This is a genomic window from Paenibacillus sp. Soil787 (assembly GCF_001429545.1).
Taxonomy (GTDB): Bacteria; Bacillota; Bacilli; order Paenibacillales; family NBRC-103111; genus Paenibacillus_E.
This window is the reverse complement of record NZ_LMSP01000007.1, coordinates 1-57,671: the sequence shown is the minus strand read 5'-3', so window position 1 is coordinate 57,671 and position 57,671 is coordinate 1. Positions and strand designations below refer to the sequence as shown.

General features: G+C 46.4%; 58 protein-coding genes, 1 other RNA gene and 2 riboswitches (1 of these 61 running past the window's edge). Of the genes, 36 read left to right on the top strand and 23 right to left on the bottom strand.

The window, feature by feature from the left end; translation table 11 throughout:
- A protein-coding gene (locus ASG93_RS09700) for a DEAD/DEAH box helicase (protein ID WP_056831275.1) crosses the window boundary here: on the bottom strand, positions 1 to 602 show its start. It extends 2,266 nt beyond the left edge of the window; 602 of the gene's 2,868 nt are visible here — the first part of the coding sequence; it begins with the start codon at positions 600 to 602; its stop codon lies beyond the left edge, outside the window.
- The gene (locus ASG93_RS09695; protein WP_056831458.1) at positions 599 to 2,197 is read right to left on the bottom strand and encodes an SWIM zinc finger family protein; all 1,599 of its coding nucleotides are present in this window, start codon (positions 2,195 to 2,197) and stop codon (positions 599 to 601) included. The genes ASG93_RS09700 and ASG93_RS09695 overlap by 4 nt, the downstream gene beginning before the upstream one ends.
- Positions 2,198 to 2,454: 257 nt before the next feature.
- On the opposite strand from ASG93_RS09695, the gene ASG93_RS09690 reads away from it, so the two are divergent.
- From ASG93_RS09690 to ASG93_RS09680, 3 genes are read left to right on the top strand one after another with little or no spacing between them, the layout of a single operon-like run.
- Complete coding sequence (locus tag ASG93_RS09690; protein ID WP_056831273.1) at positions 2,455 to 2,748, top strand: hypothetical protein; 294 nt, start codon at positions 2,455 to 2,457, stop codon at positions 2,746 to 2,748.
- 39 nt (positions 2,749 to 2,787) lie between these two features.
- Entirely contained in the window at positions 2,788 to 4,611 is a 1,824-nt protein-coding gene (recQ, locus tag ASG93_RS09685; RefSeq protein ID WP_056831271.1) for a DNA helicase RecQ, read from the top strand.
- Between the two features lie 3 nt (positions 4,612 to 4,614).
- Positions 4,615 to 4,926, top strand: a complete 312-nt coding sequence (locus ASG93_RS09680; RefSeq protein WP_056831269.1) for a 4a-hydroxytetrahydrobiopterin dehydratase — start codon at positions 4,615 to 4,617, stop codon at positions 4,924 to 4,926.
- On the opposite strand, the gene ASG93_RS09675 is transcribed toward ASG93_RS09680, so the two are convergent.
- Positions 4,915 to 5,424 (bottom strand): GNAT family N-acetyltransferase, encoded by a 510-nt coding sequence (locus tag ASG93_RS09675; RefSeq protein ID WP_056831267.1) that lies wholly within the window; start codon positions 5,422 to 5,424, stop codon positions 4,915 to 4,917. The genes ASG93_RS09680 and ASG93_RS09675 overlap by 12 nt on opposite strands.
- A gap of 41 nt (positions 5,425 to 5,465) precedes the next feature.
- Here ASG93_RS09675 and ASG93_RS09670 point away from each other — a divergent pair, with 41 nt between their 5' ends.
- The 3 genes from ASG93_RS09670 to ASG93_RS09660 all read left to right on the top strand — a co-directional run bounded on the left by ASG93_RS09670 (position 5,466) and on the right by ASG93_RS09660 (position 7,547).
- The gene (locus ASG93_RS09670; RefSeq protein ID WP_056831265.1) at positions 5,466 to 6,125 is read left to right on the top strand and encodes a hypothetical protein; all 660 of its coding nucleotides are present in this window, start codon (positions 5,466 to 5,468) and stop codon (positions 6,123 to 6,125) included.
- Between the two features lie 81 nt (positions 6,126 to 6,206).
- The gene (locus tag ASG93_RS09665; RefSeq protein ID WP_056831263.1) at positions 6,207 to 6,680 is read left to right on the top strand and encodes a GNAT family N-acetyltransferase; all 474 of its coding nucleotides are present in this window, start codon (positions 6,207 to 6,209) and stop codon (positions 6,678 to 6,680) included.
- 30 nt (positions 6,681 to 6,710) lie between these two features.
- The gene (locus ASG93_RS09660) at positions 6,711 to 7,547 is read left to right on the top strand and encodes a sulfurtransferase (RefSeq protein WP_056831261.1); all 837 of its coding nucleotides are present in this window, start codon (positions 6,711 to 6,713) and stop codon (positions 7,545 to 7,547) included.
- On the opposite strand, the gene ASG93_RS09655 is transcribed toward ASG93_RS09660, so the two are convergent.
- A complete protein-coding gene (locus ASG93_RS09655; protein WP_056831259.1) occupies positions 7,531 to 7,851 on the bottom strand; it encodes a hypothetical protein in 321 nt (106 codons plus the stop codon). The two genes, ASG93_RS09660 and ASG93_RS09655, sit on opposite strands and share 17 nt — an antisense overlap.
- A gap of 177 nt (positions 7,852 to 8,028) precedes the next feature.
- The gene (locus ASG93_RS09650; protein ID WP_056831256.1) at positions 8,029 to 8,712 is read right to left on the bottom strand and encodes a hypothetical protein; all 684 of its coding nucleotides are present in this window, start codon (positions 8,710 to 8,712) and stop codon (positions 8,029 to 8,031) included.
- A gap of 353 nt (positions 8,713 to 9,065) precedes the next feature.
- Here ASG93_RS09650 and ASG93_RS09645 point away from each other — a divergent pair, with 353 nt between their 5' ends.
- Positions 9,066 to 9,737 (top strand): ArsR/SmtB family transcription factor, encoded by a 672-nt coding sequence (locus tag ASG93_RS09645; protein WP_056831254.1) that lies wholly within the window; start codon positions 9,066 to 9,068, stop codon positions 9,735 to 9,737.
- Positions 9,716 to 10,996, top strand: a complete 1,281-nt coding sequence (locus tag ASG93_RS09640) for an MFS transporter (RefSeq protein ID WP_056831252.1) — start codon at positions 9,716 to 9,718, stop codon at positions 10,994 to 10,996. Before ASG93_RS09645 ends, ASG93_RS09640 begins: the two co-directional genes overlap by 22 nt.
- Positions 10,997 to 11,134: 138 nt before the next feature.
- On the opposite strand, the gene ASG93_RS09635 is transcribed toward ASG93_RS09640, so the two are convergent.
- The 3 genes from ASG93_RS09635 to ASG93_RS09625 are packed head-to-tail and all read right to left on the bottom strand — an operon-like array spanning position 11,135 to position 12,811.
- Positions 11,135 to 12,109, bottom strand: coding sequence for an NAD(P)-dependent alcohol dehydrogenase (locus ASG93_RS09635; protein WP_056831250.1), 975 nt, complete (start codon positions 12,107 to 12,109; stop codon positions 11,135 to 11,137).
- Between the two features lie 32 nt (positions 12,110 to 12,141).
- On the bottom strand, positions 12,142 to 12,363 hold the full coding sequence (locus tag ASG93_RS09630) for a helix-turn-helix transcriptional regulator (RefSeq protein WP_047682732.1): 222 nt from the start codon (positions 12,361 to 12,363) through the stop codon (positions 12,142 to 12,144).
- Between the two features lies 1 nt (position 12,364).
- A complete protein-coding gene (locus ASG93_RS09625) occupies positions 12,365 to 12,811 on the bottom strand; it encodes a hypothetical protein (RefSeq protein ID WP_056831248.1) in 447 nt (148 codons plus the stop codon).
- Between the two features lie 203 nt (positions 12,812 to 13,014).
- Here ASG93_RS09625 and ASG93_RS09620 point away from each other — a divergent pair, with 203 nt between their 5' ends.
- Positions 13,015 to 14,586 carry an ABC-F family ATP-binding cassette domain-containing protein gene (locus ASG93_RS09620; protein WP_056831246.1) on the top strand — a complete coding sequence of 524 codons (1,572 nt, stop codon included), beginning with the start codon at positions 13,015 to 13,017 and terminating at the stop codon, positions 14,584 to 14,586.
- 166 nt (positions 14,587 to 14,752) lie between these two features.
- Here ASG93_RS09620 and ASG93_RS09615 read toward each other — a convergent pair whose 3' ends face one another.
- Positions 14,753 to 15,409, bottom strand: a complete 657-nt coding sequence (locus ASG93_RS09615; protein ID WP_056831245.1) for a DUF2306 domain-containing protein — start codon at positions 15,407 to 15,409, stop codon at positions 14,753 to 14,755.
- 228 nt (positions 15,410 to 15,637) lie between these two features.
- Here ASG93_RS09615 and ASG93_RS09610 point away from each other — a divergent pair, with 228 nt between their 5' ends.
- The gene (locus ASG93_RS09610; RefSeq protein ID WP_056831244.1) at positions 15,638 to 16,273 is read left to right on the top strand and encodes a TetR/AcrR family transcriptional regulator; all 636 of its coding nucleotides are present in this window, start codon (positions 15,638 to 15,640) and stop codon (positions 16,271 to 16,273) included.
- A 16-nt stretch (positions 16,274 to 16,289) separates the two neighbouring features.
- Complete coding sequence (locus ASG93_RS09605) at positions 16,290 to 16,799, top strand: DUF4188 domain-containing protein (RefSeq protein WP_056831243.1); 510 nt, start codon at positions 16,290 to 16,292, stop codon at positions 16,797 to 16,799.
- Positions 16,800 to 17,011: 212 nt separating this feature from the next.
- Here ASG93_RS09605 and ASG93_RS34025 read toward each other — a convergent pair whose 3' ends face one another.
- The 3 genes from ASG93_RS34025 to ASG93_RS09595 all read right to left on the bottom strand — a co-directional run bounded on the left by ASG93_RS34025 (position 17,012) and on the right by ASG93_RS09595 (position 19,390).
- Entirely contained in the window at positions 17,012 to 17,194 is a 183-nt protein-coding gene (locus tag ASG93_RS34025; RefSeq protein WP_235550796.1) for a DUF3817 domain-containing protein, read from the bottom strand.
- A gap of 66 nt (positions 17,195 to 17,260) precedes the next feature.
- The gene (locus ASG93_RS09600) at positions 17,261 to 18,019 is read right to left on the bottom strand and encodes an exodeoxyribonuclease III (RefSeq protein ID WP_056831242.1); all 759 of its coding nucleotides are present in this window, start codon (positions 18,017 to 18,019) and stop codon (positions 17,261 to 17,263) included.
- 696 nt (positions 18,020 to 18,715) lie between these two features.
- Positions 18,716 to 19,390 carry a hypothetical protein gene (locus ASG93_RS09595; protein WP_082614817.1) on the bottom strand — a complete coding sequence of 225 codons (675 nt, stop codon included), beginning with the start codon at positions 19,388 to 19,390 and terminating at the stop codon, positions 18,716 to 18,718.
- A 217-nt stretch (positions 19,391 to 19,607) separates the two neighbouring features.
- Between ASG93_RS09595 and cysK the strand changes: the two genes are divergently transcribed.
- Positions 19,608 to 20,540: a cysteine synthase A gene (cysK, locus tag ASG93_RS09590; protein WP_056831240.1), complete on the top strand. Its 933-nt coding sequence runs from the start codon at positions 19,608 to 19,610 to the stop codon at positions 20,538 to 20,540.
- A 93-nt stretch (positions 20,541 to 20,633) separates the two neighbouring features.
- On the opposite strand, the gene ASG93_RS09585 is transcribed toward cysK, so the two are convergent.
- Positions 20,634 to 22,169 carry an MDR family MFS transporter gene (locus tag ASG93_RS09585; RefSeq protein ID WP_056831238.1) on the bottom strand — a complete coding sequence of 512 codons (1,536 nt, stop codon included), beginning with the start codon at positions 22,167 to 22,169 and terminating at the stop codon, positions 20,634 to 20,636.
- Between the two features lie 329 nt (positions 22,170 to 22,498).
- Positions 22,499 to 23,281, bottom strand: coding sequence for a lipase family protein (locus ASG93_RS09580; RefSeq protein WP_056831236.1), 783 nt, complete (start codon positions 23,279 to 23,281; stop codon positions 22,499 to 22,501).
- Between the two features lie 294 nt (positions 23,282 to 23,575).
- On the opposite strand from ASG93_RS09580, the gene ASG93_RS09575 reads away from it, so the two are divergent.
- Positions 23,576 to 24,646, top strand: coding sequence for an ABC transporter permease subunit (locus tag ASG93_RS09575; protein ID WP_056831235.1), 1,071 nt, complete (start codon positions 23,576 to 23,578; stop codon positions 24,644 to 24,646).
- A gap of 2 nt (positions 24,647 to 24,648) precedes the next feature.
- Positions 24,649 to 25,605, top strand: a complete 957-nt coding sequence (locus tag ASG93_RS09570) for a hypothetical protein (RefSeq protein ID WP_056831232.1) — start codon at positions 24,649 to 24,651, stop codon at positions 25,603 to 25,605.
- Positions 25,606 to 25,664: 59 nt separating this feature from the next.
- Here the strand turns inward: ASG93_RS09570 and ASG93_RS09565 are convergent, their stop codons facing one another.
- Positions 25,665 to 26,240, bottom strand: a complete 576-nt coding sequence (locus ASG93_RS09565; protein WP_056831231.1) for a hypothetical protein — start codon at positions 26,238 to 26,240, stop codon at positions 25,665 to 25,667.
- Between the two features lie 200 nt (positions 26,241 to 26,440).
- Between ASG93_RS09565 and ASG93_RS09560 the strand changes: the two genes are divergently transcribed.
- Positions 26,441 to 27,334 (top strand): class I SAM-dependent methyltransferase, encoded by an 894-nt coding sequence (locus ASG93_RS09560; protein ID WP_056831230.1) that lies wholly within the window; start codon positions 26,441 to 26,443, stop codon positions 27,332 to 27,334.
- Between the two features lie 173 nt (positions 27,335 to 27,507).
- Here the strand turns inward: ASG93_RS09560 and ASG93_RS09555 are convergent, their stop codons facing one another.
- The 6 genes from ASG93_RS09555 to ASG93_RS09530 all read right to left on the bottom strand — a co-directional run bounded on the left by ASG93_RS09555 (position 27,508) and on the right by ASG93_RS09530 (position 32,432).
- A complete protein-coding gene (locus ASG93_RS09555) occupies positions 27,508 to 27,687 on the bottom strand; it encodes a hypothetical protein (RefSeq protein ID WP_056831229.1) in 180 nt (59 codons plus the stop codon).
- A 39-nt stretch (positions 27,688 to 27,726) separates the two neighbouring features.
- Positions 27,727 to 27,957, bottom strand: coding sequence for a hypothetical protein (locus tag ASG93_RS09550; protein ID WP_056831228.1), 231 nt, complete (start codon positions 27,955 to 27,957; stop codon positions 27,727 to 27,729).
- A 61-nt stretch (positions 27,958 to 28,018) separates the two neighbouring features.
- Positions 28,019 to 28,339, bottom strand: coding sequence for a quaternary ammonium compound efflux SMR transporter SugE (gene sugE, locus ASG93_RS09545; RefSeq protein ID WP_056831226.1), 321 nt, complete (start codon positions 28,337 to 28,339; stop codon positions 28,019 to 28,021).
- 89 nt (positions 28,340 to 28,428) lie between these two features.
- Positions 28,429 to 28,531: riboswitch (guanidine-I (ykkC/yxkD leader) on the bottom strand.
- 187 nt (positions 28,532 to 28,718) lie between these two features.
- A complete protein-coding gene (locus ASG93_RS09540; RefSeq protein ID WP_056831224.1) occupies positions 28,719 to 29,195 on the bottom strand; it encodes a C40 family peptidase in 477 nt (158 codons plus the stop codon).
- 3 nt (positions 29,196 to 29,198) lie between these two features.
- A riboswitch (cyclic di-AMP (ydaO/yuaA leader) is annotated at positions 29,199 to 29,339 on the bottom strand.
- A 167-nt stretch (positions 29,340 to 29,506) separates the two neighbouring features.
- A complete protein-coding gene (locus tag ASG93_RS09535) occupies positions 29,507 to 30,325 on the bottom strand; it encodes a hypothetical protein (RefSeq protein ID WP_056831222.1) in 819 nt (272 codons plus the stop codon).
- A 106-nt stretch (positions 30,326 to 30,431) separates the two neighbouring features.
- On the bottom strand, positions 30,432 to 32,432 hold the full coding sequence (locus ASG93_RS09530) for a M1 family metallopeptidase (protein ID WP_056831220.1): 2,001 nt from the start codon (positions 32,430 to 32,432) through the stop codon (positions 30,432 to 30,434).
- Between the two features lie 148 nt (positions 32,433 to 32,580).
- Between ASG93_RS09530 and ASG93_RS09525 the strand changes: the two genes are divergently transcribed.
- Both ASG93_RS09525 and ASG93_RS09520 read left to right on the top strand, forming a co-directional pair.
- Complete coding sequence (locus ASG93_RS09525; RefSeq protein WP_056831218.1) at positions 32,581 to 33,111, top strand: hypothetical protein; 531 nt, start codon at positions 32,581 to 32,583, stop codon at positions 33,109 to 33,111.
- A gap of 138 nt (positions 33,112 to 33,249) precedes the next feature.
- Positions 33,250 to 33,741, top strand: coding sequence for a YwhD family protein (locus ASG93_RS09520; protein WP_056831217.1), 492 nt, complete (start codon positions 33,250 to 33,252; stop codon positions 33,739 to 33,741).
- 172 nt (positions 33,742 to 33,913) lie between these two features.
- Here ASG93_RS09520 and ASG93_RS09515 read toward each other — a convergent pair whose 3' ends face one another.
- A complete protein-coding gene (locus ASG93_RS09515; protein ID WP_414858854.1) occupies positions 33,914 to 36,016 on the bottom strand; it encodes a transglycosylase domain-containing protein in 2,103 nt (700 codons plus the stop codon).
- Between the two features lie 284 nt (positions 36,017 to 36,300).
- Here ASG93_RS09515 and speE point away from each other — a divergent pair, with 284 nt between their 5' ends.
- From speE to argS, 3 genes are all read left to right on the top strand, one after another.
- Positions 36,301 to 37,128 (top strand): polyamine aminopropyltransferase, encoded by an 828-nt coding sequence (gene speE, locus ASG93_RS09510; protein WP_029197206.1) that lies wholly within the window; start codon positions 36,301 to 36,303, stop codon positions 37,126 to 37,128.
- A gap of 1,362 nt (positions 37,129 to 38,490) precedes the next feature.
- A complete protein-coding gene (locus tag ASG93_RS09505) occupies positions 38,491 to 38,901 on the top strand; it encodes a DUF1934 domain-containing protein (protein WP_056831214.1) in 411 nt (136 codons plus the stop codon).
- A gap of 5 nt (positions 38,902 to 38,906) precedes the next feature.
- The gene (gene argS / locus ASG93_RS09500; protein ID WP_056831212.1) at positions 38,907 to 40,580 is read left to right on the top strand and encodes an arginine--tRNA ligase; all 1,674 of its coding nucleotides are present in this window, start codon (positions 38,907 to 38,909) and stop codon (positions 40,578 to 40,580) included.
- Between the two features lie 453 nt (positions 40,581 to 41,033).
- On the opposite strand, the gene ASG93_RS09495 is transcribed toward argS, so the two are convergent.
- Entirely contained in the window at positions 41,034 to 42,194 is a 1,161-nt protein-coding gene (locus ASG93_RS09495) for a S8 family peptidase (protein ID WP_056831210.1), read from the bottom strand.
- Positions 42,195 to 42,664: 470 nt separating this feature from the next.
- Between ASG93_RS09495 and rpoE the strand changes: the two genes are divergently transcribed.
- From rpoE to ASG93_RS09420, 16 genes are all read left to right on the top strand, one after another.
- On the top strand, positions 42,665 to 43,246 hold the full coding sequence (gene rpoE, locus ASG93_RS09490; protein ID WP_056831209.1) for a DNA-directed RNA polymerase subunit delta: 582 nt from the start codon (positions 42,665 to 42,667) through the stop codon (positions 43,244 to 43,246).
- Positions 43,247 to 43,622: 376 nt separating this feature from the next.
- Positions 43,623 to 45,224, top strand: coding sequence for a CTP synthase (locus ASG93_RS09485; RefSeq protein WP_056831207.1), 1,602 nt, complete (start codon positions 43,623 to 43,625; stop codon positions 45,222 to 45,224).
- A gap of 157 nt (positions 45,225 to 45,381) precedes the next feature.
- On the top strand, positions 45,382 to 45,774 hold the full coding sequence (locus tag ASG93_RS09480) for a response regulator (RefSeq protein ID WP_029197213.1): 393 nt from the start codon (positions 45,382 to 45,384) through the stop codon (positions 45,772 to 45,774).
- A gap of 226 nt (positions 45,775 to 46,000) precedes the next feature.
- The gene (gene fba, locus ASG93_RS09475; protein ID WP_056831204.1) at positions 46,001 to 46,855 is read left to right on the top strand and encodes a class II fructose-1,6-bisphosphate aldolase; all 855 of its coding nucleotides are present in this window, start codon (positions 46,001 to 46,003) and stop codon (positions 46,853 to 46,855) included.
- A gap of 289 nt (positions 46,856 to 47,144) precedes the next feature.
- Positions 47,145 to 48,404, top strand: a complete 1,260-nt coding sequence (locus tag ASG93_RS09470; protein ID WP_056831452.1) for a UDP-N-acetylglucosamine 1-carboxyvinyltransferase — start codon at positions 47,145 to 47,147, stop codon at positions 48,402 to 48,404.
- Positions 48,405 to 48,466: 62 nt separating this feature from the next.
- A complete protein-coding gene (rho, locus tag ASG93_RS09465; RefSeq protein ID WP_056831202.1) occupies positions 48,467 to 49,762 on the top strand; it encodes a transcription termination factor Rho in 1,296 nt (431 codons plus the stop codon).
- Positions 49,763 to 49,860: 98 nt separating this feature from the next.
- Positions 49,861 to 51,135 carry a radical SAM protein gene (locus ASG93_RS09460; protein ID WP_056831200.1) on the top strand — a complete coding sequence of 425 codons (1,275 nt, stop codon included), beginning with the start codon at positions 49,861 to 49,863 and terminating at the stop codon, positions 51,133 to 51,135.
- A gap of 121 nt (positions 51,136 to 51,256) precedes the next feature.
- A complete protein-coding gene (rpmE, locus tag ASG93_RS09455) occupies positions 51,257 to 51,454 on the top strand; it encodes a 50S ribosomal protein L31 (protein WP_029197218.1) in 198 nt (65 codons plus the stop codon).
- 91 nt (positions 51,455 to 51,545) lie between these two features.
- Positions 51,546 to 51,959 carry a hypothetical protein gene (locus tag ASG93_RS09450; protein WP_056831198.1) on the top strand — a complete coding sequence of 138 codons (414 nt, stop codon included), beginning with the start codon at positions 51,546 to 51,548 and terminating at the stop codon, positions 51,957 to 51,959.
- Between the two features lie 56 nt (positions 51,960 to 52,015).
- An RNA gene (ffs, locus tag ASG93_RS33615) (signal recognition particle sRNA large type) lies at positions 52,016 to 52,279 on the top strand.
- Between the two features lie 183 nt (positions 52,280 to 52,462).
- Positions 52,463 to 53,896 carry an ATP-binding protein gene (locus ASG93_RS09445; protein WP_321166681.1) on the top strand — a complete coding sequence of 478 codons (1,434 nt, stop codon included), beginning with the start codon at positions 52,463 to 52,465 and terminating at the stop codon, positions 53,894 to 53,896.
- A gap of 78 nt (positions 53,897 to 53,974) precedes the next feature.
- A complete protein-coding gene (gene dnaX / locus ASG93_RS09440; RefSeq protein WP_056831196.1) occupies positions 53,975 to 55,726 on the top strand; it encodes a DNA polymerase III subunit gamma/tau in 1,752 nt (583 codons plus the stop codon).
- Positions 55,727 to 55,746: 20 nt separating this feature from the next.
- On the top strand, positions 55,747 to 56,058 hold the full coding sequence (locus tag ASG93_RS09435; protein ID WP_028555044.1) for a YbaB/EbfC family nucleoid-associated protein: 312 nt from the start codon (positions 55,747 to 55,749) through the stop codon (positions 56,056 to 56,058).
- Positions 56,059 to 56,095: 37 nt separating this feature from the next.
- Complete coding sequence (gene recR / locus ASG93_RS09430) at positions 56,096 to 56,692, top strand: recombination mediator RecR (protein ID WP_047685391.1); 597 nt, start codon at positions 56,096 to 56,098, stop codon at positions 56,690 to 56,692.
- A gap of 132 nt (positions 56,693 to 56,824) precedes the next feature.
- Positions 56,825 to 57,112 (top strand): DUF2508 family protein, encoded by a 288-nt coding sequence (locus tag ASG93_RS09425; RefSeq protein ID WP_235550795.1) that lies wholly within the window; start codon positions 56,825 to 56,827, stop codon positions 57,110 to 57,112.
- Between the two features lie 48 nt (positions 57,113 to 57,160).
- On the top strand, positions 57,161 to 57,382 hold the full coding sequence (locus ASG93_RS09420; protein ID WP_056831446.1) for a pro-sigmaK processing inhibitor BofA family protein: 222 nt from the start codon (positions 57,161 to 57,163) through the stop codon (positions 57,380 to 57,382).
- Positions 57,383 to 57,671 lie beyond the last annotated feature (289 nt).

The following is a 57,671-nucleotide window of genomic DNA, read 5'->3' as shown; positions in this document are numbered from 1 at the left end:
GGCGACCGGTCTTGGCGCCAACCGATGGCGACGAGCCAATCCTCCTCGTCGAGCCATAGATCGGCGCCGATCTCACCGCGGCGCATCAACGGATGCGCGGCTTCGAGCTTGCGCAGATTGTCTTTCATGAGGCCGTCGGCGTCCACCCACTCGGGAATCAGGGCATGGATCCAGCGTGAAACAGCTGGGGTTTCCAAGGCTTGCAGTTCTTCTGGAAGCTGGAGCTTCCAGCCGATCTCGCCGGCTTTCCACTTTTCATAGTCCGGCATGAAGCTCCCGTACGAGAGTGCCTCTCGAACAGCCGGAGCAAGGCGCATCAAATCCGCACAGTCCTTATGCCAGCTAAGCTGTAGATGCTGCACAGGCTGCGGATCGCTGAAATAATCAAGCGCATCGAGCGGTAGCAGCTCGATGCCTTCCCGATTTTGCCACTCGCTGGGCTCCATGAACGTGCCGAAAAAAGAGGCGCGATGCCAAGCGAACAGCATATTTTTCAAATCAAGAGCATCCCAAATGCCGCCGTTCTCGCGGGTCCCCCATAGAAACAAAGAACCATTAGGTATGGAGCTAACGTGAACTGTCAGCGTGCTGGTTTCGATCATCGAATCCATTTTCCTTTCTTGAGCTCTTCTTGGAAAGCACGCAAGCGTGAGAACTTATCCGCTAATCGATATACGTAGTGCTCCCAGCGGTCGTCCTGTCCTAATTGTTTATAGATACCGTGCAGCTTTTTAAGCAGTCGAACAGCCGTCTTATAGGAAGCCCTATTTTTCTCCAGAACAGCCCGTTCAGCCGCTTGGTGATAGAGGGGAAGGAGTAAAGCCGAATCATGCTCTTCAATCGCTTTAAGCTCCATGCCATATAAGCTCAGTGGTGAAATGCGGTTAGCTAGTTGCAAGTCTACCCATTGCCGATACCGTTTTGTTTGCAGCAAATAAGCCGTGTAATAGTAATAAGAACGAGGCAATAGGGACTCCATCACCTGTACCCATTCGCTATCGGAATCTAGGTGCTTGGTCGTATCGAGCCAGTATTGGCAAAAGGTCCGGAAATCATCGTGATTTGCATTCGCAATCGACGTGAACAGCCAACGCAGCCAAACCAGCATGTTGTCCCACTGTTTATCGTTGTAATAATAGTTCAGGTAAAGGAAATAATCCTTTGCGCTGGGATGAGTGAGCTGCCCAAGACGCTCAAACGCGCTATCCGTATCCCCCTGCATAATATCAAAATGCGCTCTTGCCGCCAGAAGTGTATCCTTCTTCCGAGCTAAATGGTCCTTCTTCGTGAGAAGTGCGTCGAGGCGCTGAATTTCCTCTTTCTGTGCCGCGGAATGATTCGTTAGTTTCCACCAAATGAAGCGGTAAACAAACAACCAATCAATCGGACTATCCTTGCCCTGCAGGGAGAATTCCCCGAGCATTTTCATGGTAGATAGCCAGTGCTTGGGCTCTGCCTCGAAAGAGGTATTCACATCTGTGCGTTCCACGAATTCAACCAGCTTATCCTCACAATTTTTCGCGGCAATTTTGCAACCGTTCTCGTGATAATAAGACAAGTAGGAGCTTTTCGTTTCTTGATAAAATTGTTCGATTTTCCGCATCATGAAAAGCACGATATGGAACATGTAGAGCTCGCGGGTTGAACTTCTCCAATCTGCCGCATAGCCGGGCAAGGATTCCAGTGCGGAGTCGTAGAAGGTTTCGATCGAGTGCTGATGAGAAATGGAGAATCCATGGAATTTCCCTTCAAAAAAGCGATGCCAATCTACGGGCATAGCCTCTTCAAGAGGCACGTTGGCCTGTGCAGCTGCAGCAGCTTTGCGTTCCTGTATCAAAGTTGCCCCGCGTGCGGGTTTCTTCCGTGTGAGTATTTGTTGTTTTAACTGTTGAAGCAGCAGTTCCGGACGTCCATAAGGCGCATATAAGCTGAAGAAAGTGGCACCGATATGTTTGCAAAAGCCTTCATAGGAGCAGCTGCACTCACTAGAGGCGAAATTTTCTAAATTTAGCATGGTGCTCAGTATTTTTTTGCCTGCGACGGTCGCCTGAACGTTCAAGCCTTTCAGATCGACTTCGGTCACACGACCTTTATGGTAATACTCCCAGCCCTGCTCCAGACGGACGGCGTCGAAATGAAGCGGGATTTGCTTGATTAGGTAGTTCATTCGATTTTTGGGAATCTGCAGTTTCAGCATGTGTGCTTTCCTACCCTCCGAGCGGTACATTCCTTCTTCCATAGTAACAGATTTTTCCCGAAATTGCCCATTTCCACAGTTTATGCCAAAGAGGTTTTTTTTACACATCAGAAAATAAGTTCTCATCGAGTTCATAGGAGCTAATTACAATGTTAAAGCACACCGCAATTAGCTCAGGTAGGTGTTAACCCTGCATTCCTGCCTATAATATGATAAAGTGAAGCTATACGAAATGCTTTTGAAGGGAGACTGCGAGAGTGGGCATTAAATTTGGCAGAGAATATAAGGACATTGTTACTGATTTCGTGCGTGGCATTGAAATGGTTGATGGATTTTATGAGCTGTTGGAAATGAATGCGGACGACTGGCTGGAGCTTGATAAGGAAGATCAGGAAGAATGCCTGCGCACGCTGGCTGACGATATTTTTTATGGATTAGGAAGTGCACCTGTGATGCACATAGGTGCAGGATCCGTTCGCCATGATCCGAATAATCACGTGCTGAAGGTTCATGACGGGGAGAAGCTGGTTTCCGTCATCTATTTGGTCTAAATCAGGCAGAAGTGTGATATAGAAAGGTGTATGGAAGTTATGCTGGATGGAGCAAGGAAGGTCTTACAACAAGTTTATGGGTACCCGGAATTTCGCGAGGGTCAGAAGAATATCATTACGAATCTGCTTGAAGGTCGAGATACGCTAGGCATTATGCCGACGGGCGGAGGTAAATCGATTTGTTATCAAGTTCCTGCCATGCTCATGGAGGGCGTGACGTTGGTTATTTCACCGCTGATCTCCTTGATGAAGGACCAAGTGGATGCGTTAAGTGTGCTGGGTGTTCCAGCAACTTTCATTAACAGTACGCTGGAAGCCAAAGAAGTGGAACAGCGGATGCAAGGCGCCATGCAGGGCAAATATAAACTGCTGTATATCGCGCCCGAGCGGTTGGAGTCGGAACGGTTTCGTGCTCGCATGTCTGCGCTGAATCTTCCGCTTGTGGCCATTGATGAAGCGCACTGCGTGTCGCAATGGGGGCATGATTTTCGCCCGAGCTACGTGTCGATTGCTCCGTTCATTCGCGAGCTGCCCAATCGCCCGATTGTCGCAGCCTTCACAGCTACAGCTACTGCCGAGGTCACAGCCGATATTGCGAGATTGCTTGATTTGGATCAAGCGGGCATATTCGTCAACGGATTTTCACGGGATAATCTGGAATTGACGATTCTTCGCGGTGAGAATAAGCGGGATTATATTCAGAATTATGTGAAGGAACATACGCATCAGCCTGGTATTATTTATGCCGCTACGCGTAAGGATGTTGAAGATCTATATGAGACGTTGCGCAAAAAAGGCTTCGCCGCAGGGAAGTACCACGCCGGTCTAACCGACGAGGAACGCTCCTACATGCAGGAGGCGTTTCTATATGATGATATTCGCGTGATGATCGCGACGAACGCTTTTGGGATGGGCATCGATAAGTCCAACGTCCGTTATGTCATTCATTACAATATGCCGAAAAATATGGAGGCTTACTACCAAGAGGCCGGTCGTGCCGGTCGTGATGGAGAGCCGAGTGAGTGTATTCTGCTGTTCAGCGCGCAGGATATTATGACGCAGAAGTTTTTGATCGAGCAGAATCAGCTCTCGCCGGAGCGTAAAGCGAATGAGTATAAGAAGCTGCAGACGATGATCGATTTTTGCTATTCGCCACGATGCTTGCGGAACGTCATACTGCACTATTTTGATGAAACGAATATTAAAGATACTTGCGGCAATTGCAGCTCTTGCAAAGATGATCGCGATACGGTGGATATCACCGTCGAAGCCCAGAAGATCTTCTCCTGCATCCGCAGGATGGGGGAACGCTTCGGCATCTCGATGGTCGCCTCCGTGCTCAAAGGCTCGAAGGCGAAGAAGATTGTCGACTATCGCTTCGATCGTTTGCCGACCCATGGCATAATGCGAGATTTGCCGGAGAAAGAGATTTCGGATCTGATCAACGTGCTGATTTCAGAAGGGTATTTGCAGCTATCGGATGGTCAATATCCAGTTGTGAAGCTGCTGCAGCCCGCAGCAGAAGTGCTTCAAGGGAAGCTGCAAGTATACCAGAAGGTGCGTAAGCAGCAGGTTAAGGCTGCCGCTATCGATAACACCTTGTTCGAGCAGCTTCGCTTGCTTCGTCGGGAAATTGCTGCACGTGAGAAGGTGCCGCCGTATATTATTTTCGCGGACAGCACGCTGCGAGAAATGAGTGAGATTTGTCCGACATCGGAATCCGCCATGCTGCGAATCAAAGGTGTCGGCGAGGTGAAATACCGAAACTACGGGAAGCCGTTCCTTGACCTCCTTCGCACGTATGCGGGAGAGGGTGAATTGGGTGCAGTCGCCTACGATTTGATTAAATCAGAGGAGTGGTGATAGGTGAAGCTTGGGAACACTGACATCGATCAGAAGCTTGCGGAGGTGACGGGCTGGACGACAGACGATCACAAATGGATTGTGCGGAAGTATCGATTTACAGCATTTATGCAGGGCATAGATTTCGTGAACGAAGTAGCCCGTATTTCGGAAGCTCTTAACCATCACCCGATGATTGCTATCGATTATAAGATGGTCACGCTGCGACTTACGTCCTGGCATGCAGGCGGCTTAACTGATTTGGATTTCGAATCAGCAGCTAAATTTGATCAAGCTTTTACAGACATTACTACTAACAGTGGATCACCTGATTAAGCTCGGTCCGTTATATACCATGCAGTGAAAGGCAGCCATCCCAGTGGGAGTCCACCTTTCATACGTGTCTGTAATCGTAAAACCAGCTCGCTCGTACGTCTGAATCGCTCTTTCGTTCCAGACGAGAACTTCAAGATCAATCTCCTGTAGGGGCGTCCGGCGCTGGGCTTCTAGAACAAGGATTTGGACGAATTGGGTACCGATTCCGCTCCCCTTCCCGCAAAGATCCGGTCGAAGTCCTAGCCCTAAGCGTGTCACCCCGACAATGGGGAAGAATTGAACGAACCCAGATAATATTCCGTTTTCATCCACCACAGCTCGATACTGCTCAGCTCGAATTTGCGGGTCAGCGAATTCTGCTTGTTCTTGAAGCATAGTCTCCCATGGAGACCAATTGTATAAATCGTATGGAGGCGGATACCTCCAAGTGCAAAGTTCATCGCAATTCGCTTCCGTTAGGGGAACGATGCGCCATGGTAAGCTTGTATTCACCGTCATGTAATCAGTTATCATCCTTTCATCTTTGGTTGGAGGTTCAAATGGATTGGTATAGTCATATTCCAATTGGCACAATAACTCTATTTTCCATGCTCGTATTGGGACTAACCCTATTCCGGATCTCGCTGAAAACAAAATGGCCTATTGTGCTGCTTGTTTCCTTCGTGATTGCCTGTGTATCTAAATTATTTTTATCCCAGCAGTGGGCGGAGAGCTTGCAGCCTATGCTCATTATTGTAACGGAAGCGGTCTTTATTCACTATATATTTCGCGTGCGCAAACTGCATGCGCTTATGGTAGCGTTTCTTGGCTCGCTTGGCTATACGATTTATTTGGCCATTGTTCTATTTATCATGCCGCTCATTACCCCTATCTCAATTGCTGCTTATTTAGAGGGGCTTGATTCCACTTATTATGCTTTGAAAATGGCGGCCGCATCGCTTACATACCTCACGGCTTTGGTTCTGGTTAAGAAACGTTTAGGCTTTACCGTTCGAATCGAGTTAAGCTCCAAAAGTGCTTGGCTTCCACAGAAAAATGTCCTGCTGCATGTGTTTTTCTTTGCATTTGTCCTGTTCTCATTGGCTTATTATGGGGTTACGTTGAAAATAACGTCCATATTCTATTTCGCAGCAGGCTTATCCCTACTATTAGGGTGGATCATTTATCTCCTGTATCGGAAGGAAATGGAAGATATTTAACCGAGATTACCTTTCATCAAAAAGGCAAGATTTGGGGTACAATGAGTATATAGACTTAATAGGAATAGGAGGTCACCCTAAATGACCCAAGTTACGATTCGTGAAGCAGTAATGCAAGATATTCCGCAGTTGAAAACGTTAATGCTCGCTTATATTGTGGACTTCTACCAATATCGACAACCCGAAGATGAGAAGCTGAACGGATTGATTCACCTGCTGCTTGAGCAGAAGGAAGGTATTCAATTCGTAGCGGAGACGGAAGAGGGGACGCTGGTCGGCTTTGCGACCTTATATTTTACCTTCAGCACCTTGCGTGCGTCCAAAATAGCAATTATGAACGACTTATTCGTCATCGAGGCTGAACGTGGTCAGGGTGCGGCAGCAAAGCTTTTTGCTGCTTGCAAAGGCTACGCCGCAAGAAATGGATATGCCAATTTAACGTGGACAACGGCCAAAGATAACTTCCGCGCCCAAGCATTTTACGATAAAATGGGTGGAGATCGCAGTGATTGGCAGGCGTACTCCGCTAATCCGACGAGTGGAATGGGCGATTAATCGAATGACGAAAGTTGGTGGCATGAAACTGTGGAAAATATCGTAAGTCAAACATGGCTGCTAGGACAGCTTGGCGATGCGAACATCGTGATTGCGGATTGCCGCTTTGCGCTAGGACAACCAGAATCAGGCAGACAGAATTATGAGGAAGGCCATATAACAGGAGCCGTGTATGTAGACTTGGAAAAAGACCTCTCCGGTGCCAAAATGGCGCACGGAGGCCGGCATCCGCTCCCTGATCTAGGAGCTTTCTCTATCCTCGCGGGCAACCTCGGGATCGATGGTACGAAGACCGTCGTAGCTTACGACGATCAAGGCGGGGCCATGGCTTCGCGGCTATGGTGGATGCTGAAATTCCTCGGTCACTCCGAGGTATACGTCTTAGACCAAGGGTATTCAGCATGGAAAGCTGCTGGCTACCCGGTTACCGATGAAGTGTCCGCTGTGTTCCCGCGGACCTTCTCACCGAAGGTGCATCGCGCTATGCTTGCGAGCATGGACGAGGTCAAGGACAAGCTCGGTCGCCCCGGCACCGTGCTCGTTGACTCGCGCGAGGAGCGCCGCTACCTCGGCTTGGAAGAGCCGATCGATGCGGTGGCCGGCCACATCCCGGGCGCTCGCAGCTTCTTCTGGAAAGGCGTTCTCGGTGAGAACGGCGCCTGGTTGTCAGCAGCGGAGCAGGAACAGCACTTTGCCGCGCTGCAGGGCGCTGATGAAATCATCGTCTATTGCGGCTCCGGCGTGACGGCGTGCCCGAACGTGCTGGGCCTTAGCGAAGCGGGCTTTGATAACGTGAAGCTCTATAGCGGAAGCTGGAGCGACTGGATTTCGTATGAGGATAATCCAATTGCTAAGGGTGAAGAGTAAGAGGCTTTGAAACCGCGAGGGACGCGGGTTTGAGGGCTGTGACAGGTTGCCGAGAGGTGGGCTGCTGCGGCCCTTTTTTGGCTTTCCGTTCAACAATTTGCAAACAAGAAGTAGAGAAAACAGCCCCGGAAAATCCCCGGGACCAACAGTGAGGCAGTCGGGAAGGTGATAGCGGAAGCTGCTGAAGATCAGATGCTTGTGAAAGATCCGATCGATTAGTTCCACGAATCATCCACAACCCGACTAATTCTTCTGCCTGTCCAATCATCCACAACCCGACTAATTCTTCTGCCTGTCCAATCATCCACAACCCGCCTAATTCTTCTGCCTATCCATAAATCTGTATGATTTTTCGAATAGAATAGTCAGGATAAACGCTATAAGAAAGATTGTATATTATTTTTCATATAGAATTATCGATTTCACCATCATAGTCAAATATCTATATGATTTTTCATACAGAATAGAGCGAGTCGTAATGTCAAACCAAATCCGGACTTTGCATAGAGCCCACATATTCATAGTAAATGACCCGCCCGGACACTCCTCTTGCCACGGCCCGAAATTTCCCCTTTTCCACCAACCTGCGACAGTATTTAATGACAGTCATCGTATGCAACTCCAACTCCTTCGCCGCCTCGGTCGGGCGAATGACCCGATTGTGGCGAATTGCCGTTCGCATCAAGTCTCTTTCGATTTTTGAATAGTGTCTTTGAACCGTTCTTTTATTTCCATCCCCAGCCGACAGATAAGGTGACAAGCTGCTTCGCAAGGCGGAGAGGATGAACGAGGGATTCTCTTTTAACTCATCCAGAGAGATATAGAAGACCGTACAGTCTTGAGCCTGAAGAAAAAGTCCTCGGTTCAAATCCATCCGATACTTGGTTCTGTCCGTGCCATGCGAGCCAAAATCCATGATCTCAAATACAATACGTAAAGCTCCAACAATCCACATGAAATCGACAAAGTAGGATCTCCCTCGCCAGTCCTTTACTTCATATTCAGGATGCAGTCCGTGAAAATGTCCAACAAGCATCCACCAGATTCGTTCAACGAACAATTGATTTCCGTACCCATGGCCGCGGTTTAGAACATCGAGACGCTCCCCTCTTCTTCGCCTTAAATGATTACTAATCCAATTATCGTGCTCAATTTGGAGACCCATTTCCCGATACCTTTACCTTTCCATATTAGTTTAAAAACACAAAAACCCCGCCTCCTTTCCGATTTGGAAAGGAAGCAGGGCATTCTTTGCCACTCAGCTGCTACATAATAGCCATATTGTGACACAACATGGCTAGGGAGCGCAACAGGAAATAGAGTAAACTTACTGTATATGAAGGTGTTGAACGAAGAGAAATTACTCGAAAAATTGTCAAATTAAAAGAAATTTGAGCTTAACTACCTGAATAGCTTAGTGGGGGACATTCATTTCCAAATTGTAATTACTTCTTGACGAACAGCCTATTCGCATTCTATTATTCAATTAATTAATTGAATATGAAAGGATGAACGTTCATGGAATCTGTTCCTGAGGCAATCCCTTCTGCCAAAGAATTTAAAAATGAACTGTTTCAGCAGCTAGCCCGGGTGGGGAAGTGCCTATCCAGCGACAAGCGGCTTGAAATCTTGAGCTTGCTTGCTCAGGGGCCAAAGTCGGTAGAGAAGTTGGCCCAAGTCACGGAGATGAGCGTGGCTAACGTATCCCGCCATCTGCAGGTTTTGCTCGATGCCAGGCTAGTGAAGTTCAGCAAGAAAGGCACATATGTTATCTATTCGCTGGCTGATCCTTCAATTGCCGGGTTTTTGTTTGCTATGTGGCGAATTGGCGAGAGTCAGCTTGCGGACATCGAGCGGATTAGACAGGAATTTTTACACGGGTATGAGGATATAAGGACGCTTTCTTTGGAGGAAGCGATGGTAAAGATAGAGGCCGGGGAGATCATCCTGCTCGATGTACGATCGAGAGATGAATACGAGGCCGGTCATCTCTCGGGGGCCATCTCCGTACCGATGGAGGAGTTTGAACCTTATCTTCACAATCTGCCTAGGGCCGTTGAAGTTGTGGTGTATTGCAGAGGCCCCTACTGTATCAGTTCGACAGAGGCCGTTGCCAAGTTGCAGCTGGAGGGGATCACAGCATACAAGCTGGAGGGGGGAGAGCATGAATGGCTGAAGGAAGCGAATTAATAAGAGAATACATTTATTCTCCTGAGAAACAGCAGCAGCTCTATCGGAGATCGCTTATGATCGTGATCATCGCCCAACTATTCGGCGGAGCGGGACTCGCGGCAGGCGTCACGGTCGGAGCGCTGCTTGCCCAGGATATGCTCGGGACGGATAGCTTAGCTGGAGTTCCTTCGGCGCTATTGACGCTGGGCTCGGCCTCATCGGCGCTGCTTGTCGGACGGCTTTCTGGGCGTCTTGGCCGTCGGGTAGGCCTAACGGCAGGTTTTCTTGCAGGGGGGATTGGCGCGATCGGAGTCGTATTTGCAGCCATCGCTAATAATCTTCCGCTTTTGTTCGCTTCGATGCTGATCTATGGCGCCGGTACGTCGACCAACCTGCAGGCGCGTTATGCGGGAACCGACTTAGCTCAGCCTAAGCAGCGTGCGAGAGCTGTCAGCTTAGCCATGGTATTCACGACGTTTGGTGCGGTTGCGGGGCCGAACCTGGTGGGGGTCATGGGACGATTCGCGACATCTGTCGGCGCCCCTGCTTTGGCGGGCCCGTTTATGCTGGCGGCAGTTGCTTTTATCCTGGCGGGTCTGGTGATCTGGGTATTTCTCCGCCCAGATCCGTATAACGTCTCTAAAGCTATCGCCGAAGCGCATCAAGCGAATCCATCCCAAACAGCGGTTGATGCGGATCTCTTGGCGCCAGCAGTCCGTAATCGGGGGATCATCATCGGGACGACCGTGATGGTCTTAACGCAGCTCGTGATGGTCGCCATCATGACGATGACGCCGGTCCATATGAAGCATCACGGACATGGGTTGAGCGCAGTGGGCATGGTGATCGGCATTCATGTCGCGGCGATGTTTCTGCCTTCCTTGGTAACGGGTGTTCTCGTGGACAAGGTCGGGCGTATGTTCATGTCCTACGCATCGGGGATCACGTTGCTGTTAGCCGGATTGCTTGCCGCATGGGCGCCAGCCGATTCGATGGTCTGGCTCATAGTCGCTCTGGCGCTGCTGGGACTCGGTTGGAACTTCGGTCTGATCAGCGGCACTGCACAGATCATCGATGCGACAACTCCGGCCACGCGCGCCAAGACACAAGGGACGGTGGATGTCCTGGTATCATTGGCGGGGGCATCGGGTGGAGTGTTGTCGGGCATGGTCGTCGCCAATTCCAGCTTTGCTGTCCTCTCTCTGGCGGGCGGGTTCCTGTCTCTGCTGCTGATCCCGGTTATGATCTGGTCGAGGAGAGCGGTCGATAAACTTTAAAGGTCGATCTGTTGCCTCATGTCGATAAATGATGCTGCCAGCTGGAGATTGTTCTTTAGTGTTCATAGGGACTCCTTGGAATAAGGGGTAAAATGAATAAAAGTATATAGGATACCGCGGGGATTGGGAATATTTGGTTTATCGCAGACCCTCGAAAGTAATAACCACATTCCCTTTCTTACGTCCTGTTTCAACATACCTATGAGCCTCGGCCATCTGCTCCAGCGGATAGCGTCTATCTATCACTGATCTTATTTTCCCTGCCTCAAAAAGCTCTGCGAGAAACGCTAGATTTTCTTTATTCTGTTGTAAGCCCGAAGCCGTAAATTTGGCTTTTTTGCTGCCGATCTTGGACGTCCATAACATGTGAAGCATAATCCCCAGTGTAGGGACCGTTGAGAGATAAACCCCATGCTCAGTTAGCGAGTTTTTACATTGTGAAAATGACCGCTTGCCTACTGCGTCGAAAATAACGTCATAGATCTGACCGTTTTTGGTGAAGTCCTCTTTGGTATAGTCAATGATCTGATCGGCGCCCAGAGATTTCACGAATGCTATATTCGGGGCACTGCATACCCCTGTAACCTCTGCCCCAAAGTATTTGGCAAGCTGTACTGCATAAGCGCCAACCGATCCAGAAGCGCCGTTGATAAGGACCTTTTGTCCACGACCAATATGCGCCGTATCTCGAAGGAAGATCAGTGCGGTTAAGCCTCCATCACAGACGCCGGCAGCCTCTTCAAAGGTCGCATTGGCCGGCGCAGTGCTCACCGGTTTATCTTCGGGCAGACACATGTACTCCGCATAGGTGCCAAATGCAGCCGGACTTATGCCGAATATGCGATCTCCCTCTTTAAATGAGGTCACATCTTTCCCCACGGAATCAATTTCCCCCGCCAGCTCAACGCCAAATATCGCATGTTTGGGTCGTGTGAGACCATACATAAGTCGGACAATAAAAGGGTCAGCCTTCCGAAAAGCACAGTCTGATGGTGTTACGATGGCTGCATGCATTTTTATCCGTATCTCATTATCCTTGGGAGTAGGTTTTTCTACTTCTTTGAGCTGTAGAACATCCGGTGTTCCGTACTTTGTACATACAATTGCTCTCATACAAATCCTCCTAAGATTCTAATTGGCAGCGTTCATTCCATTTTATCTTCCATAAAGAAAACGTCTTCCAATGGTAATTTGAAAACAAGTGCAATGCGAAAAGCCAATTCCAATGAAGGGGAGTATTTACCTTGTTCGAGGGCTACGATGGTTTGTCGCGTCACCCCCGCTTTATCCGCCAACTGCTGTTGAGTCATTTCATCATGGTTAAAGCGCAACTTCCGTATGTGATTGCTAATCAGACTTTTGCCCATCTTAAACTCCTTTCCGATAGAGGTAGAGCTGTGTGAATACACCAACCATATCTGACATGAATCCTGCGAAAATAAGAATGATGAACATGGTAGAAGGCGACATATCCACGACTAGGGATCCCATTGCCAGAAGAAAGCCAAGCGTGAACACATAGTGAGAATTCCTTGTGGCCTTCAAATCGATTAATATGTCGAGTTCATCCGAGAAGGAAGGCTCCACTTCCTTGGTCGCTATGCGATAGATGATATTGAAGACAATGGAAATGATGATTTTGGCTATAATGGACACCGATATTAAGATTAAGATGGCGGCCGCCCAAAAGTGGGAGGTTTCCGTCGTGTCCATACGCATATCTTGGTACTTTTGAAAAACATACAAGCAATAGAAACCAAAAATTAACAAAGTACTAATGAATGAGACGATATGCTTTTTCTCCTGATAGGACATCGGTTATTCCTCCTGTATGTTCATTTTTACCTTAAGTAAAACACTATATACATAATGTAACTTATACTATACATCAGGTCAACTGTATAATACACGAAATAATGAAATATTTTTAGCGGGTATGAGTAAAAAGCCGAAAAGAGATTAGTAAGGTCATGAAGTGTTATAATCGCGGTAGACTGAAGCAGTTAGAGGGGATAGCCATGAGTGTAATTCGTTTGGAGAACGTCACGAAGAAATATGAAGAGTCCCTGATTTTTCGCGAAATTTATTTTCGTGTGACCCAAGGAGAGCGGATCGGCCTAATCGGACGGAACGGTGCCGGTAAGTCGACGGTTTTTAAGCTGATCATGGGTAAAGAAGAGCCTACGTCGGGCAAAGTGGAAATAGATCCGCAGGTGAAGATAGGATACTTCTCGCAATTTTCGGAAATGCGCGGCAGTCTGTCCGTTCAGCAAGAGTTGGAAATGTGTTTTGAGCAGGTCGCTCTTATCGAACGGGAGCTGCAGGAAGTTGGAGAAAGGTTGGGCTTGGTCACCGATGACGGTGAAATGGATAAACTATTGACGAGGCAGGCCGAGTTATTCGAACAAATGGAGCATTTGGATGGCTGGAACGTATCTGTCGAGATTAACACAGTTCTTACGAAGCTGGGATTCAACGAGAGGTCACGCCATCAGCCGATTGATGAATTGTCCGGGGGTTGGAGAAACCGTGCTGCGCTTGCCAAGATGCTTATCGAGCTGCCCGATGTCGTCCTGCTCGACGAACCGACCAATTATTTGGATATGGAAGGTATAGCGTGGTTGGAGCAATGGTTGTACCGTTTCAAAGGCGCTATGATACTGGTGTCGCATGACCGTGAATTTATCGACAAAGTGGTCACGCAAGTGATCGAGATTGAGAACTATCGTTTTCAGGAATACGAAGGCAATTATACCGACTACATACGCAAAAAGAAGATGCGCAAGAAGGAACTGGACCGCCAGTTCGAGTGGGAGGAAGAACTGCTCCTCATGGAGTCAGAAGCCATCGACAGCCGCGCAAGCAAGAAATCTTCCAAGGACCGTCTTTCCCGTCAACTAGCGGATAACAAAAAGCGGATAGAACCGCACCCCGTAAACGTTCTAATCACGGATATTTATGAGCGACTGCGCTTTCCGGACAAGCTCTGCGAAGTAAAGAATATCGGGCAGTCCTACGACGATCGGTCAATTTTTCAGAACGTCAGCTTCGATATTCAGAAAGAAGATCGCTTAGTCATCGTGGGCCCCAATGGAAGCGGGAAGTCCACGCTCATTAAGGCGCTTACGGGACAGGAGAAGCCCCAGTCTGGCGAGGTTATCTGGGAGAAAGGTGTCAGCTACGCCTACTTCAACCAGATGTGGGAAGAGCTTAATCCGAAGGATACCGTTAGCCACGCGGTGAATACATACGGATTGGGACTGGACGCCCCGCGTAAAAAGGTGAACAAATTCCTATCCATGCTTCAATTCTCCGAGATGGATCTAAGCAAGTTCATAGGGAACCTTTCCGGTGGACAGAAGGCCCGGGTCGCGCTTGCGAAATGTCTACTCTCCGGTGCGGCAGTCATCATATTGGATGAGCCGACCAATCATCTGGATTTAACGAGTATTCAGGTCATGGAGCAGGCGCTGATCCATTTTCCCGGCGCCGTCATAACAGTAAGCCATGATCGGTTCTTTATAGATAAAATCGGGACCAAAATGCTGGTTTTTGACCCGGAATTGGGGATAAGTGAGCAGAATCTATAGGACAGAGTTGTTTCATTAAAAAGATGGCCCCTATAAGTATCATAGGGGCCATCTTTTTAAGTAGATAAGAAAGTATAAGTTTTATACATTTGCTTCGCATCTACCTTGACAAACGCGCTCGTCCCTGAACGACGACGGAGTCGTTTATCCTTGCGTCCACTCCTCATTATCGTACCAACGTCCGTCCGGTCGTACGTTTCTTTTCACCAATGAAAAGCTCTGCTAGCAACAAGTTGGGTATCCAACAAATCCAGGCGATAACGATGAAAGTATCGTTCGTATCGGTCAATCCTAGAAATACCGCAGCCAGCGGGGTATATATCCGGAGTGTGATTGCCGCACAACCGAGCGCGTAATTACGTACCATCCAGCGGCCATGGTCGGCCTTGTCGCGATCGACGATGATGCTTTTTAGACTGCGGAAGAGTGTGTAAAGCCATAGGACTGAAAGCGATCCGAAGCCAAGTTGCGCGAACCAACCACCATTCGCATAGAAAGCTAAATACAGGCCGGTTGTGCCCCCGATTGTAATCATGATGGAGTACATATAGCCGATCAAACGGTGAATGTTCGGAGCATGATGGCGAAGCCTCTTGATAAACTGAAGCCAGCCTATTGCAAGTGCTACTCCAGCTGAGATGGCATGCGCCCAGAGGATGTTGTACCATAAATCGGGCAGACTGCCTTTTCCCGTTACGAACGACTGCTTATGGAGGTGGTCAGGCGTTCCATACATGACCAAAGCATAAGCTCCAATTGCCAAAGCCAAAAAAGCCAATAGTCCAAATGCCCAAGCGCGAATCGTACTTCGTTGTACTCCCATTATTCATCCCTCTCATTCGGTCTTTTTTATTATTGAGTTGATTCTAACATCAAAATGACCACCTTAAAAAGCGACCTCAGACGGAGTGAAGCCCCCACCAAAAGTCGGGGATGAAGCTGTCGTGAAGCCCTTCTTAGGGGCATTTTACAAATCACTTTACCTTGACAAAATAAATTAACGTGTGTTAATTTATTTACTAAAGTTAATTGTAATTACAGGAGATAAATCATGGATCGGTCAGCAATTTCTCTAAGGGAATTAAAAAAGGCTAGAACCAAAGTGGCCTTGTATGAAGCCAGTTTGTCACTAATAGGAGACAAGATGTTTCGAGACATGATGCTCGACGATATTTGCCGGAAAGCGGAAGTATCCCGGGTTACGTTCTTTAAGTTTTTTCAAAAAAAGGAAGATTTGCTCGTTTATTTTATGCGTGTTTGGTTAACGGAACGTATCATTGAGATCGAAGCGGAGGGTAAACGCGGGTTCTCGGTTATCCAGCATGTGCTCCATAAAGTGGCGGAAGAGGCTGAGGAAAGAGCGGGATTGATGCCAAGTTTGATATCTTTTCTGGTAGAAATGAACATGCATCCTTGCATGCCGGAATTGAGTGAAGCAGAGGTTCTTTTACTGTTCCCTGGTCATGAGGAAGTTGGCGCGCAGACGCCTGACATGTACAAACTTTTTCGTCGTTGCATGACGGAGGCGGATACAGAAGGACAGCTAAGAAAAGAATTTACGGTAGAAACAGCGGTAAAGGTTCTGTTTACGGTGTTTTACGGAGCATTTTTGACCGCTCAACTATATGGTTCCAAGGATATTAAGGGATTTTATAACACCCATCTACAATTGCTTGAAAATAGGTAAAAGGAGCGATGAATGCATGAGTAAAGTAATTCCGGGCAGATTTACGGCGCAGATGGATGGTTCTTTCGTTGTCTTTATCATTGGGATCAGAGTGAATAAATTATGGGCTCTACATAAGTGGCTACCTGTGGCCAAGGCAATGAATCCGATGCTTCAAGAATTGTATCGCAACCCTGAATTAGGTTTTGTAGATGCCAGTTTTCATCTCTCTTGGCGAGGCGTGACCCTTATCCAGTATTGGAAAACGTTCGAGCAATTAGAGCACTATGCAAGGCATGGTGCAATCCATTTAGAGGCGTGGCGTAATTTTAATAAAAAGGTTGGAACGGACGGCGTTGTCGGGATCTACCATGAAACCTATCTGATTCCTGAAGGAAATTACGAATGTGTGTATAACAACATGCCTATCTCTGGACTTGCAAGGGCTGGACGTCACGTCCCCGCTGTCGGTAAACGAGAAACGGCAAGCAGAAGGCTTGGGCGGGATGGAGAGCCTGCCGTTCCTACACCTCCTAATCCGGCATAAGTGCTTGCAGCGGAGGATGAGTGGAGGTCGCGATTGGGGTCGAAGAAGTGCCATGGTGAAATCATGCAGCTTGAACATGCACGTCTAAGCCTCTTTTTCGGGTCGATTTTAACGGCCCTTCTGTAGCTCTAGCTCCTCGTTATGGATCATACGATCTTGTTTGATGAAGAGGAACGGGATGAAAATACAGCCAATAATTAGGAGTGCTCGATTCAAGTTCCAACGTCTTTGCACAAAAGCGTGACCGCCGTTATGATGTAAAGCACGAACATCAAGCCATGAAACATACCGCCGACAAAAACGATTTGAGGCTGGTCCAAGAAGTATTTAAACGGCATGGCTATAAACAGTAGGAAAAGATAGGAGATACCTTCAATATAGCTTGTTAGACGCAAACGCCCTAAGGATGTGGAAAATATAATAATCGCTCCAATCTCGTTTTCAACGTTTGAATTAATTTATCAGGATAAATCGAGCTCCAATACGACGGGACAATGATCGCTGCCCAAAATATCGCAATCAATTTGTGCATCAATGATCTTAGGACCTAGTCTCGTGGAAGCGAGGAAATAATCAATTCTCCATCCTACGTTCCGCGCTCTTACGCCTGGCATATTAGACCACCACGAGTAGACATCTGTCCGATCAGGGTAGAGGTGTCGGAACGTATCGATAAATCCTGCATCCAACAATTCCGTCATTTTGCCGCGTTCCTGAGGGGTGAAGCCTGAATTATTGAGATTCCCTTTCGCATTCTTGATGTCAATTTCATGGTGCGCAACATTCAAATCGCCGCAAACGACAACAGGTTTCTGGGCATCCAATTGCTTGAGGTAGCTGCGAAAGCGATCTTCCCACTCCACACGGTAATCCAGTCTAGAGAGATCACGTTTCGCATTGGGGGTATAGACGGTCACAAGGTAGAAATTGTCGAATTCCAACGTGAGGATCCGCCCCTCCGGCTCTTCGTTCTCCTCCATACCATATCTCACCGAGAGTGGTTGAATTCTTGTGAAAACGGCGGTGCCGGAATACCCTTTTTTAGCCGCATAATTCCAATATTGTGTGTAGGTTTCGCCCAGTTCCAGGTTAATTTGTCCTTCCTGAAGTTTCGTCTCTTGAAGACAGAATATGTCTGCCTCTATTGTTCCGAAATAATCAATAAACCCTTTATTGACACAGGCTCTCAACCCATTGACGTTCCAGGATACTAGTTTCATCTTCATCTTTTCCCCTTGCTGCTCATATATAACTCAGTGTAACATAAGTCCGTCCTCGTCGGCGATTTATGAGGTTCGGGGAAGCTTTATTACTCCGCTACTCCAACTCAACCCAAACCCAAACCCAAACCCAAACCCAAACCCAAACCCAAACCCAAACCCAAACCCAAACCCAAACCCAAACCCATGCCCACTCACACTTACATTCTCTTTGCACATTATTACTTACAACTCTTTCTATTTCAAATCATCTCCCACATCTCCATCATTCGCTCCTCTACTTCCGCCATTGGATTAAATACAACAGATATCTGATTCCTACACGGAATTAGCCATTTGATTGGACTAAATCCAATCAAATTATCAGATATCGGGGATTTAAGCCAAGTACAGAAGATTACATTGGAAATTATCCAATGCAGTAGCCAATCCCACTCTTAATCCTCGAAAAACACTGTATTTCATCCAACGGATATGAGGATTGTGATGAAGAAGTGTATGAGGAGTTGAGGTATGAAGGTGGGAATGGGAATCGGAATAAAGATGTGTATGAAGAAGTGAGAGATGTAGATGTGTAAGAGAAAATATGTGTAAGAGAAGTAGGGATGTAGGTGGGAATGAGGAGCATAGAACCAAGAAAACAGATGTCAGGAAAGGGGAGAGAAGAAGGGCCCTGAATTGCATAGCCACTTCTCCTTATATGTGCTCCAATGCCCCCTCGTTTAATTCATAATAACGAATGTCCTTCCCTTTAACGATAGGAGACAGACATCCCTTCTCCACTAGGGAGCGCAGCCACTTGCGTGCTGTTCGAAAATCAACATCCAGTTGGTCGATGACATCTTTGGGACGAATTGATCTGTTTAGCCTCCAAGCTAACCGGAGCACTTCTTTTTCTATAATAGCGGCTGAAATAGCAGCAGAATTCGCTGCTCCCTTTCGGATCATGCTAGGTCCGATAACCATCTGTAGGAGCATCCGGCATATCTCGGGACGATTCTGTATATCATCGAAGGAGAAATGCATCATTTTCCACCCCATAGCGGTTAGAAATGTTTCGCGATTCAGCGAGTAACTAAACTTCTCGCGATCCATATCTTTGACATGACTCTGGAAACCGTCACATTCAATACCAAAACGACCAAAGGGCGTAATATAGGCGAAATCGATAAATTGGGATTTGCGATTCCAATCAAAGATTTCATATTCCGGATGCAAGTGGTCGAGATGACCAAACAGAGGATACCAGACATTCTGGAGAAAAAGCTTTTCTGCGAATAAATGTCCCCTAATGAGACGCCCCTTTCTTTCTCCTCTGCGGAGCGCGGCGTGATAATCAATAAACGTTTGATGCATAACTTCAAAATTCAATCGCGAGTACCTCCCCTAAAATAAAAAACGCCCTTCGCCACAAGGCTAAAGGACGTTCTTCGTCTACGGTGATTATACCAAATAAGCCTAATATAAGAAAATAGCATACCTATCTATCAGCATTATTGATTTATTTTTTCACTCGCTGGCGTGATATACTCTGTTTATCCGATTAAGTTCATAGGTTTAATATATAAATAGAAGGCGAGGTTTTCTTATGACGAAAATTTATAGCAATTTGACAGAGTTAATCGGTAATACGCCGCTGCTCGAGCTCTGGAATTATAATAATCGGCATGGACTTGATGCCAAAGTGGTCGCGAAGCTGGAGTATTTTAACCCGGCTGGCAGTGTAAAAGATCGTATCGGTTTCGCTATGATTAAAGAAGCTGAAATATCCGGAAAGATCAATAAAGATACGGTCATTATTGAGCCTACCAGCGGAAATACAGGAATCGCTCTTGCTTTTGCAGCGGCTGCGCTAGGGTATCGGTTAATCATTATATTGCCTGATTCTTTTAGTATAGAACGTAGGAAATTATTAAAGGCCCTGGGTGCAGAACTCGTTCTCACTCCAGCCTCAGAAGGCATGTTAGGCGCAATTAAAAAAGCTGAGGAATTAGCTGCAAAGATGCCAAACTCATTTATACCGCAGCAATTCAGCAATCCAGCCAATCCGGAGATTCACAGAAATACCACGGCCGAAGAAATATGGAAAGATACAGATGGTAAAGTCGATATTTTCATCGCGGGAGTTGGCACAGGAGGGACGATCACTGGTGTGGGTGAGATACTGAAACAGAGAAATCCATCCATCCAAGTGATAGCCGTCGAGCCAGCCGATTCACCCGTCTTGTCAGGTGGCAGTCGTGGTGTGCATCATATTCAGGGCATCGGTGCCGGGTTTGTTCCAGATAATTTCAAAAGTTCAGTTGTAGACGAAATATTTACTGTGAGTAACGAGGATGCTGTAACGACTGCCCGTGAACTGGCCAAAACGGAAGGTCTGCTGGTCGGCATCTCATCTGGCGCGGCAGCTTACGCAGCAAGTGGAATTGCTAAACGGCCTGAGAATAAAGGGAAAACTATCGTTGTTATCTTGCCGGATACCGGTGAGCGGTATTTGTCTACGAATCTATTTGATGAGTGATAAGTTAATACGCAAAAGAAAGACCAGGAATCCGCGGTGGATCTCTGGTCTTTCTGTGTTTTCTATGCTGCGCGGTTTATACGAAGCTTACCCTTAATGCGATGCGGCCGCGAACGTTTCTTTATCCGTCTCTATCACGAGCTTCTCTTTGCTCATGGCAAAAGCGGCAGCTAAAGCGAGTATGGCAGGGATGAGTCCCCACGCAAATGTGGCCACGATAGAAGAGGAGAGTCCTTCTGATATTTTTCGGAGCGCTTGCTCCGGAATTTGAGTGCGAGTCGCCGGGTCAAGCAGAGCATGCGGGTCTTTAAAGTCTAGACCCTGCGGCATCGCGGATTGGCCGCTCCCCGTGAAGGCATCCGATAAATGCCGGGTTAACGAATGGCTTTGAATAATGCCGAAGATGGTGATTCCGATCGTCATGCCGAGTGAGCGAAGGAAATTCAGCGTAGAGCTCGCTGCCCCTCGTTGACTTGCAGGCACGGAATGAATAGCAGCGTTACTAAGTACAGAGAATGATGCACCGATTCCCAAGCCGACTAATATCATATAAGCAGTGATTAGCAAGCGCGATGAATCTGGTATCAACGTAATCAGCAGTGCCATACCTGCCACTAGCAGAATGAGCGTGGAGATCAGGATGGCTCGGTATGAAAATTTACTGATGAGGAAGCCGCCTGCGGTAGCTGTAACGACAGTGCCAAGCATCATTGGCAGAAGTACGAGCCCTGAGTTCGTTGCACTTCCTCCGAGAACACCTTGAATGAAGATCGGAATATAGACAGATGCCGTAATGAAGGCTGCACCGCTTAACATCGCGATCGCATTACTTGCCGAATAGAGGCGATCCCGGAACATCCGGAAGGAGATAATCGGTTCCTCTGCCCGTGTCTCCACATAGAGGAAAATAACCGCGAGAAGAGCAAATCCAGTGAATAAGCCAATAATCTGAGTGGAGTTCCACGCGAATTGTTTACCGCCAAGCTCCATGGCGAACATTAGGCAGACGATGGCACCTACAAGGGAGAACGCACCGGCCCAGTCGATACGCTGTTTAGCATGCTGGAGGGATTCCTTATAGAAAATGGCAATCATGAGGAAGGAAATTAGTCCTAATGGTAAATTAATGTAGAAAATCCATTCCCATTTGATATAGTCCGTCATATAAGCGCCAAGGAGTGGCCCGAAGATGCTGGACATACCGAACACCGTTCCAAACAATCCCATTAGCTTGCCTCTGCGTTCCGGTTTAACTGTGTCGAACATGATTGTGAAAGCAATGGGTACCAAAGCACCGCCGCCAATGCCTTGTATGGCCCGATACAAGCTTAACTGAACGATTGAGGTGGCTGTTCCACAAAGAGCAGATCCGAGCATAAACACCAAGATACCAAAGATGAAAAACCGTTTGCGGCCATACATATCCGATAGTTTACCGAAAATCGGCATTCCTGCCATTTCAGCGACCATATAAGCCGATGTTACCCAAACGAATTTATCCAGTCCTCCAAGGTCGGCGATAATGGAGCCCATAGCGGTCGCAACGATGGTATTGTCCATCGAAGCCATTAGGATGGCTAGCAGTAATCCGGCTATAATAATGCCAGTTTGATTCGTTGATTTCGTCATGTGATCATTTCCCTTCTTCAATCCTTAATTTGTATAATTTGATTATAACCAAACAACCCTGACAAGAGTCTGTCAGGGTTGTTTGGTACTTCGTTTCAATGTGGTCAGATAAACATTAACAAAAGTGAGAAGTGTGATAGACAAGGTGAAGTCCCTATGTAAAATCATCGAAAGGAATTCTGGTACCTTTCTGTTGAGTTGAAAAACGCCAATAGTGTCACTTAAGATCGTTAAACCTTCTTCTCAGGAGGGGATAGCTGAACTCTGAGTATACAAAATAAAGATTGCCGCCTACCCGGCCATTATGGTCAGGTGGTTGGCAATCTTTTTTATATCGGACAAAATCCCGGAGTTTGGGTGCATAACTGCTGCGTGAAGCGGGGATCAAGCTTGGTAAGTTCAGTAAAATAGTTGCTAATCGCGTGGTTAGCGGAGAGGGAACCCCCTTGATACGTTAATTCAACCCCCGTTTTCACATGAATATAATGGTAAACCTGATCCGTTCGAGGAGATCGATAGATGAAGGGAGGAAGCAAAGGGACGAAGTCGTTGGTATTATAGATCCGATAGTGAGGCCCGGTCCTGCGGTTGAAAAGACTAGCGAATGCCTGATTTCCAACGCGCGGTGAAGCATAAGTATACACGGATGGATTTTTAAATTTCGTGTTTGTGGAAATATCGGCAGCGCATAAAGCAGCGAGAGCTCCTCCAAGACTATGTCCTGTGATGTACAGCGTTTTCTCGGTGGAAAGTTTGTTTAGCGCGGTCATAATCGATTTGCGAGCTGAACGGTAAATGTCGAGAAATCCTTCGTGTACGAGGCACTGCTCTTTTGTGTAAGGAAACTGGATTTGCCTGGCAATGGCATCGGAGATCCAATCGGAAGTCGTATGCGTACCTCGAAATACGATGACAATTTGTGTATCGGATTCGGCAATAAAGCCGAAAAATTCTTTTTCACTCAGAATGGAAGTTGCTTTGAAGGAAGAAACCATCCGGAAGTTACTTGGCATAATAACGCTTTCGGGACCATTTTCAAAATGGATATAGCTTTGGCTGCACATAGCTGCTAGAAAAATAGCCGTCCGTGTATCTAATGAGTTGCTGAGCATAAGTCCATTCCTCCATACACACAGGATGCCGTTCTCCTATATATATGAAAATAGTGGACAGCTGTCCACCGACAATCGCCTATTTTCTAGGAGACTTTCAGCTGGAAGATCGTGTATAGCCACGTGCACCAAGCACAGTTCAGCTCTTAATCAGGGTTGCAGCAAGTTAGCTCACGCTAGCTCGCTGCAGCCTCTTTTTATTTCCAAGGATAGGATAGAACTTCCAAATGAATCGTGATAAACTATGAAAATAGTTATCTACCATCGGTGAATAATAGAACGAGGTGACGATAGTTGAAGTTGATATTTCGGTGGCTGTTGCTTGGGTTATTTACACTCGTGTGCATCTTCTTTCTGAGCAATATCCGTAATGCCTTCTTATCTACGCAGCCGGATCAGATCAGGGTCGCAATAGGTCCAGATACGAGCATCCGCAAAATAAGTGAGCAGATGCCTGGCAGTCAAGTTCTAAATGAAAAAGCAGGCTTATTGTCTGTTCCTTATGGAAAGTCGTGGGACTATATCGGAAGGACAACGTCGATCAAAGGCATATTTCGTGCGACCACTGTTCCATTGAAGCATCCCATTATTTCCTGGCGTTATTACGGTTTTTCGATTAAAGAGCAAATCAAAGGTTTCGCGCATGGTGATTTTGGCAAATTCCGCAATCCTTTCAATAGGAAAGAGGTTGCTGTTCTTGGTGAGCTCCCCAACATGCTTCTTCGCACGTGCACTTATTTCATTCCTGGTTTACTGCTCGCGATTGTGCTTAGTGTGCTATTTGCGATGATAGCATCCATGTTCCGCCGAGTTGGTGCCATGATGGATGGTACGCATGCCTTGCTTGTTGGCTTGCCTGATTTCTTCTTAATCGTTCTCATCCAATTGGGGGCGGTCTACGCGACGAAATATGTGGGGCACTTTGTGCTGCTTATTGTTCAAGTCGGTGATAAGACGCCGTTCCTCATCCCATTTCTCACGATTGCACTGATTCCCTCGGTCACCATCTATGGAACCCTTCGCGTCGCGATCGCGCGTGAGCTGGGACAGGATTATGTCGTTACCGCATTAGCCAAAGGGTTAACTCGCAGAGAGGTGCTCATCTCTCATGTTATGCGAAATGTCATGGCTGATTTGCTGGCGATCTTGCCCAAAGCAACTACACTAGCACTCGCCAGTATGGCTGTTGCAGAAGCCATCTGCGGAATCTCCGGTTTGGGAGGCTTTATCGTCTCTCCAGCTTTACAGAGTGTCTCCTCGATGTCGGCTATTTGTATGGCGCTTGCGCTAGTGGCTATGGCTTTTCATGTGTTCTACGCATTGCTGCGTAAGAAGTTTATTGTTCGGACAGGGGAGGTGGTTTGACGATGATGAAACGCTCATCAGCTGCTTACTACTGTTCGATTGCACTCATCGTAATCATCCTGCTTGTGATGATATTCGGCACATGGCTGATGCCCCATGGGATTACACCGGATGACAAGATTAATATGATCCAATATCAAGAGGATGGTAAAACGAGATACAGCATTCCGCCATACGCACCGAACAGCACCTTCCTGCTGGGGACCGATCATAGGGGCTTTGATGTGCTGAGCTTATTGTTGAATGGGTTGAAATATACACTAGGCACGGCGCTTGCATTAACCTTGATTCGCTTTGTTTTTGCTCTCCCATGGGGATTGTGGAGCGGGACCACGGGTAAAGGATGGGGCATTCTTCGCTCTATGCAGTGGGTCGTTTCCTCGATGCCTGCCTTTGTATTCTTGTTCCCGCCTTTAGCAGGTATGTACTTTGGGCTGGGGCTTGATCAGGGGCTGAAGGCAGATCCGCATTATCAGCTGCTGTTTGCGGTTACTTTTGTTAGCCTAGTCACATTCATTGGGATATTTCCATTAGCCTATCAGGTGGCAGATCGGACACGTTATTATAATGAACGACTATTTATTGAAGCCTCTCGTTTGATGGGCGGTTCTTTCTTCCATCGAACGATGCGACATTTGGTTCCCTGTATGAGAAATGAGATGTTGTTCATCTTCCTTAGCGAATTCATGCAAGTGCTCTTCTTGTTAGGGCAGTTGGCTGTATTTAACATTGTGCTTGGTGGAATTGAGACAATTGGTGATAGTGATGCAGGCTATTCCATTGCCATCACTACATCGGGTGAATGGTTATCGCTAATCGCCTATGGCTCAAGGTACATTCGACTGCATCCATGGATTATTCTGAGTGCAGGTACCAGCTTCGCAGGACTCTTCCTGGCGCTGCAGTTTTTCCTAAATCAGCTCAAACGCCGCTACGGCAGTGAACGCCAGTTCATGTGAAACAGACGAAGGTCGGGGTTCCATCCTAAGGATGAGCTCCCGACCTTTTTCCATGTGAATTATTGTAATGAGCTGAGTCGAATGTCTAATCTAGCAGCCACACCTGCAGGGTTAGCAGCACTACGAGGTCCGCCAAAGTTAAAAGCGATGATGACGATGTCATTGCGGCCCCGTCTCAAGAACCGGCGTACGTCGAAGGTGCGGCCTGTGTTGTAGAATGAAGGGGTGTTCTGTGGTGCATCATAGACCACCGGTACGCCGTTGATGATGACAACAGCGAAATTGTCGACCGATAAGAAGAGGGATGCGGCGAGAATGGCTCTCCGCTGTGAGAGCGAGAATCGTGTCGAAATGACGGCATTCTCAGCACTCAGATTGCCGGAGAACCACACATAGTTGGCGTTAGTAACCGGTACCCATGCGGGATTGCGAGGAATAATCTGGGCGTTGAACCAAGAGTTATCGGTTCCGATCGAGATAATACGCTGGCTCAGAAAGCGGCCTGCTCCTAGTCTGTTGTGTTTCTTCAGTTGAGCGTGGTACATCAGCATAGCTTTCGTCTTAGATATGCCTGCACATTTGGGAAGTTTAACAATTTTAGTCTGTCTACCTGCGATACGTTGTTTTTTAATCATCTCACCATCTCCTATCAAGATATGAATATACTTGCATAGTATTCTATGTTTGATAGAGAGATTTGCGAGGGTTAGAAGCTGATAGAGTTCTAGAGAAATAGCCCCAAATTTTCACTTATGGCATAAAAGCGTAAATTAAATGTTATTATAACACAAAATATATGTTAAAATAATGAAAAATCATGAGGGGGATACCTAACGTGGATGACAAAAATGATAAAACCAAAAGACTCTCTGTTTACTTACCGGAGAAAGTTAAGTCGGATCTGGAGCAAATGGCTGACGAAACGGGTTTGTCGATGACACAGCTTATTGTGATGGCGACGCATGGCTTGCTAGCCAACTACTCCGCACAGGGTGGCGCTATTTTCGCTGATTTATTGGCAGCCAGACAACGGATTCTCCACGAAGTGAAGGATAAGCATCAGCTTTTAAACGAGGAAAAAGTAAAAATGCAAGAATACTACGGCGCCCGAGCGGAAGAGTATGAACGGATTTACCATCGGGAGGACGGTGAGTTCCAACAAGAGCTTGCGCTTTTGGCCGAAGTTATTAGGAAGCAGGTGGAGGGTTGTAATGTTCTAGAGGTAGCCTGCGGTACTGGGTATTGGACCGAAATTGCTGCGAGTGCGGCTAAACACATCGTAGGTATTGATATTCGCCCTGAAGTGCTGCAAATTGCTAAGTCGAAGCCTTGGCCAGCTTCCAATGCAGCATTTGTTCTGGGGGATGCGTACCAGCTCTCCGAAGTGACAGGGGATTTCGACTTTGGTCTTGCCAACTTCTGGTTTTCGCATATTCCGAAGAATCGGATTGAGTCCTTTCTGCAGAGTTTCCACCAACGTCTAGGCTCAGGTGCCAGCGTCTTCATCGTCGATAATGTTTACGTACCCGGAAGAGGCGGTGAGCTGATAACGAATGAACATAGTGAGGATACCTACAAAAGACGCGAGCTAACTGACGGATCCATGCATGAAATTATCAAAAACTACTACTCGTATGAAGAACTGAACGACATTTTTAAGCCATTATCTAAACATTTGCGTATTTTTGTGGGAAGCAGCTTCTGGTATGTCAGCTACATAGTTGCTTGAAAGCAAAATTGGATAGTGCAGATAGTTTATTGGTAGTAATTAATTACGATTTACATTAAACCGACAAAAAAAGCTTAGTCAAGGCCTGCGGCTGCTGTCTGACTAAGCTTTTTCCATATGTGATTTTCAATAGCATAGAGATTTCCTCATTAAAATTCACATCGTCAATTTAACTATTTATTATTTTCATTTTTTCGTTTTTTCATTACGTTATTCACTAAGTTTTGAGTTGCGTCTTGCGTCGATTCAGCTACGTTTTCAATGGCGTTCTGTACATAGTTCGTAGCAGATTGAACCCCGTTTTTAAAGATACTCGTTTTGTTTACATCAACGTTATTTGCATTGTCAGACATCGTTCATACCTCCTTTAATTTTCGAACTGTCGGTTGACCTTAACTATCCATCTCAGCGGCGGCATCGAATACATTCTCTTTCGGTACCTGAGTTATATCTTCCTTTTGCTGTACCCAGTAACCAACGTTGCGATACCAGTATTGAAACGAATCGTCCAATTGCTGCTCTCGGTTGCGGTCCTCGTTAACATCGGAGTCAACTTCTAACCCCTCATTGAGAAACTCATCATTGTGATTCTGTTTTTGATTGATATCATCAGATGTATTCATGTTGAATTTCCCTCCTGTATCGATTAATCTGCATAAATAGGGACCGATTTATTCAAAATCCCTAATGCCCAGAAGTAAATTTAAGGCCGAGAACGCCAACTAAGATCAGTATCATGAACAAGATCCTTGTTAAACTAATGGGTTCATCGAGAAAAAGGGTGCCGACAATAATCGCACCGACAGCGCCAATTCCGGTCCAAGCCGCGTATGCTGTGCCGATGGGAAGAGTTTTCGTTGCTATCGCAAGAAAATAGAAACTTACAGCCATCCCTGCTATCGTTATGCTGGAAGGAACTAAACGTGTAAAACCATTAGAAAATTTCAATGAGATCGCCCATACGACCTCAAATACACCTGCAATGACGAGATATAACCATGCCATGATGAATCACTCCTCTTTAATTTGTTATAATTGCCTGTTTAGTCGCAAAAAAAGGAAAAAGCCTGGAAGTTATATCGCTATTGCGATATGACTCCCGGGCTTTTTCCCCTCCGTGACCACAGCGTATTCGCTGTGTGTTTCCCCTTGGACCAGTCTGGCGATGAACGCCACGGAACCCTAGAAAACGACATGGCGTTATTATAGAACATCTGACATGCGATGTCAAGTTACGAGAATTCGCATGCTAAAATAACTATTCTTGCTCACTTCTTTGCTGCTGTACAATTAATTGAACGCAGCCTCCGAAATGAATAAAAGCCCTGAAAGCTGCTCTTCGAGCTGGGCTTGTCTGGGCTTTATTCATGAATCGTACAAAAATTTACTTGGATTCAGCAGTTAATTGGTTGTAGATATCATCCCACAGAACACGTCTGGCTGATACATACCGCTTCGCATAATAAGATTGGCTAAGTTTGCTTTTCACTATACCTTCATTGGATGCAGAGTGAATGAATTCACCGTCTCCAAGGTAGATACCAACGTGAGAAATACCTTTACCACCGCTTGTGTCAAAGAACACAAGATCACCTTTACGAAGATCTTTTTTGTCAATCCAGTAGCCTTCGTTATTTTGAGATGATGAGCTATGAGGAAGATCAATGCCGAATTTGTCGAAAACGTATGCAGTGAAACCAGAGCAATCAAAGCCCTTTGTGGTCGTTCCCGCCGTTCTGTACGGAATTCCTAGCAATCCGTCAACCGTTTCATCCAAAGTGGATTGTGCTGCTGACACGCTTCCTAAACCTACACTCAAAAACAAAACAAGACTAAAAACAAGAGCAACAATCTTTCTCAACTGCTTGTCTCCTTCCGGTGCCTACGAGGTTAGCTGGAGGGTTCGGTTGAAGGTTCCCTATGATCCCTGTCTGGCAAGATCAATTCACCCGGGTAGTGGTTCCCCCGTTTCCCCAAGAAATGAGGAATTCGGCATGAAATATTTGGTTTTTTTGATGCTAGTCCTTTAATTCGTCATAAACATTTAAAATCCTCCTTTTCTATGAGTATACTAATAAAAATATGCAAGTTTGTTAGGGAAATAAACAAAAAAAAGCCCCTTTTGCAAGGGGGGAGAAGAAAATGTGCTAATTTCAGCTTATTTATATGCACTTAGCCGTTCATTTTGGCAGAAAGGAGCTGATATTGGGAAGTTATAGCCCACATTTGAAAGAAAATGTGGAATAGTGGGAAGAGCTGATAAATGATTAGCGCTACCAGACCTGCCCATAGGTAAGTTGCTGTGACTGTGACCCCTGCCAATAGTCCCGAGGCAAGTAGGAGGATAAGCGCAAGCCCGATAATAGGAAGCAAACTGCGAACGAAAGTAATGATGGTGGACAAAATGCCAAGTTTGGCGGCAATCGCGAACTGCACGTACATAAAGAGAAGATGTAAGATAAAGCCATAGACGAGCAAGCCCAGAAACCAAGGCAGCAATTGGAGGGCTGCTTGCTCATAAGATGCGGTATGTGCGAATTGCTTTTGCGCTTTGGGAAACAGCCATATGAGCGGCAGCAAGGAGAGCGAGATTCGGACGACGTACACGATTAGGAATGGGAGCATGAGCTCCTTGATGCCTCGGAAAAAGCGATAGCCGGCATTTTGCTGGGAATGAGTCAGCGAATAGTAGACGCCGCTATTAAGCATCGGGGTGAGCAGCATGCGAATAACAAGTAGAGCAGCCAGCCACCAGAGGTAGGAATGGCTAAGATCGGTTTTGACCAGTTGGAACTGTCCTTCAGCTAGAAATAGCTGCAGCGCTTGCTTCGGCTGCTCGCCACCTGGAAAGCGGTGCATGAGAGGGACGAGAACACCCTGTACAAGCTTATACAGCAGGATGCCCCAGCCCATCTGATACAGGAACAAGACGATCGTGGCAAAAGGTTGCCGCAAAGCCGCCCTGAAGCCAGACTTGATATAAGTTGCCACAGTTGTCCCTCCTAAGAGTTTTGCTTTAGCAAAACTGGCATCGTAAGCATAACCTGAGTTTTCCGTAGGAAAACTTTCTTCGTAAGCATTGGATAAGCCTAGTCGCTTACCAGGTGACCCAGCCGGATATGGCTTGCAGGAATTGAATGAGACCGAGATTCCAGCGGATTTTCCACTTGGTATCCACTTGTGTTTGCATAAAATTATTAATATGTTTATTTTCCAGTACAAGCGAGTAATTAGGATCAATCCGAACCCAGTCAACAGGAGTCTTGTGGGTTAGTTTGAATTCGATACTGCTTTCTTTACCATCCCATGTCTTATCAAGCATGGTGCCATCAGAGAAATGGAACTGGATCGGCACCTCTGGCGAATTTCCGCCTTTTTTGGTGATGAGAACGGCACTTTCGTAGGATTCAGCCCCTTTGGTGCCCACGGATTTGACGCGAATGCTCTCCACGGTGTAATCCATCATCATGGCGCCGTATACATATTGATTGAAGAAGTCATCCCACTTCGTTTTGGTCACTTCTTCCACAACGTTCTGGAAGTCCTTCGTAGAAGGGTGTTTAAATTCCCAACGTAGGAAATAAGTGCGCATAATTTTGTCCATCGTTTTGGTGCCAACCTGCTTCTCAATGGCTTTAAGTACGAGTTTACCTCGTGTGTACACATTCTCTGCGTATTGATCATGTCCCGCATAGGCCCACGAGTTCATCTTCAGGGTTTGTGGAGATGTAATAAAGCTTGACTCGACAGGTAAATTAGGGGACACCCCATATTCTGCTTCCATGACTTTATCCTCAGCATAGGAGGTAAAGCCCTCATCCAGCCAAGCTTCTTCAAATTCATTGCTAGCTACGATTCCATAGAAGAATTGATGTCCAATCTCATGAACAACGACACGTTCTAGCTCTAGATCAGGTTTCTTGTCGCTAGCATCCCACGACGTTACCAAAGTCGGATATTCCATACCGCCTACACCGTTGCCTCCTGGGGGAGGTACGACAATCGAAAGGGTTGAGTAAGGATACGGTCCGTACCATTGGCTGTAGCGGGAAAGTGCCTTTTTGGCAGCATACATATAGCGGTCCTTCAAGTCTTGATGATTAGGATCGAGATAGAGCTTGATTTTGACCCCGGGTATTTGTGCAGTCGAGTAGGGTTCTTCCACATAAACGAAATGAGGCGATGCCGACCAAGCGAAGTCATGCACATCATCCGCATAAAATTGGTACGTCTTCATCCCATTGTCCGTCACAGCAGGCTTAACCGGGAAACCGGTAGCTGCTACGATGTAGTTCTGCGGCACTTGAATTTTCACGTCATACATTCCGAAATCGGCATAAAATTCCGAATTTCCATGGTACTGGTGGAGATTCCACCCAGGTTCTGTACGTCCTCTCGTGCCAACACGCTCATAGGCAGCAACTTTAGGGAACCATTGTCCGGCCATGACGAAGTCATCCACATAGCCCATTCTCGCGAAGGCGGCAGGCAACTTGACGAGGAATTCCGTCTTGATTGTAACTTGCTCTCCTGCGCCTACCGGTTTAGGCAGCGGGATTTTGAGCAGCGTATGATCGTCCTTGTTGCCGTCATCCGGCTGGACGAATGCCATGCGCATACTGAGATCCTCTCCGTCAACCGTTTTCACAGAAAGCAACTTCATACTGCCACTACTGTCTGCCTTGGCTTCATCTTCACGCAGTTTACCACCGGATTCACGCATAAACGTCGTTTTCTTTGAGGCAAATGCATTGGGATACAGATGGAGGTAAATCTCTTGCACAGGAACGGTTCCCGGATTTTCCCAAGTTAACGTTTGTTGGCCATTGAGCTGTCTCGTTTCGGGCGTGTAAGAAACGTTCATGTGATACTCCGCAATCCGATAGCTAAGCGCTGTCGGCGCTTGCTTCTCTAATGGCTTGCCGCTATCTGCAGGCTGCATGTCCGGCGCAGGAGCAGACCTTTCATCCTTAGAGACGACTGGAACGGCCAATTTACTTGTAGATGGGAGCAAATTTTCAGACAGCAGGACAGTGCCTGCTGCAAGGAGCATGACAACGAACCATTGAACCTTGCGGTTTTTGAATAGAACACTCATAATATCCACCCCGCCTAAACAAGCATCTACAGCATGTATATGTAGACAACCTAGGGAATATTTCTGAGGTTGGAAAAGAATTGTTAGAAGGAGGGGGAACGAAGAGGCTAAACAAGGAGTCTATAAGGTATAGGGGAGGTGGAAATTGATGCAAAAATTCAGAAAAGTGATCGTTGTTTTGAGCTGCTTCGTTGGTCTGATTGCTCTCATCACTGTGCTTTCTCAATTTTCTTGGTTTCCTAGAGCGGTTAACGTACAATCTCCGGAAAAGGTTACGCCGGCAGCGGAGCTTGATAAGGTCAAGGTAAGTCCTGTTTTTAAAAGCGGTAGCATTTATTTACAAGGTGAGCAGGGGAAGGTCGGTATTTTGATTCGTCAGGGTGTTTATAAAGCTAAGGAACCAAGTTTCTGTGTGTGGCATTTATGGAATCAAGGGGATCCTTATACAGGAAAGAAATTTCGCGTTGAAGCAGTGAGTGTAATAAGCGGAGTGAAAAACCCTGCTCTACTGGATAGGTTTGCTTTGGTTGAGGAGATCAATTTCCCCGGAGGCGGACCGCAGAATGGGGCTGATACGGTTTTTTCCACAATGATGAGGTTCGATAAACCGGGCTTGTGGCGGTTGGATGCTTTTATAGATGAAAGGGCCGTCGGCAGTATCACGGTAGAAGTGAAGTAGTAAAAGAAGGCAACGAGTAGCCGCCCTGCCACACCAAGAGCGACACCAACAGCAACCAGCCCTTGTTCTGGAGGGTGACTTTAGCTACAATGAGAGCAAAGCGTCATTTTAACATTATGAAGACTGGAAGGTGCCCTCATGGAAGCGGATAAAAAGAAGCTGGCCTTAAATATAGTAAGTTCCAAAGTGAACCATAAAGGATTCGGTGCCGGAGCGATCGACCTAAGCAACGTATCTGGTGTCATTATTGACGGAGATGAAGCCTACCTGGATGAAGGTACACTTCATGCCAAAAGCAAGATCGAAAAAGGCATCAAATTCTCAACGAACAAAGAAGATGTGCCGAACGGCCGTAAAGCTTGGATCGTTTGGGTGGCAGTAGACCGTACTGAAGAAGGTGCCTACTACGCTGGAATGACCGCTTGCGAAATGTTGATTGACACCGAAGCTCGCAGAGGGTGGAAAATTCTAGCTGAGCACGTAAATAAGATGGATGCTGCAATGAAGCGCAAATTCATCTTCGACGGCTTGGATGACAAGGAACGGACGCTGCTCAAAAACCAGCTGATCGCGCATAACCAGGAATGGTGGAATCGCTCGGATCAAGCATTGAAAGATGCACTTTCCTAAGCGGTCAAACACATAAATCGAGATTATGAACATTATGTGTCATCCATTGTTACGTTTGGGTGAACCGAGTATACTAGACCCTAGTGTATGTTACCTCATATACTAGGACAGCAAAAAGGCAGACTAAGACGCGCTTAGTTCTGCCTTTTTGTGTTATCTGGAAACTGGCGGATCAGTCGTTCCACCAGCGTTTGATATCATTCCACCAAGAGCCGTTTTGACCTTTGGGTGTGCCCTTTGGATCATCATTCGAAGCTGGCTTCGCGGGTTTGCCTGTGCAATACGTTGTCGGCTCCGTGCCATTCAGGAAAGCCTCCATGTGTGAGTTCGGACAGTCCTCATTGGACAGCTTGCCGCTCGCCGGATCAATATAGACACTGGTGACCCCTTCAGGAATCGGGAACAGCTTAGGCGGTATTGCCTCTAACGTTTGTTCCGTGAATTCCGCGAAAATCGGAGAAGCCAAGTGAGACTCAACCGTGGAAATATCCCTACTCTTGTCATAGCCAACCCATACGGCGGTTGCGAGCTCCGGGGTGAAGCCTACCAGCCACGCATCGGTGTCGGTCGTTCCCGTTTTGCCGGCTATTGGACGCTTAATCGTACTGGCTACGCGGTTGCCGGTTCCGCCCTCTTCGAACACGCTCTCCATTAGATTCGTCATCACATAGGCGACAGCCGGATCAATAACAGGCTCCGCTTTCGGGGTCGCTTCATATAAAATTTGGCCATTCGCATCCTCAATACGCACAATCGCTGTTGTCTCTTGATGAACGCCTTGATTCGCTATCGTACCGAACGCTGACGCCATTTCGAGAGGACTTACCGGGAAGGAGCCCAGAGCCAATGACGGCAGCGGCTTCATCGGAGAGGCAATGCCGAGCTTGCGGGCAAGCTCGATTACCTTCGCAGGACCGACATCCAGAATCGTATGCACCGCATAGATGTTGTCCGACTTCGAAATCGCCTGCCGCATATCAATATTCGCATTCGCATACTGATCGTTGAAGTTTCTAGGTGTGTATCGTTGACGGCCTTCATCGTAAGTGAACACCGTCGGCTCACTTTTTACCTGCGTTACAGGTGTATAGCCATTTTGCAGGGCGACCATATAGACAATCGGTTTAAAAGAGGACCCTGGCTGTCTCGTATTCGAGAGTGCACGATTGAACTGATTCTCGGAATAGTCGCGACCGCCGACCATCGCTTTGATTTCACCTGTTCTCGGGTCGATTGCCACCAGGGCGGCTTGAAGTTCCGCTTTACCCGTTAGCTGCTTGGTAATAACACTCTCAGCGATTTGCTGTGCATTTTTATCAAGCGTCGTATAAATGCGGATGCCGCCCTCATCGAACTGTTCCTCCGGTATGCCGAGCTTATCCGTTGCCAGTGCTCGTACATAATCTCGGAAATAGGGTGCTGCAGCTGGCTTCTTCTTCGTAAGCGGTTGAATCGTCAGCTTCTCTTGGCCTGCGGCGTCAGCGGCGCTTTGTGTAATGAAACCGCCGCGGACCATCGTCTGCAGCACCACCTTTTGCCGATCCATCGCATTCTTCAGATCATAATACGGCGAGTAGTAGCGAGGCCCTTTAGGGACACCAGCGATCATAGCGCTTTCCGCCAACGTTAATTCACTGGCATGCTTGCCGAAGAATAGCTGGGAAGCCGTTTCAATCCCATACGTCGAATGACCGTAATAGATCTGATTCAAATAATTCGTCAGAATTTCATCTTTCGTCTGCTGCATTTCCATTTGCACAGCGAACACGGTTTCCTTGATTTTACGCGACCAAGTCCGGTCATGATTTAAATATAAATTCCGTGCTAATTGCTGAGTGATCGTTCCTGCACCTTGCACTTTAGCCATAGCTTGCACATTGACAATCGCTGCCCTAGCAACGGCCTTCACATCTACTCCGAAATGATCATAGAAATGCTGATCCTCCACGGCGAGCGTTGCTTTAATGAGATAAGGCGATATTTCGCCCAGTGAGACGACCTGTCGATTTTGCCCGGAATAGAAGGTGTCGATCAGTTCGCCGTGGATATCGTACATCTGGGAGGTTTGCAGCATTTTGGTGACGGGCAGAGTTTGAGTGCGCAAATAAACGAAAAAGCCGGCCGCAAGGATGAGCAAAACAATGCAGGAAGTGAATAGGAATGAGAACATTTTCTTAATACGACGCATCCAGCGCATAGACGCAGGTACCTCTTTATCCCTAGGTGCTTGTGGTGTGCCTGTGGATGGCTGACGATGGTTCTCGTTCTCGGACATCTCTTCTTACCTCCTTTCTCCATGCTCTAAGTCATTACTATCCAGTATGGAAAAGCATGGCAGTCCGTATTCAACGAATTGTAAATATTTTTTGTTAAATGTTGAAAAACCCTAGGAAAATATTGCATTTTGGGGGTAATGAACTATAATACAATTTGTGCGTATGGACTGACTGGAAATTGCAGCGCCGCTTCGCATGACTTTTCCAATTGGTGGAACACTGTTAGAGACAACGAATGTCAGGATTTATTCATCCAAATATAGCAGCGAAAGAAGGTATAAACATGGAACTGTGGTACACAGAGAAACAAACAGATAGCTTCGGCATTACAGCAAAAGTAAAAGAGACATACGTTAGAGAGCAAACGGACTTCCAAGACCTATCAATGATCGAAACCGAAGAATGGGGAACAATGCTTACCCTGGACGGCATGGTTATGACAACGGTCAGAGACGAATTCGTCTATCATGAAATGGTTGCGCACCCTGCGCTTGTTACCCACCCGAACCCAGAGTACGTGCTTGTAGTAGGCGGCGGTGACGGCGGAGTAATCCGTGAAATCATGAAGCACCCGAAAGTGAAAAAGGCTGTTCTTGTTGATATCGACGGTAAAGTGATCGAGTACTCCAAAAAGTACCTGCCAACCATTGCCGGCGAATTAGACAACCCTCGTGTAGAAGTCATTGTTAACGATGGCTACATGCACATTCACGATCACAAAAACACCTACGACGTTATCATGGTCGATTCCACTGAGCCTGTTGGTCCAGCTGTTGAATTGTTCTCCAAAGGCTTCTACCAAGGTATCTTTGATGCGTTAAAAGAAGACGGGATCTTCGTTGCACAAACGGATAACCCTTGGTTCAAAGCAGACCTGATCCAAACGGTTAACCGTGATGTCAAAGAAATCTTCCCAATCGTACGTGTGTACAGCGCGAACATTCCTACATACCCAAGCGGTCTATGGACCTTCACAATGGGCAGCAAAAAGCACGATCCACTGCAAGTTGAGGAAGCAGCAATCCCGGAATTCCCAACGAAGTACTACACACCACGCCTACATAGAGCGGCATTCGTACTTCCTAAATTTGTTGAAGATTTGATTAAATAAATGAATTGAACCGCCTGTCGTTTCTGTGCTTGTCATGGGGACTCTGGCGGTTTTTTTTACGACGGACCCATTAACACACACAGCTAATGAAACCAAGCGGAAATAGACGTTTAACGGACCTGGGAGGCTGTCTATTCACCGTACAATGAATAGACAGTCTCCTACATGCCGTTAACTGCCTATTTGGAGCGATGATTCCGAGCTTGCGGACTTCAGCGCCGTTATTTGGTTTCAATCTATCTTATTTTCATAATTTGAAGTAGATTAAGGGCTGTCGAGTCCATTAGTTTTTCAAATTCAATCTTTTTCGGGGATTAACGTCGCTCCAGTCCTTTAGCCGGGAAAGATGAATCTGAAATTGATTTCTCACCCAGGCACTAACATTCTTCGTTACCGCTCGCCATTTCACCTTCGAACACACTTGTATTCCAACATTCACTGCCTCAGTCACCGGCGTGCTAGGCTGTCAGGTATTCCAACTCTCACTTTCCCCGTCGCACACACCGGCTGTCTGATATTCCAACTTCACTATCCCCGTCGCACGTACCGCCTGTCTGATATTCCAACTTCGCTATCCCCGTCGCGCGCGCTCGGCTGTCTGGTATTCCAACTTCGCTATCCCCGTCGCGCGCGCTCGGCTATCTGGTATTCCAACTTCGTTATCCCTGTCGCACGCACAGGTTGTCTGGTATTCTAACTTCGCTATCCCCGTCGCACGTACAGCCTGTCTGTTATTCTAACTTCGCTATCCCCGTTGCACGTACAGCCTGTCTGATATTCCAACTTCACTATCCCCGTCGCACGCATGCGGCGGTTTGGTATTCCAACTTCACTTTCGCCGTCGTACGCACGCAGCAGCCTGATATTCCACCGATCACTGTCACAATCGTCAATCAGGTGTCTGTATTCCCAACTCTCCAATCCCAACTCTCTGTCCCAGTTCCCTACACTCCGCGTCAGCCTTGCCCCTCAGCCAATTTACCTGCATTTTGTGCATCAAATTGGTTCGAAAATCCATTTTTCTGCCATTCAGCTGCAAAAAGTACATCAAATTTCAGTGAAACGTGCCCGAAATGCAAAAATGGCCCGAATTTGATGTAGGAAATGCATCTTCGCAGTTCAATTCAAACATTTTTAGCAGAAAAGCCTGCACTAAATGCATCTAAATTCATTCCCTCAGGACCTATGTGCGTCCTAATTCCCCAAACTTACACAGAAACCGACACGACGATAACCCCGCTGTGCACGCTGATCTCCCGTAATACATTGAATTTAACGAATCTTTCATATAAACTAATAGCTAACTTGCCTTATCTGACATAAGGTGCAAACAGGTATTGCAGAATAGGAGAATGACGGACCATGACGGCTAAAGAGCGCGTGCGGATCCGAATTGAAAGTCGAAGCGGGAGCGAGACCACCGTGCAGAAGGCGCGAGGGGATCTTTATCGTAAAGGCAATCACACGTACATCCGCTATGAAGAAGAGCCGAACGAACTTGGACGTACGGTGACGCTGATCAAACTGGAAGACAATCAAATACGCATCGTCCGTCAAGGAGATGTGCAATTGGAGCAAACCTTTCTGCCCGGCGAGAAGCGGATTGGTTTTTATCAGACGCCTCAAGGCAGATTGGAACTCGAAATTGAAACACATGAGCTGACCTCGGAAGCCGTACATGGCATCGGTATTACAAGGTGGAGCTATGATTTATATGCATCAGGCACTCATGCGGGAACATACAGGATCAAGTTGTTAATTCAGGAGGAGTAAGACGAATGGATGTACTAAACGAAGTCAAAGCCATTGTTAAACAAGCCATTATAGAAGCAGTTACGGCTGCAGGTATCGTGGACGCGGCGCAAATACCGGAGATTATTCTAGAGGTTCCGAAAGAGAAGACACACGGGGATTTCGCAACGAATGTCGCGATGCAGCTAACCCGAATTGCTAAGCAGAACCCAAGACAAATTGCGGAGCAAATTATTGCTAACCTGCAAAAGGATAAAGCCAATATCGCAGAAGCGGAAATTGCGGGGCCTGGTTTTATTAATTTTAAAATGAACAAAGTGTACCTATACCCGGTTATTGAAAATGTTCAAAAAATGGGTGATCGCTACGGTGCGACGAACGTCGGTCAAGGGCTTAAAGTGCAAGTGGAATTCGTAAGCGCGAATCCAACGGGTTCTTTGCATTTGGGACATGCTCGCGGAGCGGCAGTAGGGGACGTGCTGTGCAACGTACTCGATCTGGCTGGATACGACGTATCCCGAGAGTACTACATCAATGATGCTGGCAACCAAGTGGTCAATTTGGCCAAATCCATCGAAGCCCGCTATCTGCAAGCACTCGGACAAGAGGCTGAGATGCCGGAAGACGGGTACTTCGGTGAAGATATCAAAGGCTTTGCAGCTGATCTTGCTGCGGAAGAAGGGGATCGCCTCCTCAGCTTGCCAGAAGATGAGCGTCGTGCTTATTTCCGTACCTATGGGCTCAAAAAAGAACTCGACAAAATCAAACGCGATTTGGGTCGCTTTGGTGTTCATTTCGACAACTGGTTCTCCGAGACGTCGATTTATGAAGATAACCTCATCCCACCCGTTCTCCAAGAGCTGCGGGATAATGGACACATATATGAAGAGGAAGGCGCGACTTGGTTAAACACAACACCGCTGGGTGACGACAAGAATCGCGTTCTGATTAAGAATGACGGTTCCTTTACGTATCTTACTCCGGATATTGCCTACCATCGCAATAAATTTGGACGCGGCTTTGAGCGTTTGATTAATATTTGGGGCGCAGATCATCATGGCTACATTCCACGGATGAAAGCGGCTATGACGGCGCTTGGTTTTGAATCGGATCGACTCATTGTGTTAATTGCCCAAATGGTGAGCCTTTTCCAAAATGGGGAAAAGGTGAAAATGTCCAAACGGACTGGCAAAGCAGTCACGATGGAGGATCTTATGGACGAAGTCGGCGTAGACCCGATTCGTTATTTCTTCGCGATGCGCAGCATGGACTCGCACTTGGACTTCGACATGGACTTGGCGGTTTCTCAGTCCAATGAGAACCCTGTGTTCTATGTGCAGTATGCACACGCACGGATCTGCAGCATCTTCCGTCAGGCGGAAGAGCAGAACATCCAGGTGCTGCCGCTTGCGCAGGTAGACCTTAGCCAGCTTACGTCGGAAGCTGAGTTCGACTTGCTGCGCAAGATGGGCGAGCTTCCGGAGGAAATTGCCATTGCGGCCGATCAATATGCGCCGCATAGGCTCATTCGCTATGTCTACGAACTGGCAAGCCAGTTCCATAGCTATTACAGAGGCCACTATGTCATCACGGATGACGCGGCCTTGACCCAGGCACGCCTCGCCTTGCTCGGCGCGCTTCGTATTACCTTAGCCAGCACGCTTCGCGTAGTTGGCGTATCCGCCCCAGAGCGGATGTAACATCCGCTCCACAAAATCGAAGGGACGATCTCCGATGTCTACGAAGACATGGGGGATCGTCCCTTTTTTTGATAACACCAGAAGAATAAGTCTGGTGGACTATAACTTTGTGGTACATCTACTTTGACAAACGTTTCGCACTACGAAGAAATTTTCCCGCCATTTTAGAATGTGAGCACATTACGATGTAATGCAACACGAGCGCATTTATTCTAATATGTGTTAGGGGCCTTTGACATGTGAGTGGAATTGTTGAAAAATGTACAACAATTTTCCTCTAATTTCGCTCCAAGCAGAGAATTGTTGTATTCCGTGCAACAAAATAGGGCGGGTTTGCTTCCGCTCTTGGCTTTGCTTGTGCTCACGATCCACACTTGGGCGGCTCATGCCTCCGCTCTCGCACTTCGCTCTTGCACTTCGCACTCGCTCTTCGCAGTTGCCCCTGCGCCCGTCTCAGCCCTGCCGTGCCGCACGGATGGCGCGCCGAGCGTTCAAATGCCCGGGCTTCCAGCGCGTGCTCCCTCGCTTGTTAAGACCAATCGCGCAGCGCCGAAGCGCACTTTTAATCTGCAGCGGCGACATCGGCTTGATCGATAACATCAAGGCAATGACGCCGCTGACATGGGCAGTGGCCATCGAAGTGCCACTTAGTTCGTTATATTTGCCGTTAAGCCAGGACGAGTAGACCCGTTCGCCTGGTGCGTAGATATCAATTTGCTTCCCGCGGTTGCTGAAGGGAGCGATTTTGCCTAATCGAGTTGTGGCTCCAACGGAGACGACCTGGGGGAAGCGGGCGGGGTAATCGACCGATTTCTTTTTGCCGTCATTTCCGGATGAAGCCACGATAACTTTACCACGGTAATACGCGTTCAAGACAGCTTGCTCGAGGGAACGGTTGTATGATTTCATACCGAAGCTCATATTGATAATATCGAGGTCGTTATGAACACACCAATCGATGCCGGCAATAATGTCCGAGACATAGGCGCTTCCAGCATGGTCAAATGCTTTTACCGGATGAACGATGGCTCTTGGAGCAACACCGACAATCCCTGAATTACGGCCAGCTGCCGCGATAGTTCCGGCGATATGCGTGCCATGTCCATTGTCATCATAGGGCAGCATACTGCGGTTTAACAAATTGATGCCCCGTGATATCGAATTGTGTAAGTCAGGATGATTGTAATCGATTCCGGTATCGATGACCCCGATCCGAATATTCTGACCTAACGATTTGTTCCAGACTTCAGGCGCGCCTACTTGATCGATGCCCCAAGGTATCGTATGAGAGCCCGATAAACTGCTTGATCGTCTGGAGGTGGTTTTGTTGCCCATCGCCTGGTGAACGGATATCTTGGTATCCTCTACGATGTTCGGCGCACCGGAGATACCTCTGAGCTTAGTATCGGGACGAAGCGTGCAGGAGAAGGCGTGAATGATACTTAGATCGCGCACCTTCGAGAGGTTTGCAAACTGAGACTTCATTCGTTTCAGCTCTGATTTGCATGCGTAGTAGTCCTTAGCCGATGAGAAGTGGATGATATGCTTCTTGTCAGAATGCTTGGCGAGACCGATTTCCTCATGAAGCAAATGAAGAAAGGTGGCTATATCCATCGTGCCATCCCCCCATGACAGCTTAGAATCGAATCTCCCCTATCTTATGTACAGGTCACCCCGTATGACCGTGTTCTTGCCTTTATAGAAATAAATGGGTGCGAAGCCGTGTCAGATGCGTAGGTTTTACATAGGATAAATAGAGAGGCGCGGGCAGGAGTGTCTCTTTCTCAGGTAGTGGAAACGGCTGTGATTCATTCACACCGCTTCCTTAGGATACAGTCGCAAGCGGAGGGGGACCTTCGCTTGTTTTCATTTTAGAGGGAACGCTTTCTTCCTTGTGAAGTGTTTCACACAATAAGTCGGCTATATTTTTTGACAAACACGCTCGTCCTAGTAGGACGGCGTAGCCGATTATTTTAGGGATAGTTGCATTTTTAGAAAAAATAGGTTTTACTTAATGAAGATATTGGATAAGGTAGATAGAAGAACTGAAGATGACGATCACGATCGAAAAGGATGTGCCTTAGATGAGTAGCGAATACACACTCAAAATCACCACAGAGCAAGCACGCGAAATGCCCATGGTGGATTTGGCGTTTGAATTACTGAAGTCGGCGAATACGCCGTTTTACTATCGTGACCTGATGGCTGAAATTGCTAAAATAAAAGGGCTGTCCGAGCAGCATGTTATGCAAGTGATTGCCCAACTATATACGGAAATCAACATCGATGGACGTTTTGCTTGCGTAGGTACGAACCTATGGGGTTTGAAACGCTGGTATCCTGTCGAGAAATCAGACGATGCGGTTGGTAACGCGAAGCGTCCGAGAATCATTAACGACGAAGATGACGATCTGGATGAAGACATCTACGCTGAGGAAGAAGATACATACGCAGAAGAAGATGAGTACGATACATTTGGTACCGAAACCGAAGAGGAAGAAGCGGAAGAGGATACTGAATTCTTCGAAGATGAAGAGATCGAAGAGGATCTTGGCGAAGCGGGTATTGAAGAAACAGACGAAGATAGTGAAGACGATTTAGATGCGGATTCCGATGAGGAAGACGAAGAAGACGATCTGGATGGAGACGCTGACGACGACAAATAACTTGTCTTGACAGTCCCTATCTGTTCAGAGTAAACTATTGCATGGGCTTTAAAGAATCTTAACAATTCGCTCAAGCGTTCAAAAAGTGCCCCGTCACTACGGGTGTCACTTTTTTTGTTTTTTTTAGTAGATAAGAAAGTATAAGTTTTATACTTTTGCTTCGCATCTACCTTGAAAAACGCGCTCGTCCCAGAAGGACGACGGAGTCGTTTATCCTTGGGTGTTTTTTTGTGTTTTTTCACTTTATTTTCATGAAAAACCCTATTTAGCAGAAGCTAATGCTTACAAAGTCATTTTTCTGACAAAAGATAAGCTTATGCCTTACGACGTAAGTTCTTATATTTCAAACCATACTAAACTCTAGGAGGCGTACATAGTGACAAAATACATTTTCGTTACGGGAGGCGTAGTTTCATCCCTTGGCAAAGGAATTACAGCAGCGTCCTTAGGGAGATTGCTCAAAAACAGAGGTTTGAAAGTTACGATTCAAAAGTTTGACCCTTACATTAACGTGGATCCGGGAACCATGAGTCCTTACCAGCACGGTGAAGTCTTCGTAACCGACGATGGGGCAGAAACGGATCTGGACTTAGGTCATTATGAGCGTTTTATTGATATTAATCTTTCCAAAAGTTCCAACGTAACCTCAGGTAAAGTATACTCCTCCGTCATTACCAAAGAGCGCAGAGGCGAATATCTGGGTGGTACGGTACAAGTGATCCCGCACATTACGAACGAAATCAAGGAACGTGTGATTCGCGCTGGTCGTGAAGCTGGGTCCGATGTCGTAATTACCGAAATTGGCGGTACAGTAGGAGATATCGAAAGCTTGCCGTTCCTGGAAGCTATTCGTCAAATGAAAAATGATATCGGCCGCGAGAATGTCATGTATATTCACGTTACGCTGATTCCTTATATTAAAGCAGCTGGTGAAGTGAAGACGAAACCTACACAGCACAGTGTAAAAGAACTGCGCGGACTAGGGATTCAACCTCACGTTATCGTTTGCCGTACGGAACATTCCCTAACGGAAGATATGAAGCGTAAGTTAGCTTTATTCTGTGATATCGATCCTGCAGCTGTTATTGAGTGTAAGGATGCAGAAACCTTATACGAAGTTCCGATGATGCTTCGCGAGGAAGGGCTTGACGATTATGTTGTCAATCACCTGAAACTACGTACGAACGAGCCGGATATGAAGGAATGGGAAAGCCTTGTTCGTAAAGTTAAATCATTGACGAAGAAGACCGAAATTGCGATCGTAGGGAAATACGTTGCGCTGCATGACGCTTACCTAAGTATTGTTGAAGCACTAGGTCATGCCGGCATCGATAATGACTCCGAAATTAATATTCGTTGGGTGAATGCAGAAGAAATTTTTGAGCATAACGTCCATCAGCTTCTTTCAGGTGTTCAAGGTATTCTTGTGCCTGGTGGATTCGGTGATCGTGGTATTGAAGGTAAAGTGGAAGCGATCCGCTATGCCCGTGAAAAAGAAATTCCATTCTTCGGTATTTGTTTGGGGATGCAAGTTGCTGTTATTGAATATGCGCGTTCCGTTACAGGCTTGGATGGTGCGAACAGCTCCGAGATTAATCCTACAACGGCTTACCCGGTCATCGATCTATTGCCAGAGCAGAAGGATATCGAGAATTTAGGCGGTACAATGCGTCTTGGTTTATATCCTTGTAAGGTTGCTCCGGGCTCGCTTGCGGAGCAGTGCTACAATGATGAGCTTATCTACGAGAGACATCGTCACCGGTATGAATTTAACAATGAATACCGCGAATTGATTGAATCTGCCGGTTTGCGCATTTCCGGTACATCACCGGACGGTCGGTTGGTTGAGATGGTCGAGCTTCCTGGTCACCCTTGGTTCCTTGCAGTTCAATTCCATCCGGAATTTACATCGCGTCCGAATCGTCCGCAGCCGCTTTTCCGTGAATTCGTGAAAGCTGCTCAGTTGATCGCTCGTTAATTCTTGCTATAACGGTTGACCCTCCAGATAACCAACTTATTTGTAAAACTTTTCAATTAGTTTTGTCCCTCAGAAGGAAATCGGAAATGAATAGCGAATACCTTTAGGAACATGAACATGGGAATTTGTTATTCGTTTTCGGGAGGGAAATAGGCTGATGAAGAAAAAGGTATTGATTGTCGACGATCAAAATGGAATTCGCGTACTACTCATGGAGGTATTCAGTAATGAAGGGTACGATACCTATCAGGCCTCAAATGGCAAGTTGGCCTTAGAAATCGTGAAGAATTCTTCGCCTGATCTTATTCTACTGGATATGAAGATTCCTGGTATGGACGGACTGGATATTTTGAAACATGTTAAAGCCATTGATGCATCGATCAAAGTCATTATGATGACAGCTTATGGCGAGCTCGATATGATTAAAGAAGCAACGGATTTGGGTGCGATTATGCACTTTACGAAGCCTTTTGATATTGATGAATTGCGTATGGCGGTTAATATGCAGCTTAATAATGAATCAAGCAGCGGTTTTGCAGTGGGATCCTAGTCATAGGGTCTTTTTTTTTGTAGATAAGAAAGTATAAGTTTTATACTTTTGCTTCGCATCTACCTTGACAAACGCGCTCGTCCCTGAAGGACGACGGATTCGTTTATCCTTGGTTGCCAAAAAAACGAGGGCTTGGTTATCATTTGAAAATTTATGTGCTATAATAACTCAGGTATGACAAAGAGCGGTATACGCATCTACTATAGGTTCTAGGAGGAAGAGAAACATGGCATTGGTTTCAATGAATGAATTTTTACCTAAAGCAAAAGCGAACAAATTCGCGGTGGGTCAATTTAACATGAACAACCTTGAATTCGCTCAAGCGATTGTGGAAGCTGCAATCGAATTAAAATCCCCGTTCATTTATGGTGTTAGCGAAGGCGCACTGAAATATATGGGTATCGAGTTTACAGTAGCAATAGCTGAAGCTGCAGCTAAAAAATCCGGTCTGCCGATTGCTCTACACTTAGATCATGGCAGTTCCTTTGAAGTAGCAATGAAATGTATCCGTGCAGGATTCAGCTCCGTTATGTTCGATGGTTCCCACTATTCTTTCGAAGAAAACATTCGTTTGACGAAAGAAGTTGTAAAAGCTGCTCGTGCAATGGGCGTATCCGTTGAGGGTGAGCTTGGAACAATTGGCGGCGTTGAGGACGACATCTCTGTTGATGAAGAGCACGCTAACCTTGCAAAACCAGAAGAAGCTATCCGTTTCTACGAAGAAACAGGTGTTGACTGTCTGGCTATCGCTGTAGGTACTGCACATGGTATGTACGCAGGCGAGCCTAACATTCACTTTGATATTATCGAAGCAGTTTCCAAAGCGATTCCAGTTCCTGTTGTTCTTCACGGTGGATCCGGCGTTCCTGACGAAATGATTCGTAAATCTATCGCAGCAGGCGTTGGCAAAATCAACGTTAACACAGAGAACCAAGTGGCATGCACAGAAAACATCCGCGCGGCTCTTAATAAAGATGCTAAAATTTATGATCCTCGTAAATATCTCACCCCGGCTCGTAATGCTATGATCGAAGTAGTAAAATCCAAAATTCAATTGTTCGGAAGCAGCAATCAAGCTTAATTCCAATTGTATAGTCAGGGTAGGAAATGCAGTAAGGCACAGACGGAGGATAGACGAAAGAATGTCGTCCGTCTGTGTCATTACGTGTGTTTCCTTCTTCTATTTTTTTGAGCTTATGTTGAAATTATTAATTTTATACGCTCGTTCGCTTGATTTTTGACGATCACTAGTCTTAAAGGACGCTGTGGAGTCGAATATCTTTGGTAAAGTTTGTGTGGGGTTAGGTTGTATTTGGTTGCTTTAATTTACTGCTTAGTAAGTAGGCACCTGGTTTAGGGGGAGAATCATGTTGGAAAAATTAATGGTGGTCGGGGGACGTCCACTACGGGGAACAGTTCAAATTAGCGGGGCTAAGAATAGTGCAGTTGCACTCATTCCAGCCGCAATTCTTGCTGAAACATCGGTTACTTTGGATAATCTGCCTCATCTGAGTGATGTGGCTATATATACAGAAATTTTGACGGATTTAGGAGCTACCATAGACTGGAACGAAGATCGGATGACGATCGACCCAAGTCGAATGAAATCACTTCCTATGCCGAATGGCAAAGTAAAAAAGCTCAGAGCATCCTACTATTTAATGGGAGCGCTGCTCGGGAGATTTGGTGAGGCAACGATTGGTCTGCCTGGTGGTTGTAACTTCGAACCGCGTCCGATTGATTTGCATATTAAAGGTTTTGAAGCTTTGGGTGCCGAGGTTAGTAATGAGAATGGCGCATTAAAGATACGCGCCAAAGAACTGCGCGGTGCCAAAATATACTTAGATATGGCGAGTGTTGGAGCGACGATTAACATCATGTTGGCTGCCTCACGCGCTAAAGGCTTTACGATTATCGAGAATGCGGCCAAAGAGCCTGAAATCATAGATGTGGCAACACTTTTAAATTCAATGGGTGCCAAAATTAAGGGTGCTGGAACAGAGACCATTCGTATCGAAGGCGTAACAGAGATGCATGGTTGCCGACATTCCATTATTCCTGACCGTATTCAAGCAGGTACGTACATGATTGCAGCAGCGGCTACACGCGGCGATGTGACTGTCGACAATGTCATTCCTAAACATATGGAAGCACTGACAGCAAAGCTTCAGGAAATGGGCGTACATATCTACGAAATGGATGAGTCCATTCGTGTTGTCGGTCAGCCTGAATACGAAAGTGTTGATGTGAAAGCTTTAATTTACCCTGGGTTTGCGACGGATCTGCAGTCTCCAATGGCGAGCTTACTTTGCCAAGCTAAAGGAGTTAGTATACTAACGGACCATGTTTATAGTAATCGTTTCAAACATATTCCTGAGCTAGTGCGTATGGGAGCAAAGATGAAGGTCGAAGGACGCTCAGCCATCATTGAGGGCTCACAGCTCAGTTCTGCCAAAGTGAGAGCAACGGATTTGAGAGCAGGAGCTTCTCTTGTGATTGCGGGCCTTAGCGTAAGAACAGGTGGTATCACAGAAGTATCCGGAGTTGAGTTTATTGATCGTGGTTATGAGAACTTGGTATTCAACTTATCTTCACTAGGTGCAGAGGTTTGGCGCGAGAGCGAGGAATAAAGTACCAAACAACAGGCAATGCTAGAATCCAATTGAAAATTTAATAGTTTGGTGGTTGAAACATGAGCATGCAGCTTGCTGAGCTTGAAGTACTCAAGCTTACTGAATTATATAAACTAGCTAAGAAACATCAGATCCAATATTACGGTACGCTGAAGAAAAAAGAACTCATCTTTGCAATTTTACGTGCACAAGCTGCTGAGAGTGGTCTAATGTTCATGCAAGGTGTTCTTGAGATCCTTCAGGAAGGCTTTGGATTCTTACGTCCAATTAATTACCTTCCTAGCTCAGAGGACATCTATATCTCAGCTTCCCAGATTCGCAAATTTGATTTGCGGTCCGGGGACATTGTATCGGGCAAATGTCGTCCGCCCAAAGAGAATGAGCGCTATTTCGGGCTTCTTCAGGTTGAAGCGGTCAACGGAGAGAAACCGGAAACGGCAGCGGAACGACTTCATTTTCCTGCATTGACACCTCTTTATCCAGACACGCGGATTACACTTGAAACTGAGCCTAACAAGCTTTCCATGCGTATCATGGATTTACTTGCTCCTGTTGGATTAGGCCAACGCGGTCTGATTGTAGCGCCTCCTAAAGCAGGAAAAACGTTGCTGCTGAAAGAAATAGCAAACAGTATTTCCACCAATTATCCAGAAATTGAACTCTTCGTTCTGCTCATCGATGAGCGTCCGGAGGAAGTTACCGATATGCAGCGTTCTGTCAAAGGTGAAGTAGTTGCTTCTACCTTCGATGAACTTCCTGAAAATCATATTAAAGTCGCTGAACTTGTGCTGGAACGCGCAATGCGTCTAGTTGAACATAAGAAAGATGTTGTCATTCTCATGGACAGTATTACTCGGTTGGCTAGAGCCTATAACCTAGTGGTTCCTGCTTCTGGTCGGACGTTAACGGGTGGTATTGACCCTGCAGCCTTTCATCGTCCTAAGCGTTTCTTCGGGGCTGCCCGTAACATTGAAGAAGGCGGCAGCTTAACGATTCTTGCTACAGCACTTGTAGAAACAGGGTCACGTATGGATGACGTCATTTATGAAGAATTTAAAGGTACAGGTAATTTAGAGCTTCATCTTGACCGTAAAATGGCTGAACGCCGTATTTTCCCTGCGATTGATATTCGCAGATCTGGTACGCGCCGCGAGGAAGCACTTCTAGGCAAAGATGAGCTCGAGAAAGTATGGGCGCTTCGCAAAGGGATGAACGATTCGCATGAATATACAGAATCCTTCATTAAGAAGCTTGCCGATACGAAGACTAATCAGGAGTTTTTGGACTCTCTGGCTTCCCCTTCAGCAGGATCTTCAGGGGTAAACAAAGGTAAAGTCAAAAATTCAGCTTCCTAAGCTTCAAATAATTTGCTTCGCATCAATCATGACAAACACGGTCGTCCTTAAGGACGACTTAAGTCGTTTATCCGTGACGCACAAAGAGGAGTACCGTTATGAACTTGGTTTATTCAGACTTACAAGGAAACGTTTTTGACCATCCTGATTTCTTGGCACTTGGTCGAAACGCTGAAATGATAACAGAAATTTTGGAAGATGAGTTAATTCCTCTGCCTGAGGGATCAACCCTAGTCAGTCTTCCGTTTACGCGACCAGTAGGCATTGATGCCGCAACTGGCGATATGAAGCTGGTTGAGGGAGATTATCATGCCGTTGGGGCTTTGCTGCCGCAAGGCTTCACTAGGCTCTTGCTCCCTGGCTATGTGAAATCAGACAAGTCTAAGGCGCTGCCCCTGTTCGGATATACAGCTGTCGTGTGGAAAGATGATGGTTTCTATGTAGCCGCTCGATTAACAGATAATCCTTATTACTGGAATCCGGTTCATTGTGACCCGACTGAGCTGGAGGTAGAGGTCAAACGACTGGTTGCTAAGTATCCGGATAATCGGTTATATGCGCACTTGTCCAACTGTGCACTGGGTTATGAATGTCTGACAGCCTCGAATACGTTCCTTCAACGTTGGGAGGGTGCCGTCCCAGTCTCCTATTCCTGCAACGCAGGGTGCTTCGGCTGTATCTCCGAACAACCGGATGAGAGTGGCTTCGTAGCGCCTCAGACACGTATGAACTTCAAGCCTAAGGTCGAAGAGATCACTCAGATCATGCTCGAGCATCTGCGGACGCCTGAGAGTATCATCTCCTTTGGGCAGGGCTGTGAAGGGGAACCTAGTACGCAGGCCGTGATTATTATCGATGCCATCAAGCAAGTGCGTGAGCAAACGAAGATGGGCTATATTAACATCAACACCAATGCAGGTCTCACGGATCATATCCGCGGCATTGTTGATGCTGGGCTTGATCTCATGCGGGTTAGTACGATTAGCGCGCTTGATGATCACTACAACGCCTACTATAAGCCAAGAGCTTATACGCTCAAAAATGTAGAGAAGTCTCTCCGTTATGCCACAGATAAAGGAGTCATAACTTCGATCAACTACCTCGTATTCCCTGGTGTAACCGATCGTGAGGAAGAGATCGAAGCGATGATCGAATTCGTGCGAAGAACGGGACTAAAATTGATTCAATTGCGCAACCTAAATATTGATCCTGAGAGTTACCTTGGCATTATTCCCAAAGCAAAAGGTGAACTGCTTGGGATGAAGCAAATGATTGAGATTTTTGAGCAAGAGCTTCCGGATGTTGTGCTCGGTTCCTACTCCCATACACCGAAGTTCTATACGAGTGATCGAACTGTCACTACGGTGCTCTAGAAAGAAGCCATCTACAGTCTTTTTTTCATTGCATCAAGACCTCTGAATATGATACAATGCATAAGTACGTCCATTAACTCTGTTTCAGCAAATGATTCAGGGCGGAAAGAGGTGAACCATCATGAAAGCAGGTATTCATCCTACTTATCATGCAACCACAGTGACTTGCGCTTGTGGTAACGTGTTCGAAACGGGTTCTATTAAGCAAAATCTTCGTGTTGAGATTTGCTCTAATTGCCATCCTTTCTACACTGGTAAACAAAAGTTTATCGATGTAGGCGGCCGTGTCGACAAATTCAAAAAGAAATACGGAATCTAATTGGCATCAATTACTTTGCTGCCAATCAGCATAAGACAACCTCCCTTGGTCATCCTAAGCTTAGGCTTAGAGTCCAATGGGAGGTGTTTTTATGTTTAAGGGTATGCTTAAATTTGCGGGAGCTATCATGCTCATCATGAGTTTAATCGGCTGTGGCATTAATTCTGGTAATAAGAACCCGCCTCAGACCAATGATGCAAATTATAAAGCCCAGCATTATAAGCAAGACGGGTACTTGGGGATTACCAGTGTGAATCCGAACGACCCGCTTAACCCTACGTATCATCACTACGAGGATGATTCGAATTTAATGAAAGCCGTGCTCTCACAGCTGCAAGGTATCGAGAAAACCAATATCTCCATTAACGGACCGACTGCTAAAGTAAAAATAAAACCAAGACCATCTTTGACGGCTGCGCAAGTGGAGGAGCTTCGCTCCCAAGCTCAAATGGCTCTGAACACCAACATGCCGCGCTATAATGTGATCGTAAAAATGGTTCAATAACCGGTAGATTTTCCCCTCGGTTGCTATTTGTAATTGAATCAGCTATACTATTTTTACCGTGCTAGATGGGGAGGTAGCGGTGCCCTGTAACTCGCAATCCGCTGTAGCGAGGTTGAATTCCTGTTAGCGGTACTGTGATGTGAGGTCTGGCTTTTACACGTGGTGTTGAGAGTCGGGTCCTTCGCAATGAATGCTCATGAACCCGGTCAGGTCTGGAAGGAAGCAGCCGTAAGTGAGATTTTTCATGTGCCGAGGGGTTGCCTGATTTGAGCCAACGGTAAGAGTTCGCTTGTATCACTTTATCAATAACAGGTGCACGGTTTTAATAAATAAATGAGCCATTTCATAATGACACCTAACAAAACGCCAGTAACTAGGGCGTTTTTTCTTTTTTTCAAGGGAAGGAAAATTCTTGCTCTAGAGAGAATGGTTATACATGTAGATTCATGTAAACGTATGCGCATTGTGCGATTCAATAGAGAGAAAGTGAAGGTGTTGCTGAAGTGTCCATTCATGACCCTCAAGATTACATAGTATCCATTGATGAAATGCGGAAGCTATTCAACCAAAGCATACAAACGCGTATGCTCGTTGTGGATGAGGATGGTAAGATCATTTTGGCAACAGATCAAGTATTGAAAACCTCGGGCTACTCAGCCGAGGAAATTACCCATATCTCATTCCCTCAGCTTTTTAAAGTGAGGGCATCTTTGCGTGAGCTGTACGAATTTTATTTTAAGAACGACTCCAGTCCAGGGGAATGGCCCCATGGATTCCTAGTAGGCAAGAATGGTGAAACGATGTTTTATCAATTCTCGATGTTGAAGCTTATGCGCGGCGATAAGATTATGTATCTCTTAACCATGAAGCATCAGGATAGCTCGCAATTAAGCTTACTGCAGCGGTTCTCGGACGCTTTTTTGAAAGATATAAATTTAGGTGTTTTATTGATTAGTGTGGATTTTACGCTTGTTGACGTCAGTGATCGAGCATGTCAGATTCTAGGAATGGATCGGGAGCATATTCTTAATAAGTCCTTAGAGGAGATTTTTGCTACGGTTCCGAGTCAGCACAAGCTTGTCCAGCGAACAATTTTGAATGGTGCTGTAGTCCGCAATCATGCCGTTTCATGGACCAATAATGAAGAGCGGTACGAGCTGCTGCTGGATTCGAATGTGCTCAAAGATAATCAAGGTAATATTGTAGGGGCTTATGTCATCTTCAAGGATGTCACAAATATGCGCTCGCTGGAAGAAATGGTTCAAAGAAGTGACAGGCTAGCTATGATCGGGCAAATTGCTGCTGGCACAGCTCATGAAATTCGGAATCCGCTAACTTCAATTAAAGGGTTTCTCCAGGTGCTTCGGCGTACTTTTGAAGTGAAAGGGATGGAAAGAGAGATGAGCTTCACGGTAGTCATGCTGGAGGAAATCAATCGGATCAACGAGTTGGTCAACGAATTTCTGCTGTTGAGTAAGCCAAAGCATGTTTCTTATGAGAGGATTGATGTGACTGAAGTTCTTCGAGGGATTTTGCCTATAATCAATAATGAAGCTATTCTTTACAATGTGAATCTCCAATATGAGGCCTCGTACCATTTACCGGAAGTGATTGCTGATAAAGAGCTGCTCAAGCAGGTATTCTTAAATGTTTGTAAAAATGGCATCGAAGCTATGTCGGATGGAGGGGTTTTAACGATTTCAGAGAAAGTGGACACGGTGGAGCGCAATGTCTGCATTGATATTCATGACACAGGTTCGGGTATACCGATGTTCGTCATTGATAAAATATTTGATCCCTTTTTTACAACCAAGGATACAGGTACAGGATTAGGCCTTTCGGTATGCCAGCGAATTATTCACGATATGGGGGGAACGATACGCGTTTCTTCCAAGGGCTTTGGAACGACGTTTACGATATCGATACCTTATACTTGATCATCTATTTCATCCCTAGGTGCGTTATAGTATAATGGATTCAGTCATTCCATGCAGGGATTATTGGAGAGGAACACTATGGCACATATCGCTCTGTACCGAACGTGGAGGTCTCAGACGTTTCGTGAAGTTGTCGGTCAGAAACATATCACGCAGACGCTGCAGAATTCTTTGCGAGAAAATCGCCTTACTCATGCTTATTTGTTCAACGGACCTCGAGGAACAGGTAAGACCAGTACGGCCAAAATATTAGCTAAGGCCATCAACTGCTTAAACGGTCCGTCGGAAGAGCCGTGCAACGCATGTTCAGCATGTGAACGAATCACCGAAGGTGCTGTCATGGACGTTGTCGAAATCGATGCTGCCTCCAATCGCGGTGTAGAAGAAATTCGGGATATTCGTGATAAAGTGAAGTATGCCCCTACAGAAGTAAGGCAGAAAGTGTACATCATTGATGAAGTGCACATGCTCACGACCGAAGCTTTTAATGCCCTTTTGAAGACGCTTGAGGAGCCCCCGGCACATGTCATGTTTATTTTGGCAACAACGGAACCGCATAAGATACCCGCTACGATTATTTCACGCTGTCAACGCTTTGACTTTCGGAGAGTTTCGATGGAAGATCAGGTTCAGCGGCTGCAATATATTTGTGATCAGGAGCAGATCTCGGTTAGCGAGGAAGCTCTCCATTATATAGCCAGACTATCGGACGGCGGGATGCGCGATGCGCTCAGTCTGCTGGATCAAGCTGCGTCCTTTGCGACAGGTGAAGTTCAGCTCTCAGACATTTTGTCCATCACCGGTGGTGTAGCTTCCGATCAATTCAAGAAGCTCGTACTTTACATTAAAGAGAAGAATCTTGGAGCTGCGCTCGAGCTCATCGATACTTTCATGCAGGAAGGCAAGAGCGCTGACAAATGTATTGAAAATTTGATTAATTACTTTAGGGATTTACTCATGGTGCGCATGGTGCCGAATTCACCTGTGATTTCAGAACGTGTTTTTGATATGGGTGACCTAAGGGAAGTAGCGAACCACTTCTCACCGAGTGAAATGATGGCTATGATTGAGACTTTGAATCATTACCAAAGCGAAATGAAATATTCTGTACAGCCTCAGACCCTGCTAGAAATTTCGATTATGAAAATTAGCGGCGGTCACAGAGGAGCAGAGAGCAGTTCGTCTGTCAGCGTCACTTCAGAAGCAGGAGGCCGTTTGCCTCAAGGTGATCTTTTTGCCCAAATGACTCAGAAGCTTCAACAACTTGAAGAACAGATAGCTTCACTGGTAAAATCGGGAGTAACGGGTGCAGCAGCCGATCCTAATGCGAGGCAAGCAGCCTCTGCTAAAGTACCGGTGGCCTCAGCCCCTTCGAAGAAATCAGGCATCAAGCTCGATGGTTACTTGAAAGCCGCGGAGAGTCCTGAAACCAAAGCTGCTCTCATGAAATGGAGTCAAGTGTTAAGCGATGTCAAAGAAAAGAAGATTACCGTACATGCTTGGTTCGTTAATGGTGATCTGGTGTCTATGCTTGATGATGTAGTACTCGTAGCCTTCAAGAATGAGATGCATCGCAATACAACGGAAAAGCCAGAAAACAAGGTCATTATCGAACAAGTTCTTACGTCAGTGCTTGGCAAGCCTATGCGTTTACTTACAATTATGCGTAAAGAATGGGACGATGCTAAGAATGATGCGGCTAGCAGCGCTCCAGAAGTGATGGAGCTAGTGGCTGAAGGCGAAGGTAACGGTACGGCTGTCAAAGAAGAATGGATTTCGGAAGCGATCCAATTATTTGGGGAAGAGCTAGTGATAATTAAAGAAGACTAAATATGAAGGAGCTACCTGATATGAATAACATGAACCAAATGATGAAACAAGTGAAGAAAATGCAAGAACAAATGATGAAAGCCCAAGAAGAACTAGGTACGAAAATGATCGAAGGTACAGCTGGCGGCGGTGTTGTCACTTGTATTATCAACGGGCACAAAAAAGTTCAAAGTATTACAATTAAACCCGAAGCTGTTGATCCGGATGATGTCGAAATGCTGCAAGATCTGGTACTTACGGCAGTAAATGACGCAATGTCCAAAGCTGAAGAAATTGCTAACAAAGATATGGGCAAATTCACAGGCGGTATGAATATCCCTGGATTGTTCTAAGACAAGTAACGATTCTGAATGATGAAGGAGTCTTCCTTTGTATTACCCCGAACCGATAGCCAAGTTAATCGATGCTTTCTCCCGTCTGCCGGGGGTAGGCCCCAAAACGGCAGGTCGCCTAGCTTTTCACGTCCTTCGCATGAAAGAAGAAGAAGTGATTGACTTCGCAAAGGCGCTTGTCAATGTGAAACGGAACCTTCACTATTGTTCCGTCTGTTGTAACATTACGGACGTTGATCCCTGCCGCATCTGTCAAGATAAGAGCAGGGACGGTTCCATCATTTGTGTCGTACAAGAACCTAAGGATTTGGTCGCTTTGGAACGTACCAAAGAATTCGAAGGGTATTATCATGTGCTGCATGGTGCGATTTCCCCGATGGAGGGAATTGGACCGGATCAAATTCATATTGCTGAATTACTCAAGCGTTTGGGTGATGAAACGGTACAGGAATTAATTCTGGCAACCAATCCGAATATCGAGGGAGAAGCTACTGCTATGTACTTGTCCAGGTTAATCAAACCTTTCGGTCTTCGGGTTACGCGCATCGCGCATGGGCTGCCAGTTGGCGGAGATTTGGAATATGCCGATGAGGTGACTCTGACCAAAGCCATGGAAGGGCGCAGGGAATTATAATTATGCTGCATGTAATCAGGGAGCTGCAAAGCTCTCTTTTTTGCTGCCCAAAAAGTATCTTGAAGTTCTAAAAACACCTTTTTTCCCATATGGATAAATCAATCCGGTTATATGAGGAATGGAGGTTTGCTTGTGCGACCAGCATTATTAGGAAAGTACGGCATGAAGAACCCAAAGACGAAAAACGCTCTAGAAGAACTGAAAAAGGACAAGCAGATGCTGATTCAAGAGATCCGTACAGCTCATGCGACTTGGGTGGCGGCTCAAGCGCACTTTGAGTTTGCTTTGGACAAGGATCAGATTGATTATGCCATCTATGCGATGGAAGCCGCAGAAAAAAGATTTGAGATGCTCATTAAACAAGCCAAAAGGCTAGGTGTAAGTCTAATCGACAGTGATCGGTTAATGGAGGTGGAGTAGGTGTATCTTAAATATGTCATATGGGGGGTACTCATACTTTCCTCTCTCATGCTAGTGTTCCTGATATTTCGCAGTCGCGGTGGAGGGAGGGTGTTAACAGCACTAGGGCTGAATATTGTTGTTGCAGCATTTCTCTTATATACATTGAACTTATTGAGTACCTATACACAATTTGAACTCCCAATAAATACGGTCACTCTAGGGACGGTTACTGTTCTAGGGATTCCTGGGATCTTACTTCTTGTAGGTTTAAAACTGACTTTGCTCTAGCTGGAAGATCATTCAAGTAAATCATGTGTTGACTCCGTTGCAACATCTGTGGTATCTTATAAAAGTTGCCGCTGAGACATGCGGGGATAAAGAAGTAACTTAAGAAAAACAAGTTGCAAAAGAATTGTTAGTGTGTTATATTGGTCTTCCGGCTTTCGAAAGAGAGTAGGACGAACCGATCAATTGATCTTTGAAAACTGAACAACGAGTGAGTAAGCACGAACGAGAAATCGTTCAAAAAGAGATTGCAAAATCTCGCTAGCAACGCAAATGAGCAATTAAGCTTTCA

Coding starts and splice junctions, on each gene's coding strand:
- ASG93_RS09450 (WP_056831198.1), top strand. CDS start 51,546: ATGTTTAAGGGTATGCTTAAATTTGCGGGAGCTATCATGCTCATCATG.
- ASG93_RS09625 (WP_056831248.1), bottom strand. CDS start 12,811: ATGTCCTATCAGGAGAAAAAGCATATCGTCTCATTCATTAGTACTTTG.
- ASG93_RS09610 (WP_056831244.1), top strand. CDS start 15,638: ATGGATCGGTCAGCAATTTCTCTAAGGGAATTAAAAAAGGCTAGAACC.
- ASG93_RS09605 (WP_056831243.1), top strand. CDS start 16,290: ATGAGTAAAGTAATTCCGGGCAGATTTACGGCGCAGATGGATGGTTCT.
- ASG93_RS09630 (WP_047682732.1), bottom strand. CDS start 12,363: ATGGGCAAAAGTCTGATTAGCAATCACATACGGAAGTTGCGCTTTAAC.
- ASG93_RS09550 (WP_056831228.1), bottom strand. CDS start 27,957: ATGAATACATCTGATGATATCAATCAAAAACAGAATCACAATGATGAG.
- ASG93_RS09665 (WP_056831263.1), top strand. CDS start 6,207: ATGACCCAAGTTACGATTCGTGAAGCAGTAATGCAAGATATTCCGCAG.
- ASG93_RS09675 (WP_056831267.1), bottom strand. CDS start 5,424: ATGACGGTGAATACAAGCTTACCATGGCGCATCGTTCCCCTAACGGAA.
- ASG93_RS09645 (WP_056831254.1), top strand. CDS start 9,066: ATGGAATCTGTTCCTGAGGCAATCCCTTCTGCCAAAGAATTTAAAAAT.
- cysK (WP_056831240.1), top strand. CDS start 19,608: ATGACGAAAATTTATAGCAATTTGACAGAGTTAATCGGTAATACGCCG.
- ASG93_RS09525 (WP_056831218.1), top strand. CDS start 32,581: ATGCAAAAATTCAGAAAAGTGATCGTTGTTTTGAGCTGCTTCGTTGGT.
- ASG93_RS09600 (WP_056831242.1), bottom strand. CDS start 18,019: ATGAAACTAGTATCCTGGAACGTCAATGGGTTGAGAGCCTGTGTCAAT.
- ASG93_RS09580 (WP_056831236.1), bottom strand. CDS start 23,281: ATGCTCAGCAACTCATTAGATACACGGACGGCTATTTTTCTAGCAGCT.
- rpoE (WP_056831209.1), top strand. CDS start 42,665: ATGAGTAGCGAATACACACTCAAAATCACCACAGAGCAAGCACGCGAA.
- ASG93_RS09635 (WP_056831250.1), bottom strand. CDS start 12,109: ATGAGAGCAATTGTATGTACAAAGTACGGAACACCGGATGTTCTACAG.
- ASG93_RS09650 (WP_056831256.1), bottom strand. CDS start 8,712: ATGGGTCTCCAAATTGAGCACGATAATTGGATTAGTAATCATTTAAGG.
- ASG93_RS09555 (WP_056831229.1), bottom strand. CDS start 27,687: ATGTCTGACAATGCAAATAACGTTGATGTAAACAAAACGAGTATCTTT.
- argS (WP_056831212.1), top strand. CDS start 38,907: ATGGATGTACTAAACGAAGTCAAAGCCATTGTTAAACAAGCCATTATA.
- ASG93_RS09585 (WP_056831238.1), bottom strand. CDS start 22,169: ATGACGAAATCAACGAATCAAACTGGCATTATTATAGCCGGATTACTG.
- recQ (WP_056831271.1), top strand. CDS start 2,788: ATGCTGGATGGAGCAAGGAAGGTCTTACAACAAGTTTATGGGTACCCG.
- ASG93_RS09640 (WP_056831252.1), top strand. CDS start 9,716: ATGGCTGAAGGAAGCGAATTAATAAGAGAATACATTTATTCTCCTGAG.
- ASG93_RS09615 (WP_056831245.1), bottom strand. CDS start 15,409: ATGGGAGTACAACGAAGTACGATTCGCGCTTGGGCATTTGGACTATTG.
- ASG93_RS09530 (WP_056831220.1), bottom strand. CDS start 32,432: ATGAGTGTTCTATTCAAAAACCGCAAGGTTCAATGGTTCGTTGTCATG.
- ASG93_RS09620 (WP_056831246.1), top strand. CDS start 13,015: ATGAGTGTAATTCGTTTGGAGAACGTCACGAAGAAATATGAAGAGTCC.
- rpmE (WP_029197218.1), top strand. CDS start 51,257: ATGAAAGCAGGTATTCATCCTACTTATCATGCAACCACAGTGACTTGC.
- ASG93_RS09515 (WP_414858854.1), bottom strand. CDS start 36,016: ATGTCCGAGAACGAGAACCATCGTCAGCCATCCACAGGCACACCACAA.
- ASG93_RS09505 (WP_056831214.1), top strand. CDS start 38,491: ATGACGGCTAAAGAGCGCGTGCGGATCCGAATTGAAAGTCGAAGCGGG.
- ASG93_RS09670 (WP_056831265.1), top strand. CDS start 5,466: ATGGATTGGTATAGTCATATTCCAATTGGCACAATAACTCTATTTTCC.
- speE (WP_029197206.1), top strand. CDS start 36,301: ATGGAACTGTGGTACACAGAGAAACAAACAGATAGCTTCGGCATTACA.
- ASG93_RS09495 (WP_056831210.1), bottom strand. CDS start 42,194: ATGGATATAGCCACCTTTCTTCATTTGCTTCATGAGGAAATCGGTCTC.
- ASG93_RS09570 (WP_056831232.1), top strand. CDS start 24,649: ATGATGAAACGCTCATCAGCTGCTTACTACTGTTCGATTGCACTCATC.
- ASG93_RS09565 (WP_056831231.1), bottom strand. CDS start 26,240: ATGATTAAAAAACAACGTATCGCAGGTAGACAGACTAAAATTGTTAAA.
- fba (WP_056831204.1), top strand. CDS start 46,001: ATGGCATTGGTTTCAATGAATGAATTTTTACCTAAAGCAAAAGCGAAC.
- ASG93_RS09480 (WP_029197213.1), top strand. CDS start 45,382: ATGAAGAAAAAGGTATTGATTGTCGACGATCAAAATGGAATTCGCGTA.
- ASG93_RS09420 (WP_056831446.1), top strand. CDS start 57,161: ATGCTAGTGTTCCTGATATTTCGCAGTCGCGGTGGAGGGAGGGTGTTA.
- sugE (WP_056831226.1), bottom strand. CDS start 28,339: ATGGCATGGTTATATCTCGTCATTGCAGGTGTATTTGAGGTCGTATGG.
- ASG93_RS09695 (WP_056831458.1), bottom strand. CDS start 2,197: ATGCTGAAACTGCAGATTCCCAAAAATCGAATGAACTACCTAATCAAG.
- rho (WP_056831202.1), top strand. CDS start 48,467: ATGAGCATGCAGCTTGCTGAGCTTGAAGTACTCAAGCTTACTGAATTA.
- dnaX (WP_056831196.1), top strand. CDS start 53,975: ATGGCACATATCGCTCTGTACCGAACGTGGAGGTCTCAGACGTTTCGT.
- ASG93_RS09435 (WP_028555044.1), top strand. CDS start 55,747: ATGAATAACATGAACCAAATGATGAAACAAGTGAAGAAAATGCAAGAA.
- ASG93_RS09520 (WP_056831217.1), top strand. CDS start 33,250: ATGGAAGCGGATAAAAAGAAGCTGGCCTTAAATATAGTAAGTTCCAAA.
- ASG93_RS09655 (WP_056831259.1), bottom strand. CDS start 7,851: ATGATTGGACAGGCAGAAGAATTAGTCGGGTTGTGGATGATTGGACAG.
- ASG93_RS09460 (WP_056831200.1), top strand. CDS start 49,861: ATGAACTTGGTTTATTCAGACTTACAAGGAAACGTTTTTGACCATCCT.